Here is a 57671-nt window from a genome sequence, read left to right on the forward strand (position 1 = left end):
CTTCAATCAAAGAGAAAAGCTGTTACTGTACACATGAATGCTATATGATGACAAATATACTATTTAATCCAAAGATGTATCCTGCGCTTTTGAAAGAGTACATGCATCTGTGAGAGGCAGGATGTTCAACCTCTGCAATATCAATCAACTTATAGAATCGTACCATCCGGTATTAAATCTCCATATCTCGACAAACCTCTTAATAGTGAATATGTCGCCACGCACTATCAGCGAGAGTTTATCATATAATTCTGCATATGAAGGGTCTTGAATATGGTTCTTCTTCTCCACTTGTGTTTCAATATATCCTTCAGGGATGTGACGGTAAAAGTGTCCTATCCTCCAGCCTGTTCTGACGGGAAGGCCCGATCTCCAGCCGGAATCAAGATCAGGTTTAAGCCTTGCTAAAAATGGGTCACATAGCCCCAAATGATCGATAACGAATACGTTAGGGCCGCTATAATAGCCCATAAATCCGGCATTATTTGTCGCTCTGACCGGGAACTCCTTGAATGATTTATTATATTCCAAACCCGTACTGGTCCAGTAAGCTGAGGGATTTACGGGGTTACTCCTTTCTTCCGCGCTCAATAAAAGGCCTGTGCCTTGATAGTACCACCCTCGTTCATCAGCAATTCCTCTTACATCTATAACCCTGTTTTGATAGGTACTGCCTGATCTCAAAGGATTATTCGGGTTAAGCAATGAGATGGACACGATCACAATCGGAACGACAAGCGAACTTTTCATCTTCATAAATGGCTGTAATACATTTGCCAGGACTATGACTGAAACAAAAAAAGGGGCTGCAAAGAACCGGCCGCTCATGAAATCGCCTCCGATCATCAAAACGTAAACCAGATATAAAATCACTCCAGAAAAAGCTGCGATGCTCTTTATATCCTTTATGAAGAAAAGAAGGATAAAACAGGCCGCGATAGTGATCAATGTTACAGGGTCTCCTCGCAGCGAGTCGGAAAAGTAATAGAACCCCTGCACGATAAAATCATTCATCGGAACCCCGACATTCAATTTTGCGTATGCAGTGTTTGGAAAAGGGAACCCATAATAGATTATTGAAAATACCTCCCAAAAAAGGAACGGCGCTGATGCAATTACTACATATTTAATACTTCCTCTCTTGTTTGGTGCGGCAATAAAGCAATATGCGATTGCAGGCAGAAATAAAAGCACGGAATCCATCCTGTTGAGCGCTGCCATTGATGCAGTAAAACATAGCCAGAACAATCTTGTATCATCTTTCATCGAGGAGAAGAAAACCCACAGAAAAATTGCAACGAATAAATATGTCAAAGGGTTTTCCAGCCCGGATGTGGAGTAATCAATAAATGCCTTGGAGCAGCAGGCCAGTACAACCCCGGCAATTGCGCTATAAACTGTCTTTGATATCGTGAGCACATAAACAGAAACAGCCGTCAATGATATAAAGATTGAAGATAAGATGGTCGTGTAGAAAGCTTCACGGGAAAACAGATATATCCCTGATAATAAAAGCGTCCACAGAGGGTTTGAGAACGACTGCACCCGTTCTTCTATATTCCACCTTAGGCCAAAACCATTTACAAGATTATCAACTGTTCGTAATGAAATATATGCATCATCACAGATCCATGCCGACTTAACCACAATAAGTCCATAAAAAAATATCAGTGCTGCCATCAGCATGTATCTTGACTTGCCGGAATTAAATAAATAGATCAATGAATAGTTACTCACTCTTGTCCTAACCTTCCGCCTCTTTCTCCTTCGTCTTCTTCAGCATGGACTCAAAAAGCGGTGCCGAGCCTGCGCCGCAGCTTATTACCGACCTCATTGCCTGCTCAACAGGCACATCCACCAGATAGACATGCTCGCCTTTTAAATGGCATATATTCCCGGATGTCGGATTGGGGGCTGTAGGAATAAAGACGGTATAGCTGCCGTCAGGATGCGAATCAGTTATAAATGCAATAAAGAGCGCATCAGTCCCGAATACCCGGACAAGCGCCACGGATGAGAACGGGGCCTTCTTGCCGCCGAGAAACTGCATAACAGTATCCTTGATCAGTGTATAACCCGGGGCCACCTTAAGGATTTTTTCTTCGATCGTCTTATGAATAAAGATCCCTAATCTGGTCCTGACAAATATCCCCACAAAAAAGCAGGTGAGCACTATGGTGGCAAGGACCATCAGGTCAGCAAATATCCTCTGGTACATTGAAATGTACATCGTCTCCATCACAAGGTCTGTAAGCGGCTGGATCATCCCTGTTACAAGCCTGAATAACCATTTAAAAAGCAATATCAGTATGGCTACCGGCAATATGACTACAGTTCCGCCGAGAAGTGACGTCTTTAAAAAAGCTTTAAGCCTGTTCATATTCTGCTCCTTTGCTATTGAATACCATTTTGTTATTTTTTCATCTTAAGACATATATTAATTAATATTTTTTCGCTTTAAATGATCCTCCGCTCTTTTCAGGCCAAGTGAAGATGCCCTCTTGAAACTTGAAACAGCCTTTTCATCCTCACCCAATTTTGTGTATATGATCCCCATATTAAAATACGCAGTCGCATTCTTTGGATCTATCTCTGTAACTTTATTGTAATCTTTAAGAGCTGGATTGAAATCTTCCAGCCGGTAATAAGCATTCCCTCTGTTAAAATAAGCCTCAGCCTGCCTGGGATCAATCTGAATAACCATGCTGAAATCCTTTATAGCCTCTTCGTATTTTTTGAGCCTGCTGAAAATATCTCCGCGTTTATTATAAGCCTTGAGATGGCTGCGGTTCAGCTTGAGAGCCATACTGAAGTCCTTCAAAGCTTCGTCGTATCGCTTAAGAACACCATAAGCGATACCGCGGTTGTAGTAATAATCAGGAATGCCGGGATTGACCTCTATCGCTTTGCTGCAGTCCTGAATAGCCTTTTCGTAATCCCCAAGTATCCCGTAAGCAACCCCGCGGTTGCTGTAAGCCTGGGCCAATTTCGGATCCAGCTCAATGGCCCTGTTATAATCTTTCATTGCCTCATCATACTTTTTCATCGACACATATAAAACACCGCGGTTGTTATACGGCTTTACGTATTTTGGATCTATCTTTATCGACCTGTCATAGTCAGCTAATGCTTTCTGAACATCGCCCGCCCTGTCATAAGCTATTCCACGGTTTGTATAAGCCATTGGAACCCTGTCAGGAAGATGCTCAATCTGGTAAGACCAGAGCGTTATAGTATCTTTCCATATGCGTGTCTGCGAGATAGTCTTTTCAGCCAATAATGCGAACAATAATAAAAACGCAATAACAAGAGCTGTCTTTAAGTCCCTTCTATTAGTCTTCTTGTATATGCTGCCCGCCGCAAGCCCGACGAGTAAAAAAGGGCCGAGGCATGGCAGGTATGTGAAACGGGTAAAGTTCCCCTGGATGCGTAATATCCCTATCACAGGCAGCAGTGTTATACCGTAATAAAGCCAGGCACTTAAATACACCTTATCCCTCTTTAACAGAAATATGCTGAGAATTGTAATGGCTGAAAATAATATGAAAGCCCCCAGATACTCTAAAGATAAAATATTTACTTTGTCAGGGTAAGTAAAATACGGGATAAGACCGGCCGGGAGGATCATCTTGTAAATAAAAAATAAATAGCCGCGCATCGCGGCAAAGGCACGCTCAAGCAATGAGTACTGCTGCAGCTTTGCCGATGCGTCAGCAGAGACATTTGTCCAGATCGTTATCAGTGACATCAAAACAGTCAACAAAAAGAACGGCACCTTTTCAGCTGCAACAACCTTTATCCTATTCAATCCCATACCTGAAAAGATCCTTTTTAACGGATAGAAGTCCAGTATTAGCAGCACAACCGGAAGGGTCACCGCCATAGGCTTGCTCATAAGCGACATGGCAAAAAGGATCAAAGATGCCAGATAAAATCTGATCTTGCCTGATCCTGAAGATGCGTATTCAAGATATGCCAGCATGCTTAACAGATAGAAGAACGCATATAAGACATCCTTCCTTGCTGTCACCCATGCGACCGCCTCTACACGCAGGGGATGCAGCCCGAACAGCAGAGCTGTTACAACTCCCGCAATAAGCGGCATCTCATTAAAACCTTCCCCATTCTTCTCAGGGATTGCAAGGGCTATAACACGGAAGACCAGGAAAAATACCAAAAGCGCATTTAGTGCATGAAGGATATTGTTAGTAAGGTGAAAACCCCACGGGTCAAGTCCCCATAGGGCATAGTCGGCCGCAAACGACAGAAAGATAAGAGGATGCCAGGTAGTCAGGCCTACATGAGTGAATGCCCATTTAACTGTATTGAGGCCAAGTGAGCGTATGTGCAGGTTGTCGGTTATTAATGTGTCATCATCCCAGATAAGGAATTCATTTTGCAGCGCCGGCAAAAAAACAAGAAAGGTTGCGGCAGCTGCGAAAAGAGCTGCCATGATGATAATTAACCTTCGATTATTTGACATGCCCATTATTTGCGGCTTTCAGGCCTTATCTCCTTTAAATACTTGTCTGCTTCTTTATTGCCTAGGCCGGATGCTTTAACAAAATCCTTTTCTGCCAAGTCAGGATTTCCCATATCCATATAAACGATCCCCCGGCTCATATATGCCATATCAGACTGAGGGGCAAGATTGATAACCATACTGAAATCCTCTATAGCCTGAGAATGATTATTCAAGTTCATATATGAAGTCCCGCGGTTGCCGTATGCCTCAAGAAAGCCGGGCTTCAGATCTATCGCCCTACTGAAGTCTTTCACGGCATTATCAAATTCACCCATATTCAGGTACAGGCTCCCGCGGCTGAAATAGATATCAGGCGCATCAGTCTCTATATCCAGATATGATGTGTAGTCTTCAATAGCCCGCACATTCCTGCCCAGAGCCTCATTGAGCTTTGCTCTTTTTTTGTAGGCCAGAGATCTGGCTCTTGTTTTGACATCGGATGCTCTGCCAAGATCAAGCCCTATTGCTTTTGTATAATCTGCCAAAGCGTTTTCTGCCTTGCCTGTTTTTTCAAAGAGATCCCCGCGGTTGTATAAAGCAATGAGATATTTTGGTTCAAGCACAATTGCTTTGTTGTAGTCATTGATCGCATCCTCATATCTTCCCATAGCTTCATAGACGATCGCCCGATTATTGTACGCGTTAGACCATTTAGGTGACAGCTCTATAGCCTTGCTATAGTCATTAACAGCCTCATTAAGGTTCCCATTACGTTTATATGCTGCGGCACGCAATGAGTATACTATTGACTCATCTTCAGGAAAGAGATCTATCTGATAAGACCATAATGAAATGGAGTCTCTCCAGATCAATATCTGTCTCTGCGTAATACCGATAAGCAACCCGGATACAACTATGAACAGGCTGAAAAGGACTATCCTTAACTCTTTTTTTGTTGTCTTTACAAATGCATTCCCTGAGATCACCCCGGCGATAAGAAAAGGGCCGAGACATGGAAGGTAAGTATACCGGTTGGCAGCTGCGAAACCTGCGGTCTGCGTAATGCCGATAATCGGGAGGAGCGCTATCAAATAATAAAACCAGGCTGCAGGAAATAACCTCTTCCTTTTTATTAAATAAATGCTCGCGGCAGTGAATAGCAGGAAGAGAATGATCGAGCCGGCATACTCTACAGATAAGGGAGATATATTGCGCGGGTAAGGATACCACGGAACAAGGCCGGACGGCGCTATAAACTTGTAAAGATAAAAAAAGTATCCTCTCATGGAAACTAACAACCTGACAATGAACGGCTGTGTCTCAACAATGCTCAAAGTCCCTGCTTCGTGATGCTGGAACAGAGTGAATACCGATACGATCAAGCTCAGGCAGAAAAACGGGACCTTCTCAACAATGATTCTCTTCAGATCGCTGCCGCTGTCTTCAGACAGAAACCTGCGCAAAGGAAAGTAGTCAATTACCAGAAGCACCAACGGCAGGGTAACTGCCATGGATTTACTCATGAGGGACATCGAAAATAGAAGAAGTGAACCCCAGTAATATCTTATCTTTTGTGCAGGGCCGGAAACATACTTTATATAACTCAAGATGCTCAGGATATAAAAAAAGGCATACAATAGATCTTTTCTTTCAGTTATCCAGGCCACTGATTCCACGCGTAAAGGATGAATGCCGAACAAGACCGCGGTGACAAAAGCTGAAACCAGTGAAATCCTGAACTCATCTCTGTCATTATTAATTCCAAGCCGCACAAGCCAAAATACCAGAATAAATACAAGAAATGAATTTATTGCATGGAATATATTGTTCGTCAGGTGATACCCGAAAGGGTCAAGCCCCCAGAAAAGATTATCAACATAGAGAGATACTACAGTAACAGGATACCATCCCAGAATAGCAGGATTTGAGATTGCGTCAGTAAATGCCCATTGCAAGGATTGGATATTCTTATTTTCTGAGATCAAAATATTATCATCCCAGACAAGAAATTCATTCTGCAGCGCCGGTAAAAAGACGAGGAAGGCCACAACAGCCACAAAAAGAGCTGCCGTAATTATAATAACCTTCTGCGAAGGGCTCTCTACCTTTTCATCAGGCGGATTTTTTGTTTTATCAGCTTTCTTTTTTTGCATTATAAAATTATTTGGCGGTTTTTCCCCTGCTGAAAACACCCTTCTTCGCAAATAACCAGAAAAGGCTGTTAGCCCCCTTTAACGCCGCCTTCAGGTCATTGATGCTTCTGAGCTTCAAGAGCCTGCCAAAGACATACCCCGGTCTTGAATAGAATCTCTTAAATGCAAGCTGCCTTAACTCTGTTATCTCATCCCTCGTCATGCTGTAAGGCACAAAGGCCGCACCCTGATAGGTAAAGTCTCTCAGGTCGTCGGACATGGTGCCGTACTTCTCAAGATTATCATAAAGCTCAGAGCCCGGGAAAGGTGTGATCGCGTGAAAATTTGCTATGTCAGGGTTGAGCTCGCAGGCAAACTCGATGGTCTTTAAGCCGTCCTCATACGTCTGCCCCGGGATCCCGAAAAGAAACGGAGTGTATACAGTAAGCCCGGCCTCTTTTGCCGCTCTTACAGCCTTGCGCGTCTGCTCAAGCGTTATCCCTTTTTTTATCGTGTTGAGATCCTTCTGTACGCCGCTTTCAGCTCCGAACAGGATTGCCCAGCATCCGGCGTCTTTGAACGCCTTCAGCAAAGAATAATCAACCTGATTCACACAAGCAGAAGCAAACCATGTGAAATCAAGACCTCGTTTCTTTATCTCTCCCGCAAGCTTCATCGCTCTGTCATAGTCAGCGGCAAGGGTATCGTCTATGAACTTTATCTCCCTGTATCCCTGTTTAATACAGAGTTCTATCTCTTGCAACACATTCTCTACACTGCGGAAGCGAATGCCGCTCTTCCTCGTCTTATCGATCTGAAAACAGAAGAGGCATCTCCTGTTGCAGCCCCTCGCGGTCATAATTACAGCCACCGGCTTTCTTTTATAAGTCGCAGGAGGCGGTATATAGTCCCTGTCATCCCCAAGCAGTTCCCTTGCAGGGAAAGGGAGCGCATCAAGGTCTGTTATCAGAGGCCTCGGCGGGTTTTTTATTATCTTCTCCCAGTCGCGGTAAACGACCCCCTGAACGCCTTCAAGGCTTTTACCTTCTGACAGTTTCTGCAGCATCTCAACCATTGTCAGCTCACCCTCGCCTGTGATGACAGCGTCAATGTTCTTTAAATCTTCCAGACACTTCTCCTGCAACGCTATCGGATAAGGGCCGCCGACAACTATGAAAATATCCTTCAGCATCATCTTTATCTGAGATGCCGCGTGAACCGCCTTCTTCCATCCGAAAGCGGTTGAATATATCCCTGCGACATCCGGCTGAAAATCATGCAGTTCTTTGAGAATCTCGCTGTGGGCCATAAAGGCGCCGTTCAGAAACCTGACCTCATGCCCCGCCTTGATGAGTGAAGAGGCGACATAAAGCGTCCCGAGAGGCTGCCAGTAGTTTATCTGCGAGCCTGCGGTTTTAGATGAGAAGATATCCTCAGGAACCCAGGATGGAATTATTAAAGCACATTTCATTTTATTGCCCGCAATAACTTTTCCCATTTAAGTATTATATCCAACCCGCTTCCCTATCAGGACAACTCAGTTCCTGAGTGATGCGCAAGAAATTCCTCCGCCGTACAGACGGTAAGAGAAGGTTTTGGATAGTCTCTGACATTGCGAGTGATAAGGTAAGCTACCCCCTTACTGAGAGCGGTGTTATATTGTATTGCGTCTTCAAAGTCCCTGAACCCGGCATCAAGCGCCCTTGCGATAATACTATCATCAAGAGGCAGCACAGAAACCAGTTTCCGGAGATTTCTGAGCGTTTCGACAGCTTTGTGTGCCGAGAGGTTCTTTCTCAATATGTAATGAAGATTGGCAAAAGAGAGGGCTGAGACATATATCTTCACCTCACCCAGCTCAGCAAGGGAAAAAAGCCGGGCCGCAGACTGGTAAAAAGGAGTCCGCCGGGCCAGAACATCGAGGATGATGTCAGTGTCGGCATAGACAGGCTGCTTCACCGGTATTTTTTTGCCAGATAATCGGCATACTCATCTTTGTGTTTGGAGATCTTTTTCGCTGATATCACTCCGGAAAGTTCTGAGACAAGCGGTGTAATGCCGTCCTTCTCCTTCCCGTATCGGGAAACCTGCCGGAGATAGCTCTCGATCAGTTTTGACAGGCTCTTGTGATGTTTGCGTGAAAAATCCTTTGCCTGTTCGACAACAGTTTTTTCAATGCTGAGAGTCAGTTTTGTTTGCATCGTGGCCTCCTGTTACGTATAAGATAACATAATTTATACGTAAACTCAATAGGGGCAAGATCAGGTTATGGCATCCAAGTTCTAACTCTTATATTAAAAAGGAAAACGTTTTCCGATTATCCCTTCAGCGACATCTATACCGGACTCCATCGTATGATCCATATTGTAATACTTGAACATCCCGTTCCTGCCTGTGATATGAAGGTTCTTGAAGTTATCCAGATAATCGATCAGCTTTTTGTAATGCTTCTCATACCCGACCTCAAAAAGCGGATAAGTCTTGGGCACTCTGACAACGCAGCTGTCTATCACTTCTGATGCCTGTATGAAACCGAGCCTGACAAGCTGTTTTACTGTTATAGAGGTAAGTTCCTTATCATCTGTCTTCCAGATGTCATCGCCTTCAAAACAGAAGTATTCACATACAAAGTGTGTCTTTCCTTCAGGCGCCATCTCAGGGCTCCAGTTCTTGGGCTCATGTATCCTTCCAAGTGAAAAACCCTTCTCGGGAATGTATATCCATGTAAGGTCGGTCAGCTTCTCGCGGTCAACCATGATCGTTACAAGGACAAGATCCCTGTATTTGAGGCTTGAAGCGGCCTCAAGCACATCTTCAGGAGGAGCGGGGCTTAACATCTTAACAAGGCTTGTTACGGGAATGCTTGATACAAACTCCCTTGCTTCAATATCATAAACATGATCACAATTCTCCGCGATCGCGCTGAGAACGGTAAAATCCTTATGAATGATCTTTGTGACCCTTGTTCCGGTCATAACGGTGTTAGACTTCTCTATCTCTTCTTTCAGCCTGTCCGATAGATATCCTATCCCCGGAGAAGGGTAAATAAAATTGCTGGCAAGGGTGGGAACCTCCTTGCCGCTGAATTTAAAGAAGGCATTCTTTATAGCGACCCAGAGCGAGAGGCCCCTGATCCTCTGAGAGACCCACTCCTCGCTTATTCTGCTGCAGTCGATCCCCCAAACCTTCTCGCTGTAATCCTTGAAGTAGAGATTGAACATCGTGCGGCTGAAGTTGTTCACAACCCAGTCCTCAAGAGAGATGTTCACAGGTGTTATAAAAATGCCCTTGACCTTCTCTTTAATATAGCCAAATAGGATTTTAGCAGTGGTAGGAATGCCCAACCCGAAGATAGAGTTTGAAGGCTTCAGCGGATAATCAAAGAACATACCGCGCATATATATCTTGCTCTTCCGGGATACTGCAAGTGATTCATCTTTCAGAAGCCCTTTGACATACTGCTCTATCTTCTCATTCTTCGTGATAAACCTGTGACCGCCGAGATCAAACCTGAAATCATTATGAATGATGGTCTTTGAAAGCCCGCCCACAGTGGGGTCGCTTTCAATAACTATGAGGTCTTTTCCTGCGACAGAAAGGGTATGAGCGGCTGAAAGGCCCGCAAGCCCCCCGCCCAGAATCACAACATCTTTTATCCCGCTTTTAGTGAAGTTAGAATTGATATTCATTTGATTTACAATAAAAAATGCCAGAAAGACCACTCAATATATGCAGCCTTTCTGGCATCAATACATCATGATTTAAGAGAACAAATTACTTCAACAACTTACTTCTAGTGTCCGTAACCACCAGCTGATGCGCCTTGACCACCCACCGGCGCTCCATAACCACCTGTCGGAGTTCCATAGCCGCCTGACGGTGCGCCGTAACCACCTGCCGGGTGACCACCAGTCGGAGTTCCATAACCGCCTGATGGTGTACCATAACCGCCTGCCGGGTGGGCTCCGGTTCCGTAACCACCTGCTGCATGCCCTCCATATCCGCCAGACTGAGTTGTTGCTACTCCGCCGCCTGTTCCCGCATCATTAGGCGCCAAACTGTATCCAACCAGAAAAGCAAGGATTGCCACAACAATCAATATTATTATCCACAAACTGTTCTTCATTACAGGCCCTCCTATGATCTTCTATTTTTAACCTTTTTCAATTATATAAATCAGCTTGCCGCCTTCTTCTTTCCTCTCAAGGATATCATGGCCGGCCTGATCGCACATCTGGATTATGGTCTCACCTGATGAAGGATTATCAAAGACCAGTTCAAGGATATCGCCTGTTGCTATCTTCTCGATAGATTTTTTGGTATAGATCTGCGGATGCGGACACACATACCCGCATACATCCAGCATATACCTGCCGTCACTGATTTTTTCAAATTTCATTGCCATTACAAGTTTCCTCCTTAAATTGTTTTTTTATTTAAAAGGCTGCCATCTCTTTTGCCATCTTTCTGTCTGTCCACCAGTTAAAGAACTTGACTCCGCACCAGCCGCCGAGAACCATGCCTATACCGAAAAGCCATCCGCCCGGATCGCCGCCTGCAACTCTGATAAAGAATGCCCCTATGTTACATCCAAGTGCAACACGCGCGCCTATTCCCATAAGAAGCCCGCCGCCAAGTCCCCATACAATGAGTTCACCCTTTGGAAGTTTGAACTTGAATTCCCTTTGAAGAAGCGCCATTACACAAGCGCCAAATATAATTCCAGCAGACATCCAGAGTGCGGGGTTACGCCATAATTCCGGAAGCCCGTTCATGACACCAAAGAAGACATCATCATGGACATTCCATCCAACCTTCTCCATTATCCAGCCTGCAAATTGGGCTTCCTGTGTAGTTATGTACCAATACCCCGGGTCAAACACCTGGCCCCTTGTAGAAACATCACTGTTATGCCCCATCCTTATAAGGAGCTCGCCAAAGTTTGATATGCCGAACTTGTTCTGCATGCCCTTCATTACAAGTATATGAATACCTGCAGTTATGCCTATAAGGACACCCATAAGGGTTGTCTTTTGAGAAGCGGTTATCATGCTCCAGATCCCGGAGATATCATCGCCGAATCCGGTAGTTTCATCTTTGCCTGCCTTCTTTAACTCCTTCTGTTTCTTCTTCAAGAAACCCTTGCGCATATATACAACATATATGAGTATCAAGACCAGTAGAGCTGGGATGATAGTGTTTATTAGCGAGTTGGCAATAAAATTTCTCATAACATTCCCGCTGATTGAAGAAAAAGCACCGGTATCTGAAAGGATTATTTTGTTTTTATGAACTATATTGCCAAGAAAATAGTAATCAAACCATGAGGTGATCTTGTCCTTTGGCACCCAGGTTGTTGCCTGAGCAGTATCGATCCATGACTGTGGGAGAAGTTTGTTGAAAATACCGCCGACATCAACAAATATAGCCTGGCCAAAAGATATGCCCAGGATAGAAAGAACAGATGTGCCGTTGCCCTCGCCTATTTTATACAAAGAACCTGATGCACAACCTCCTGCAAGTACCATCCCAACTCCAAAGATTATGCCGCCTAATAGTTCATGCGCTCCTAACGGCCCGGCATGAAAGGTGCTCATATTTGTTGCGGCCAGTACAACGCTTACAAGGCTGAAGAAGATTAGCGCTATAAGAATGCCAACAGCCATTCGCGGCACTCCGGCAGCAAAAAGATCCCTCGAGGCTGAGGCCATGCAGAACCTTCCGTACTGCAGCATCATCCCGTAAGTGAACCCGAACCAGATGTATACTGTGAGATAAATGTAGTAAACATTTACCTTGTAGTACAGCAGGCTGATAAGGATCAGGATGCCTGTGACAGCAAAAGCCCAAAACCTATTTCTCTTTTCAATATTTTCCACAGGTATTTAAAACCTCCTTTTAAAAAGTTTTTGTAATTTAGGGGAAAACTGTATTAAAAAAGATTAATGGATCAATATCGTATAAAAATCAATTTAGTTATTATATAGAAAACAGATAATATTAATCCAGACGATTCCTTTAGTCCAATAATAAAAACTAATTGTATAATTATCAGCCTTTATTAGTTTGTTTTTCCGGACAGATAAAATATGTTTTTCACAAAAGGCGACGCTGTAACCCTCAGCTTCTTATTGATAAACCTTCACTTCAGTATTATAGCTGAATATCCCCGTTGATCTGTCAAATGTCCTGATCAGTGAGCGGCCTTCGGTCCTGGATAGAATATAATCCGGCATTGTCTGGCCTGATTGACTTGAGATAACAACCAGCATCGGAGCAACTTTAACATCTTCAGATTCATTATAGTAATACCCCGGGTTAGAGTATGCCCATGTAAATCTTAGGGATGACTCCTTGATTCTGTCAGCAGATATCTCCTCCCGCACATATTTAAAAACCAGCTTCTTATGCGTGAAGATATCAAGCAGAGGAACCGATACGGCTGAGTTTATGACATTGTCCTCAGATGGAATTGTTACAACCTCCGCATCTCCAATGCCGGAGGAATCCAGAAACAGGCCTGCATCTTTCAGATTCACTGCACTCATCTTATCCAGAAAAGGAAGATAAAAAAATATCGACAGAATAAGTGAAGATAAAACCGCACATGAAACAAGAAAGCGCCTGACCTCCTGCTCTCTTATCTCCCGCAGTCCGTAAGACGCCATAAGCGCAAGCATTGGAAAGGCCGGCAGCGTATAGCGTATCCTGTTTATCTGGAGTGTAAAAACGATTACTGCAAGCCATAAAACTATCAAATACTTTAAATCTTTATTTCTTAAAGCAGCGATCAGAGAATATGATGCGGCAAGAGAGATAAAAGGATGTATCTGAAAAAAAAATGTTGAGAGATAGCTCTCTCCCCATCGCCTCAGTCCGGGCCCCTGGTACTCCTGCAACAGCCTGATCTGCCCTGAGAAGAAATTATATTTATACAGAAATACAGCCCCTGTTAAAATGGCAGCAGTGACTGCAACTGCGGCACCCCTTTGTGCTATCGGATTTCTATTCCCCTGGCGCTGTATCAGAAAAGCAAAGAATATAATGCCGTGAATGGAAAGCATAAGCCATATCGAATATTTTGAGTAGAAGGAGAGGAAGAATGAAATAGATGCAAGAACGAGCCAGGCTCCCCCTCTCTCTAACGCCCTGATAAAAGCAAATACCGATAAAGACAGAAAGAACATCGCCGGAATATCAACCAGCATGAGCGGCGCCTGTGTATATATATAAGGAATACCCATAAGCAATGCTCCGGCAATAAATCCGGTCTCTTTATCCCAGAGCGCCTTCCCGATCTTATAGGTAAGCAGAATGGTCGAGGAAAAGAGCAGCGACGTAAATATCTGTACATAGAGCCTTGATTCTCCGAAAAATTTAAAGACCAGCCCGTAAAGCATGGGCACAACCGGCAGGTCAGTCCATGCGTTAATGCCCCTTCCCCACTCATCCATAAAATACCTTAGCCCGTAGACCTCAAGGTTCTTTGCCTGGGTAAAGTACCTTGAGGCATCCACGATCACCTCGGGTTCTCTGAAGAATAAAATGCATATCAGAAACGATGATACAAATAGAAATAGCCCGAGGCCTCGTTCCGCAAAGGTTATTCTTGAAAGAAAGAAAGCCGCCATTATGCCGGCAACTATCAAAAAGAAGAACATGGGAACATCAGCGCCCTCAAATATCCAGTTCCAGCTTACAAGCCTGTTGTCATCAAGGGTGCGGAATTGATATAAGGTCAGAAGAATAAAGAAATTCAGCAGGGCTATAATAACAAGATAATCGTTTTTTTTAAGCGCAGGAGAAGAGTCTGTCATGGCTGTCTGAATAAAGAAAAAGGGCCAGGCATAAGATCCTGGCCCTTCAATTCCTGAATTAGGCCTTTTACCAGGATACTACTTTGTCATTGGAAAAGATCTCATCAACAAGCTCGTTATGAGAAAGGCCTGAAAGTTCAACGACCTTTACCTCATTGCCCTGCTTCTGAGTATTGACAATTTTGGCAGAAAGGTCGGTTGGGCCATCATTTAATATGTGCAATATCTTCATTTAATGCCTCCTAAAGTTTTAACTTGTCAGTTCTTAAGTTAGAGAACTATGACCCTGTCAGCCGCGCTGTTCATATTTGCGTTATCAAACTGGCTGCCGCAGGATACCTTCTTTGGAATCCCGTCTTTGGATACACCGAGCTTCTGCGCGCTGTGGTCGCAAAAACTCATGCTGACACCCGCCTGCTCACAGAGGCCTGTCACATCAGGATTCCCTAAAAGATAATTGCCGCTGTCCATCATAAATATAATGACCTCATGCCCTTTCGCAAGAGCGGCCTTTGTTATTCCGACCACATCTCCGGCGTGCTTATCTGTGTTAACGAGTATGCCTAACTTCATCACTTCCTCCTTTGTAAAAATAATATCTGATTATTTCTCTGCCGGGTATTTTGCAGGATCAACCCTATCGCCCCATTCTCCCCATGAGCCGACATAGTTCTTTACATTCGGGTAACCAAGAATGTGCTTGAGCGCAAAATAAGTATTTGCAGCACGAACACCGCCCTGACAGTATGTGATAACCTCTTTGTCTTTTGTAACGCCTTTAGCCGCATAAGCCGCCTGAAGGTCCTTTGCTGATTTAAATGTCCCGTCATTATTATTATTGGTAGGCAGGGAATCAAGGTTGACAGCACCGGGAATATGGCCGGTTCTTTTATTCATCCCAATTGCATTTGCCCCTGAATACTCATCTGAACCGCGAACATCCAATATAGCCACCTTTGGATTCTTCATATTGGCCAATACATATTTTGCGTCCGCGAATACAGACAAGTCAGGTTTGGCCGTATATTTGGAAGCTTTTATACTTGCGGGCTCTCCTGTCATCTGACGATTTTCATTAACCCATTTTGTTACGCCGCCATTAAGCAGACTGACCTTATTATGGCCCTGAGCTTTCATGAGCCAGAATGCGGTCACAGGAAAAGGAGTGCCTGTGGCTGCGCCGACTATTACAACATGTGCGTCATTGTCAATGCCGAGCCTGCTCATGGTGCCCTCAAATTTTGCCTTGTCAGGAGGCATACTGCCGTTTCCGATTAATCCCATCAGGTCGCCGACATTCAGAAATACAGAACCCGGGATATGTTTGGCGTTAAAGTTATTCTCCACCTCGCCTATGTGCAAGATGCGAATATCCTGTTTCTTCAGATTATCGGCCAGCCACTGGGTTTCAACAAGCGGGGCGACAGCGCCGTTTGCATACGCATTTTGAAAGCCTGAAAAGAGTGATAAGAGCAGAAATAATGAAACAAAATATGCGGCTAACTTCCTGTTGGATCTTTGCATTACTGAAACACCTCCTGAATATTTTTTATATTAGAAAAAATTACATTGTACAATATAACGATATTATAGAAAGCTGCCTGTTGTCAACACGAAAAAAACCCGAAAGCGGAGGGGATGGCATTCCACTTTCGGGTTTACATTCTTATTAAGGACTTAGAAGGACTTAGAGTATCCTAAAGAGAACTCCCACTGATCCATCTCAAGTGTGATAGTTTGAGCACCGGGAGCTTCCAGAGGATTCGGCCCGGAGACATCATTTGACAATGCACGCATGATAGAGATATCAAGCTCCTGGTTGTCTGCAAACTTTTTTGTGAAACCGGCTGTAACATGCTGCTCGATTACGCCTGGAGAAACAATATTGAACATCATTTCACTGCTGGGTATCGGCTGCTCGGCATATGAGTAACCTGCGCGCCAGGTCCAATCCTTGTTGCTCTGCCACTGGACACCGGCCTTAATAACATACATGTCTTCCCATCCAAAACCTGCGCCATGATCGTCACCGAGCATATCTGTTTGCAGGTTAGGAAGGAATGAATTTCCTACTGAATTAATGTCGCTGTAGTATATCGCCTGCAGGTCAAGGGCAGCGGTCAGTTCAGGAAGAATGTCATAGGCAACACCGATATTCCAGGTTGAAGGGATATCAAAGTCGCCTTGCTGTGCAAAAAGCCCTGCATAGTTGTCGAAATTATCCATTAATATCTTTGTCTGGTATGATGCGCCGACGTGAAAACCTGGCGTTAATTCTCCCATATATCCTACCCTCGCGCCTATACCAAAAGCGCTGTCAGGGCCGGTGTTGCTGAGTTTTGCAGAATTGTGTGAGTATCCGGCAAAAGAACCCAAGCCCTTTGTCTCAAACATCTGGTAAGCAATGACAGGGCTTATACCAAAAGCATGCTTGGCATTGATCTTTCTCGCGTATGTCGGAACAATAAATAACTGCGAAAGGTCAATACCAGTCGGATCATCACCATAGAAAGTCCTTGTGCTGTAATCAGTATTCATGCCGCCGTTGCCGAAGATAGATATTCCTAATGAATAATTCTCATTCATCATCTTGTTATACCCGAGGCCCGGGATAATAAACCATTCTTTTCCGCTCTCAACAGTGCCGGGAGTTAAGCCGAAAGTACCCGGGAAACCTGTTGGATCGCCTGTCACGGTATACTGCCTGTTAGGCTTGAAAAATGATAAACCCAGATCAACGCGATTGCCCGCAAATGCCATCGAAGCGGGGTTTGTGGATGCTGACATTGAGTCAAGGGCCAGAGCGGTTCCTGCTCCTGCAAGAGCCTTGTTCTTGATACTGTAGCCATGTGAAAAATAACCGTTAGTTGCATACGCGCTGCCCGCTGCCAGGCTCAATGCAACGACTGCAACCAAATAAAACAGGCCTTTAAAACCAGACTTCTTCATAGATATGTCCTCCTTTATGTAAAACAGTATAAAATAAGCTTGCAGATAAATTAACTTCTTACGCCTCGCTTGTCAAGTCCGGTTACATACATTAATTCAGGTTCAGGCCTTCTTTATATAAAAAATATATACGCCGTTTTCTTCACGCGACTCAACGATCTCGTTGCCGGTCCTCTTTGCAAAAGCAGGCATGTCATTAAGAGAACCCTTGTCAGTGGCCTCCACTCTGATAACCTGCCCCGGCTGCATCTCTTCAATGGCCTTCTTTGTCTTGATAACCGGCATCGGACAGTTAAGCCCTTTGCAATCAACTATCCTGTCAGCATCCATACCAACCTCCCCTGTTCATTAAATAAAGAGACTTATATTCGCATCAAGCGCAAAATCAAGATAATCAGCCGCGCCTGCGATAATTACACCGTCCACAAGGTCTGTTTTTTTCACGCCTGTCATCTCCATTGTAGGGGAGCATGCCATCATCTTCACGCCGGACTGTAGGCATGTATCTACAAACTCAGGTATTGTAGGCCAGTTTATTCCCTTTATCATATTCTTCATCATCATCGTACCAATGGCCGTCATGCCAGGCAGCATCCCTATGATATTCGGTATAGGCACAGGCGAAGGCATTGCAGGATTGCCGATCGGAGCCACCTGCAATTTCCCGTACTTCTTTTTGTTGATGATATCCATACCATAGAAAGTGAAAAATATCGTCGCCTCGACATCCATGGCTGCCGCAGTTGACGCAAGCACAAGCGGAGGGTATGCCATATCAAGGCTCCCTTTTGACGCGATGATCGCTATCCTCTTCTTCTTTTCTTCTGACATATAAGGCCTCCTTTACCATGTTATTACTTCTTTCATTAAATCACGTTACCGGCCAAAAAGCAAAGACATATGATAGTTATTAATTAATGATCATAAAATAGCTGATGAAACTGCTAAACTACACATATGAAAAAAATGAAGGTCACCGTCGGAACTGAGTCCGGGCCGGAGCGCCTTGACTCCTTTATCTCATCAGAATGCGGGCTTACCCGGTCATCCGTACAAAAGCTCGTAAAAGACGGGGCAGTGCTGGTAAATTCAAAACCCGAGAAGCCGGGATGCCGCGTCAGGCCGGGAGATATTATAGATATCACTATCCCGGATGAGCCGGCTGGCGCACTTATACCTGAAAATATTCCCCTTGACATTGTCTTTGAGGACGAGCATATCATTGTTGTGAACAAGCCCCCTGGAATGGTCATATACCCGGCTGCGGGGAACAGCGGCGGCACGCTTATGAACGCACTTGTCTTCAAATGCGGAAGACTGGCATCTGCCGGAGCGCCTTTGCGCCCCGGAGTAGTGCACCGCCTTGATAAAGAGACCTCCGGCCTGATAATCGTTGCCAAAACTGACGAGGCATATTTCAACCTTATCGAACAGTTCAAAAACAAAGAGGTTGAGAAATACTACATGGCGCTTGTATATGGAACGCCCAAAAACAGGAGCGGGGAGTTCAGCGCTGAAATAGGCAGGTCATCCTCAGACAGAAAGAAGATGTCCACAAAGACAAGAAAAGGGAAAGAGGCGCTCACACTTTATGAGGTTGTTTCCGCATTCAAGGCTGCCTCTTTAGTAAAGGTCAGGATAATTACAGGAAGGACACACCAGATCAGGGTGCACTTCTCATCCTCCGGTCATCCTGTACTTGGGGACAAAACTTATGGCACAAAAACAACATTAAAGTTCGCGGCAAAAACCCTGCGGTTCGACAGACAGATGCTTCATTCATATTCTTTAAAATTCAGGCATCCTGTGACAAATGAATTCCTTGAGCTTACAGCGCCGCTGCCGGAAGATATGGAAAAGGCTGTTGAAGAGCTGAAAGAATAATTGCCTTCTTGACAAATTATTTTTTGGTATATACTATGAGTAATACCGAAGGGAGGTGTAATTATGTCCAAGACGCTATCGTTAAAACTTAAAGATGAAGTTTTTGATGAGACAGAAGATATTCTCGAAAAAATACATAAACCAAGAAATTCTTATATCAATGAAGCAGTAAGCTTCTACAACAAATTTATTATAAGAAGCCTGCTCAAGAAACGATTAATAAAAGAGTCCCGCATGGTCTCTGGGTCTTCCCTTAAAGTTTTACATGAAATGGAACTGTTAGAAGATGAGATACCCGAATGACCATCCGCAAATTTCATGTTTATACGGCAGACCTGAATCCGAGGTTCGGCACAGAGCCGGGAAAGATACGGCCTGTTGTCGTAGTTCAGACCAACCTGTTGAATGATGGCCACCCAAGCACCATCATTTGCCCCATTACAACCCAGGTCCAGCCCAAAAGCAATATTCTGCGGGTACATTTAAAGAGTGCTGAATCCGGCTTAAAAAAAGAGTCCGACATCATCGTTGACCAGATCAGGGCAATTGATAACAAAAGGTTTAAGGAACATATCGGAGAGCTTACCGCTGACAATAAAAAGCTGCTGCTGAAGAATTTAAGGATTATTGTTCTGGAGTAAATTCATATGCCGGAAGATATGAAGAAGGCGGTTGAGGAGTTAACGCATCAGAATTGCTAATAAAAAGTTGATGTGCTAAGTTATTTCAGAAAGGAGATTGTAATCATGCATGGAATGAAAGAAATAATAGAGGAAGCAGCGTCCCTTCCGGTTGAGGAGAGAGCCATAGTCGTAGATTCTCTGCTTCAAACACTCAATCCACCAGATGCTGAAATAGAAAAAGAGTGGTTAAAGGTTGCTAAACGCCGGCTTGCGGAATTGCGATCCGGTAGCGTGAAAGCCATTCCCGGAGATGAAGTGTTCGCGGAGATTCGCGAGAGCTTTAATAAATGACCTTCTCATTTCATCATGAGGCAAGAGATGAGTTTGTCAAAGCTATTAAATATTATGAAGATTGTGAAGCCGGCCTCGGTTATGACTTTTCAATTGAGGTGTATACCGCAATACAAAACATTGTTAGTTACCCAAAAGTTTGGCCTGTTATAGAAGAAGACGTCCGTCGCTGCCTTGTTAACCGTTTCCCATACGGCATTCTCTACAGCATCGAGCCAGATAAAATTTTTGTTCTTGCTATAATGCATCAGCGCCGTCATCCGGATTATTGGAAACACAGGCACTGAAATGACCACCCAAGCGATTTCATTGTCACCCCAAATAAAAAAGACTCCCCGGCTGTCGGGATAAAAATCATGAATCCGGCGGAGTTGCTGAAAATGGTGAAGAGGTGAGATTTGCAATAACAGATTATCTAATAAAGTGTCCTGCGCTCTGCATTAGTGCTTTGCATCCTTATCAACGGCAACAATTGTCTCTCGTAATAATTTGTGATCACTCTCTGTCAATGGCTCCTCTTCCGCCTTTGTCAGCCATTCTTTAACCAGCTTTTCTGGCATACAGGACTTTACCTTTTTTAATAATTTCTTTGATGAAATAGTCGCCCATTTGAAGACGTCTTTTGATTTCTTCGGGGGTTCTGACCATGATGTCCATGGAGATGAATTTAGGCCTGCATACCTTTGATATATCCATACTGCGCTTTGCAGGTCTTTGTTTACTGTCCATTATTACCAGCAAATCCATGTCGCTCTCTTTTGTCTGTGTTCCTTTGGCGGAAGAGCCAAACAGGATTATTTTCTCAGGATTAAAGTTCTCTACAATCTTTCTTGAGATGCCGGTGATAAATTTCTTATCGAAAGTTGTGCTGTTATTCATACAAGTAAAATAGCACAATGGGAAATAGCTTTAAAGCAGACTTTACTCTTCTACAGGCTCTTCGCCGCTGTCACCATGGATCTCTTCTTTATAATGACAACTCTTATTAAGGCAGACCAACGCTTCTTCCTTCTTTGTCTTTTTCTCAGCCAGGATTCCGGTTCCGCATTCAGGGCATTTTTTCTGAGTGGGCCTGTACCAGGAGGCAAAAGTGCATTTCGGATAATTGGCGCAGCCGAAAAAGACCTTTCCCTTTTTAGACCTCTTCTCCACAATATCGCCGCCGTCTTCAGGGCATTTAATGCCGATTGATATAGGTTTGGTGCTTTTGCACTTTGGATAATTGCTGCATGCAAGGAACTTCCCGAACTTGCCGGCCTTGATAACCATCTGCGCGCCGCATTTTGCGCATTTCTCATCAGTTACCTGCGCTTCGGCAGCAGCCTCTCCAGCCTCAGGTTCAAGCGGCCTGGTGTTCTTGCATTCAGGATAGCCCGTGCATGCGATGAACCTCCCGTGCCTGCCCCACTTGATGACCATGGGCTTGCCGCATTTCTCACAGACCTCATCAGTCGGGATGTCCGCCGGTTTCACCCTGTCAGTATTCTCCAAAGCCTCGCCAAGTAGCCTGTCAAAAGGCCGGTAAAAATCATTTACAATATCGGTCCATTTAAACGCGCCCTCAGCTATCTTGTCGAGATTATCCTCCATCTTTGCAGTGAAGTTGTAATCCATCAGCTCGGCAAACCTTGCAACAAGGAGGTCATTAACAACCAAGCCCAGTTCTGTAGCTTTGAACCTGCCGCCTTCCTTATCCACATACTTTCTTTCCTGTATAGTTGAGAGGATGGTGGCGTATGTGCTCGGCCTTCCGATACCTTTCGCCTCAAGATCCCTGACGAGAGTAGGTTCTGTATATCTTGGCGGAGGCTGGGTAAAGTGCTGCTTCGGAGTGACAGAGAGTGTCTTCAGTTTATCGCCTTCTGCAAGAGAAGGGAGCAGCCCTTCCTCTTCAGCATCAGTGTCAACCCCCTCAATATATATCTTCATAAAGCCCGGGAACTTGACGACAGTGCCGGTTGCCCTGAAATTATATTTATCAGCCGCTATGTCAACTGAGGTCTGCTCAAGCTGCGCGGGATTCATCTGGCTTGCCACAAAGCGATTCCATACAAGGGTGTAAAGACGGAACTCTTCACTTGAAAGATGGCCTTTTAATTTTTCAGGTGTTCTGAAGACCGATGTGGGCCTTATCGCCTCATGCGCGTCCTGTGCCGACTTCTTGCTTTTGTATACAGGCGGTTTGGCAGGCAGGTACTCTTTGCCGAACTCTTTCTCGATAAACTCCGCTGCCTCCTGCTGTGCCTCTTTTGCGACCCTTACAGAGTCGGTCCTCATGTAGGTTATAAGGCCTACCGAACCTTCGGCTCCGATCTCAAGTCCTTCATAAAGCTTCTGCGCGACAAACATCGTCTTCTTCGCGACGAACCTTAATTTTCTCGATGCCTCCTGCTGAAGCGTGCTTGTTATAAATGGGGGGGCAGGAGAACGTTTTCTGCTCTTCTTCTCAACCTTGCTGACTGTAAAGTCTTTGCCTTTAAGTCCTTCAAGAATAACCGCTGCCTCAGCTTCGTTGCCTATCTCAGCTTTTTTGCCTTTAACCTCTATAAGCCTCGCCTCAAAAGGAGGAGGCGCACTTCCCTCAAGTTTCGCGGTAATGCTCCAGTACTCCACAGAGTTGAAAGCAGCTATCTCGCGTTCCCTGTCTACAACAAGCCTGAGCGCGACAGACTGCACCCTGCCTGCGCTGAGCCCGCGGCGGATCTTCCGCCATAAAAGAGGAGAGAGCTTATAACCCACAAGCCTGTCCAGCACCCTTCTTGCATGCTGCGCGTCGACAAGATCCATATTGAGCTTGCGCGGATGCTTTATCGCGTCTGTAACAGCGCGCTCTGTTATCTCGTTGAATACGACACGGAGCACTTTATCGGAATCACCGTTAAGCTCCTCTGCGATATGCCAAGCTATCGCCTCGCCCTCCCTGTCAGGGTCCGGGGCAAGGAATATTTTGTTAGCGCCCTTTGCCGCCTTCTTCAGGTCCTTCATGACCTTCTGCTTGCCGTCGATGACAACATACTGAGGCAGAAAATCGTTATCAACATCCACTCCAAGTTCTTTCTTTGGAAGATCCTTGACATGGCCGATAGAAGGCAAAATAGTAAAGTCCTTACCGAGGAATTTACTCAGTGTCTTTACCTTTGCGGGTGACTCAACTATTAATAATGATTTCATAATTTGTAATTTATACAACAATAATTATTTTTATTCAAAAAAATGTCATTCCGGCTTGTCCGGAATCCTTCTTAATACCGATTCCGGACAAGCCGGAATGACAACAAAGGAGACTAATTTATTGAATAGCAGTTCCCTTCCATCTGCTTTGCTATGCCTTTGAGTTCCAGGTTCAAGAGAACCGAGAGAGCCTTCGGTGTCGCGATCCTGCTCTCCCTGATTATTAAATCTACCTGTTTCGGCTCATTTGTCAAGCATCCAAAGAGCGTCTTTTCAACTTCACTCATCTGAGGAAGCACTTTCCGGGCCAGTATCCTGTCGTTACTCAGGATGCCCTTTATCTGCGGCCTCAGCTCGCTGATGATATCTTCCGCATCCTCAACAAGCTTTGCGCCGTTCTTGATAAGCGCGTTTGTGCCCCGTGAATTTCCCGATGTTATGTTGCCGGGCACCGCAAAGACATCCCTACCCTGTTCGAGGGCATATCGTACTGTAATCAGCGAACCGCTGTCAACTGCGGCCTCTACAACCAGCAAACCAAGTGAGAGCGCGCTGATGATCCTGTTCCTCCTTGGAAAGTTCTCCCTCAAAGGAGGCGTACCGAAGGGAAATTCGCTCACAACCGCACCTGATAAAGCTATTGAATCCATTAACTTTTTGTTTGAATGCGGATAAGGCACATCCAGCCCTGAACCCATCACCGCTATCGTCCTGCCGAATGCCTTTAGCGCACCATTATGGGATGCTGAATCCACACCCATCGCCATACCGCTCACAATCGTCAGCCCGAACTTTGCCAGATTAAAGCTCAGCTTCTCTGCCACAAGCATGCCATAGCTTGTGGCTTTCCTTGAGCCGACTACTCCAATAGAGTATTTGTCCTCTTCCTGTATCTCTCCTTTTACATATAAAACAAAAGGAGCGTCGGGAAAGAGCTTTATTGAGGCAGGGTATGAATCATCTTCAATGCAAAGAAGGGTGATATTATTCTCTTCTGCCTTCTTTATCTCATGCTCAACCCTGCCCCAGTTGAAATCAGTTATGCTCTTTGCCCTGTTCTCTCCGATGTTCTCAACTTTTTTCAGGTCGTTATGAGAAGCGCGAAATATCTTCTCAGGGCTTCCAAAGACAGACATAAGCCGCCTCCCAAGTACCATCCCGATATCAGGCAGAAGAGCAAGTGCAAGATAATGTTTAAGGTCAGACATGATTTAAGAAAGATATAAGGCGGCCTTTATTTTATTTTTGTTCTTATCTTCAGCCTCAGGGCGTTTAACTTTATAAACCCTTCGGCATCCTTCTGGTTATAGACCTGCTCAGACTCAAATGTCGCAAGCTCAGGGTTGTAAAGCGACTTCGGCGACTTTCTGCCGGCAACGGTGCAGTTGCCTTTATAAAGCTTTAACCTCGCCGTTCCTGTCACGCCCTTTTGTGAATGGTCTATAAGTGACTGCAAGGCCTCTCTTTCAGGAGAGAACCAGAAACCGTTATATATAAGCTCCGCGTATTTTGGGACAAGCGAATCCCTCAGGTGCATGACCTCCCTGTCAAGCGTGATTGATTCAACAGCCCTGTGAGCTGTATGCAATATCGTTCCGCCCGGTGTTTCATATACGCCTCTTGCCTTCATGCCGACATACCTGTTCTCAACTATGTCCGCCCTGCCGATTCCGTTCCTGCCGCCTATTGTGTTCAGTTCCTTCAGAAGCTTTGCAGGAGAAAGTTTCTTGCCGTTAACTGAAACAGGGTTGCCATCCATATAGCCGATCTCTATGTAAGTCGCTTTTGAAGGCGCCTTCTCAGGAGAGACGGATAATGTGAACATGTTCTGAGGCGGCTCAGCCCACGGGTCTTCCAGAATTCCTCCCTCATAACTGATGTGAAAGAGGTTCCTGTCGGTGCTGTAAGGCTTGCTCTTTGTGGCTGTCACAGGGATATTATGTTTTTTGGCATAGGCTATCAAAGACTCTCTTGAATCAAACTCCCATTCCCTCCATGGAGCGACGATCTTTACCTCCGGCATAAGCGAATAACATGTAAGCTCAAACCTCACTTGGTCATTGCCCTTGCCTGTTGCTCCGTGCGCGACCGCGTCTGCCTTCTCCTTCTTTGCGATCTCTATCTGCTTCTTTGCGATAAGCGGCCTTGCTATCGAGGTGCCGAGAAGGTATGTTCCTTCATAAACCGCATTTGCCCTGAGCATCGGGAAGACAAAATCCTTAACAAACTCCTCCCTAAGGTCAACTATATAAGCCTTTGACGCGCCGGTCTTCAGAGCCTTTGCATTAAGCCCGGTCAACTCCTCCTCCTGCCCGAGGTCTGCGCAGTAAGCTATGACCTCGCACCCGTAGGTCTCCTTCAGCCATGTTATAGCCACCGAGGTATCAAGCCCGCCTGAATACGCAAGAACTATCTTCTTTATCTTCATCATTGCTCCTTTAATTTTAAAATTGATTTACGTTGTCATTCCGAATCCCCAACGGGGTGAGGAATCTTGGATTTCTCAGCCGTACCGATTTCGAAATGACAAACCATCTTTAAGTTCAATAAAATTAGCACAAGTGATAAAAAATGTAAAATTAAGGAATTAATCTTCGCTCTGAATTTGTTTCACATAATACAAGAGACATCCTTGATTTACGATTACGTTTTGATATATTTGATGATAAATATATAATAAGAGACACTATGAACGAACTTACTACCAATAAAATGGCTGCTGTGATCGCAGGAGTAAGCCTTTTTTCTGAAGAAGATATATATCTTTTTAAAGAGGGGAACCACTTCAGGCTTTATGACAAGCTCGGTTCACACCTGATGAAGGCTGACGGCAAGGACGGGACGCTCTTTGCCGTATGGGCTCCGAATGCGGAGAAGGTTTCGGTCATAGGCGATTTCAATGGATGGGATAAATCGTCTCATCAGCTCTTTCCGCGCTGGGACGGCTCGGGCATATGGGAGGGCTTCATTCCCGGCCTCTTAAAGGAGACTGTTTACAAATACCACATCGTCTCAAAGTTCAATGATTACAGCGTGGACAAAGGCGATCCTTTTGCTGTTTCATCTGAACGCGCGCCCAGAACCGCTTCGCGGATATGGGAACTGGATTATAAATGGGAAGACAGCGGATGGATGAAAGAGAGACACAAGAAGAACGCGCTTGACGCGCCTTATTCCATATACGAAGTCCACCTCGGTTCGTGGAGGCGCGTGCCTGAAGATGGGAACAGATACCTGACATACCGGGAGACAGCGCATCAGCTCGCGGAATATGTAAAGGAGATGGGCTTTACCCATGTTGAACTTCTGCCTGTAATGGAGCACCCGTTCTACGGTTCATGGGGATACCAGACGGTCGGATACTTCGCACCAACCAGCAGGTACGGCACACCACAGGATTTCATGTATATGATCGACCATCTCCATCAGAACGGCATTGGCGTAATTCTCGACTGGGTACCTTCGCACTTCCCGTCTGACGCGCACGGGCTTTCATATTTTGACGGCACCTGTCTCTTTGAGCATTCAGACCCGAAGAAGGGTTTTCACCAGGAATGGAAGAGCTACATCTTTAATTACGGCAGGAACGAGGTGAGAAATTTCCTGATAAGCAGCGCCCTCTTCTGGCTCGATAAATATCACATCGACGGGATAAGGGTGGATGCAGTTGCTTCGATGCTCTATCTCGACTACGCGAGGAAGGAAGGCGAATGGATACCGAATATATACGGCGGAAATGAAGACCTGGAGGCGGTCAGTTTTTTGAAGAGATTCAACGAAGCGGTTTATACAGCCTTCCCGGATGTTCAGACCATTGCCGAAGAGTCAACAGCCTGGCCCATGGTCTCAAAGCCTGTTTACGTAGGCGGCCTCGGGTTCGGGATGAAATGGAATATGGGGTGGATGCATGACACGCTGAAATATTTTTCCCACGACCCTGTCCACCGTAAATATCAGCATAACCAGATCACCTTCAGCATCTGGTATTCATTTTTTGAGAACTTCGTCCTGCCGATCTCGCATGACGAGGTCGTTCACGGCAAGGGAGCGCTCATCGGCAAGATGCCGGGAGATGAGTGGCAGAGCTCGGCAAACCTCAGGCTTCTCTTAGGGTACATGTACGGCCATCCGGGGAAGAAACTCCTCTTCATGGGATGCGAGTTTGCACAGTGGAAAGAGTGGGAGCATAATGAGAGCCTTGAATGGCACGCGCTTCAATACCCTTCACATCAGGGGATACAGAAATGGGTGAAGGATCTGAACCATCTTTACATGAGAGAGCCGTCGCTTCATGAGATAGACTTTTCAAACGAGGGGTTTGAATGGATCGATTCTCAGAACTGGGAAGAGAGCATCCTGGTCTTCACCAGAAAGGGAAGGTCATCCGGCGATATATTTCTGGTTGTGTGCAACCTCACTCCCGTACCGAGATTTAACTACCGTGTGGGAGTCCCGAGAGGGGGCTGGTGGAGAGAACTTTTAAACAGCGACGCCCCGATATACGGCGGAAGCGGCCTTGGGAATTCCGGCGGAGCCAACGCTGACGAGGCCCCCATGCACGGAAAAGGCTGCTCTCTTTCTTTGACATTGCCTCCGCTCAGCGTTTTATTCTTTAAGAGCTGAAAGATAAATAATGGATAGATACATCTGCATACACGGACATTTCTACCAGCCGCCGCGAGAAAACCCATGGCTTGAAGAGGTTGAGCTTCAGGACGGGGCATATCCGTATCATGACTGGAACGAGAGGATAACCGCTGAATGCTACGCCCCGAACGCCGCGTCCCGCATACTCGACCCGGAAGAAAGGATTATCGAGATAGTCAATGTCTATTCAAAGAGCAGCTTCAACTTCGGCCCTTCCCTCCTGACATGGCTGCAGAGGCGCAAGCCTGATGTCTATGAGGCGATACTTGAGGCGGACAGGCTGAGTATAGGAAGATTCTCAGGCCACGGCTCTGCCATTGCTCAGGCATACAGCCACATGATACTGCCTCTTGCCAATAAACGTGACATGCGCACACAGATAATCTGGGGGATAAAGGATTTTGAGAAACGGTTCAAGAGGTTTCCCGAAGGCATGTGGCTTCCGGAGACCGCGGTCAATACAGAGACGCTTGAAGTGCTCGCTGAGCTCGGAATAAAGTTCACCATTCTTTCGCCTCGTCAGGCGCAAAGGATACGCAAAAGAGACACCCCGAATTGGCTTGATGTAAGCGGTGAAAGGATAGACCCGACGATGCCGTATCTCTGCATGCTCCCGTCAGGCAGAAGCATTAACATCTTTTTCTATGACGGCCCTATCGCGCAGGAGGTCTCTTTCGCGAACCTGCTGAAGAACGGCGAGGGCTTTGCCAACAAACTGCTCTCCGCATTTAACAGCCAGAGAAACCGGCCTCAGCTTGTGCATATCGCCACTGATGGAGAGAACTACGGGCACCACCACCGCTTCGGAGACATGGCGCTCTCTTACTGCCTGCATTATATCGAGTCAAACAGCCTCGCAAAGATAACAAATTACGGCGAGTATCTTGCAAAACACCCGCCGACACATGTAGTTGAGATATATGAAAACTCTTCATGGAGCTGCATCCATGGCGTTGAAAGATGGAGAAGCAGCTGCGGGTGCAACACAGGGATGCATCATGACTGGAACCAGAAGTGGAGAAGGCCGTTAAGGGACGCGATGGACAGCCTCAGGGACACTCTCGTTCAGGTTTTTGAGAATGAGGCGTCAAATTACTTTAAAGACCCGTGGGGCGCGAGGAACGGTTACATAGACGCGGTATTTGACAGGTCTGTGCCGAATGTAGAGAAGTATCTTGAAAGCCATGCGAGCAAAAAACTTGCCAAAGATGAAAAGGTGAAGGCCCTCGGCCTTCTTGAGATGCAGAGAAACGCCATGCTCATGTACACGAGCTGCGGCTGGTTCTTTGATGATGTATCAGGCATTGAGGGAGTTCAGATAATGCAGTATGCCTCAAGGGCTATGCAATACGCAGAGGACATCTTCGGGCTTAAACTTGAGCCTGAATACCTGAAGAAACTCGGCGAGACCCCGAGCAACGTCTTCGGGAACGCCGCAAAAGTCTATGACCTCTACGTAAAACCGGCAAGGACCGACCTGCTCAGGGTTGGCGCGCACTACGGCATCTCCTCCTTCTTTGAGAGATACAATTCACACATAGAGTTGTTCTGCTACCTCGCGGAAAACGTGGCATATAACAAAACAGAAGCAGGCAAGCTGAAGCTCGCCACCGGAAAGGCGGTCATACGATCCAATATAACATGGGAAGAAAAGACTATAAATTTCGCCGTGCTCCATCTCGGCGACCACAATATCAGCGGCGGGGCTGAAGATTTTATCGGGGATGAAGACTTCTCAGCCATGCAGAACGAGCTGCATACCGCGTTTGACAGAGGCGATATGCATGAGGTCATAAGGTTCATGGACAAGCATTTCGGCGGCAACATCTATTCGATCTGGCACCTCTTTAAAGACGAGCAGAGAAAGATCCTGAACCAGATACTGCGTCTGACATATGAAAGCATCGAGGCCTCCTACCGCCAGATATATGAGAACCACTACGCAGTAATGAACTTCTTTCACAGCCTGCACGTCAGGCTGCCAAGGCCTTTTGCAGCCGCAACAGAGTATATACTCAATACCGACCTTAAAAAGATCTTTGATACCGGGGAAGAACTTGACCTTGAGAAGCTGAAGAGTTTGGCGGATGAGGCTTTAAAATGGTCTCTGAAGATAGACTCCGCAACGATCGGCTTCTCGATCAGCTCATGGGTAAATAACCTCATGGAGAAACTCAGCCATGACCCTGAAGACCTGCGCCTCTTTGAATTGATAGATAACGCATTCAGGATACTGAACCCCTTATCACTGGCCATGGACCTCTGGAAGGCGCAAAACCTGTACTTCATGATCTCCAGAAAAACATACATCACCATGAAAGAGAGGGCCAAAGGCGGCGATGAATTCGCAAAGAGATGGGTAGAGGCATTTAGAAAGTTAGGCTATTATCTTCATATCAAGGTCACCTGATGAAACGCGGCAGCGGCATCCTTCTTCATGTCACATCCCTCCCTTCAGCCTATGGCATAGGAGACCTCGGGCCGGCTGCTTATTTATTCGCTGACTTTCTTGCTCAGGCAGGGCAGAGATACTGGCAGATACTCCCGCTGACCCCGATATGCCCGGCGTATGGAAATTCCCCTTACAGCAGTTTTTCCGCGTTTGCAGGAAATCACCTTCTGATAAGCCCTGAACTAATGGCAAGGGACGGCTTTCTCGCTGAGTCTGACATCCAAAACCCTCCGGCATTTCCCAAGGACAGGGTGGATTACAACAAAGCCGCTGAATACAAAGACGCGTTATTCAGCCTTGCCTTTGAAAAAATAAAAGATGCCCTGCTTCACCATCATGATTTCCAGAGTTTTTGCCGGGAGAACGCATACTGGCTTGATGACTACTGCCTTTTCGTTTCAATAAAAAAACACTTTAACGGCATCGACTGGAGCAGATGGCCTGAGGAACTGAAGGACAGAAATGAAGATGCTTTAAGTGAATGGGCAGGAAGATCAGGCGGCATGATATTGAAGTTGAAATTCCTGCAGTATCTCTTTTTCAGGCAGTGGCAGTCCTTGAAGAATCACTGCGAAGGCAGAGGCATAAAGATATTCGGGGACATCCCGATCTATGTAAATTATGACAGCTCGGATGTATGGGCAAACCCGGACATATTCACGTTGGATGAAGAGAAGAAGCCCTCGCTTGTCGCAGGCGTGCCTCCTGATTATTTCAGTGAGACAGGCCAGTTATGGGGCCATCCGCTTTATAACTGGGACGCGCTTAAAGAGAGCGGATACTCATGGTGGATAAAAAGGATAGAGCACAATCTGAAGCTCCTTCACCTCTTCAGGCTTGACCATTTCCGGGGTTTTGTCGGCTACTGGGCGGTTCAGGCAGGCGAGAAGACGGCTGTTAACGGAAGATGGATCGCTGCTCCTGCTGATGATTTCTTTAACACGCTCTTAAAACATCTGCCGCGACTACCCATCATTGCCGAAGACCTCGGTATCATCACCCCTGATGTGACAGAGATAATGAACAGGTTCGGGTTCCCCGGCATGAAGGTGCTTCTTTTCGCCTTCGGGGAAGATATTGCTGCCAACCCGTATGCTCCGCACAACCACGTCAAAAACTGCGTGGTCTACACCGGCACTCATGACAACAACACGATCAAGGGATGGTTCAAAAATGAGGTGGATGCTGAAGGGAAAAAGAGGATATCCGATTATATCGGCCATAAGGCATCATTAAGAACTATCCACAATGAGATCATCAGGATTGCCATGATGTCTGTCGCAGACACGGTTATCATCCCGATGCAGGATATTCTCGGCCTCGGTGAAAAAGAGAGGATGAACATACCCGGTATTACGTTAGGCAACTGGGAATGGAGGCTTTCAGCAGAACAGTTGACCCCTGCACTTATAAAACATATGAACGACATGGCCAAGCTGTATGGAAGGTCATCTGTATGATATTATGTATAATAATCCAATGTCATTCCGGCTTGTCCGGAATCTTTTCCTGATAAATAATAAAGAATGATTCCGGACAAGCCGGAATGACACAAAAAGGATAAGATATGGCGCATCCTAAAATTCTTGCGATAATCATGGCAGGAGGAAGAGGCAATCGGCTCTTTCCCCTCACATTCGAGCGTTCCAAACCGTCCGTGCCCTTCGGAGGGAGCTACAGGATAATTGACTTTGTCCTGAGCAACATGATCAATTCAAAGATATTCTCCAACTACCTCCTCGTCCAGTATAAGTCCCAGTCGCTCATCGAACACGTACGTGCGAACTGGGTTCTCTCTTCCGTTATCCAGGAACACTTCGTCACTGTCGTGCCTCCTCAGATGAGGCTTGGCCCCGACTGGTTTCTCGGCACCGCGGACGCTGTCTTTCAGAATCTGAACCTCATACGCCTTCATAAACCTGAGATGGTCGCGGTCTTCGGAGCGGACCACATATACCGCATGAACATACGGCAGATGATAGATTTTCATATGGAACATAATGCAGAGGTTTCAGTGGCAGCCAGGCCTGTCCCCATATCAGAGGGGAGCCAGTTCGGAATTATCGCCGCAGACCCTGACGGCAGAATAAGAAGTTTTGAGGAAAAGCCGGCAAACCCCACGCCCATATCCGATGACCCTGATAACGCATACTGCTCCATGGGCAATTATATCTTCAATACAGATACACTGATCGAGGCGTTGAGGGAAACGCATCAGAAGAAGGAATATGACTTCGGCTCGCATGTGCTGCCCAACCTTCTTAAAAACAATGCAAAGCTCTTTGCGTATGATTTTGCCGACAACATAATCCCCGGGACAAAGCCTTATGAAGAAAAAGGCTACTGGAGGGATGTCGGCACAATAAAATCCTTCTGGGACGCGCATCAGGATATGCTCGGAGAGAAACCGGCCTTTGAAATACAGAACGACCTCTGGCCCATACATCCGTCAAGAAGCGCTCTGCCTGCCGCAAAGATACTTGCCGGAGATATCACCAACAGCCTCATAGCGGAAGGCACTGTTGTGAAGAATGCCAGGATAATAAATTCCGTCATAAGGCGCGGCGCAGTCATAGAGGACGGTGTCGAGGTGAAGGATTCCATAATCATGGATCATGTTGTGCTCAAGAAAGGATGCAGACTGAACAAGGTGATAGTTGATTCATACAATGTTATCGAAGAAGATGTGCATATCGGCATCGGAAGCGAAAAACCATACTGGAGGGCTTACACCGACCCTTCCGGGATCACTGTAATCGGAAGCGAAAAACGGACTGCGATACTATGAAGGCGAAAAAATCATTCGAGCAGATGATCCTTGACTGGGAAGACTCTTTTGGCAACATGGTCACCATACACGACAATAACTACAATATTATCGCAGCCAACAGCTCAGCTAAAAAACTGCTTAAAACATCTTCATCTGAGATCTTAAAGAGAAAATGCTATGAGAATTACCACGGGAGCAATACCCCGCCGAAAGAATGCCCAAGCTGCGATTGCCTTAAAAGCGGCAAGCCTTCTATCGTAGAAATATTTGAACCTCACCTGAATATGTATCTGGAGATCAAGGCATTGCCGATATTCAACAGCGACAATTCCACAAAAGGTGTAATACACGTTGTGAGAGACATTACAACACATAAGAAGATGGAAAATGAGATCATAGAAAGAATGCGTGAACTTGAAGCATTTTATGATATGGCTATCAACAGGGAATTGAAGATGGCTGAGCTTAAAGTGGAGAATGAAAAATTAAGATCTGAATCTTATAATGGGGAATAATTAAATAAATGCGCCAAGTGATGTTATTATTAAATCAGTTCTAAAAAAGGAGGCAGACTATGCGCGTAATAGATATTCCACAAATTGAAAAATTAAGCATCCCTGAAAAGATCCTTCTTGTCGAAGATATGTGGGATAGCATATCTTCCGAGGAATCTGCCGTCCCTATACCTGAGAGCCACATGATGGAGCTGGACAGAAGGTCTGCAAGGCATAAGTCCAGTCCGGGAGGCCTTCTATCTCTGGATGAGCTTCGCAAAAAAATAGAATTAAGAAAATGACGTACACACTGCGGTTCCTTCCTGAAGTTGAAGAAGATGTCATCAACGGTTATTTTTGGTATGAATCAAAATCCAGAGGACTCGGTGAAGACTTTCTTCGTATGTTCTATGCCTATGCAAATGAAATCCTATGGAATCTCCTGCATTACCCGAAAGTTTATCAGAACTTTAGGCGCCGTCTGCTCAGGCGATTCCCTTATGCTATCTATTTTGAGATTGAGAATGACCAGATTATTGTATTTGGGCTTTTTCATTGCGCGCGCAATCCGCAAGCCATAAATGCAGAACTCGAAAACAGAGAGAAATAACGTCTCCATGACTAATCATTCCGGTGTTTGTATTTCCGGTATTCATACAACTATACTTTTCATATTCCAGCAAATACGGCTGGCTGTATTAATTGATAGGTCACTGGAGAAATCCTGAGACAGGAACCTGAATGCACGATAAAGAAGCCACAGCGCGTATCAAGATCAACAAGTTGCTCGAAGCGGCAGGTTGGCACTTTTTTGCAGATGGCAAATCACCTGCCAATATCCAGCTCGAACCCAGCGTCACACTCAAGACGCAGGACCTCAGCGCGCTCGGCGATAACTTTGAAAAAGCAAACAAAGGCTACATAGATTTTCTTTTGCTTAATGAGAAAGGATTTCCCTTCATAGTGCTCGAAGCTAAGTCTGAGGACAAGAACCCGCTCGTCGGCAAGGAGCAGGCACGCAAATATGCCAAGTCGCAGAACTGCCGCTTTGTCCTCCTCTCTAACGGTAACCTGCACTACTTCTGGGATCTGGAGCGCGGCAACCCATACGTCATTACATCCTTCCCTACACCTGATTCAGTCATCGGCTACCAGCAGGTTATACCCAACCCGCAGCGGCTAATCGAGGATCAAGTCGAAGACGATTACATCGTGCTGACCCAGCGTCCGAACTATCAATCAGAAGCAGCATGGAAGAACGAGGCAGAGCGTCACGGCTACATCCAGGCAAACAAGCTGCGTTTCTTGCGCCACTATCAGTTGAAGGCAATTCATGCAATGCAGCTGGCAGTCAAGGATGGCAAAGATCGTTTTCTCTTTGAGATGGCGACCGGCACAGGCAAGACACTTACTGCCGCCGCAGTTATCAAGTTATTTCTCCGTTCGGGCAATGCCCGGCGTGTACTCTTTCTGGTTGACCGCCTTGAACTTGAGGATCAGGCCAAGAAGGCATTTGCAGCGTTGTTATCCGCTGACTTTCAGACAGTGATTTATAAAGAGAACCGTGATGACTGGCGGCGCGCTGAGATTGTTGTTACCACTGTTCAGTCGCTGCTCTTCAATAATAAATACCAGCGGCTATTCTCGCCGACTGATTTCGATCTGGTTATTTCTGATGAAGCTCATCGCTCCATCGGCGGCAACGCCCGCGCAGTGTTTGATTACTTCATAGGCTATAAACTTGGATTGACCGCAACGCCTCGCGATTATCTCAGGCGGTTTAATAACACCAACCCTTCTACCCGTGACCCGCGTGAGGCAGAGCGGAGGCTGCTGCTGGATACCTATCGTACCTTCGGCTGCGAGAACAGCCAGCCTACCTATCGCTACTCTCTGCTCAATGGCGTGAAGGATGGATTTTTGATTAACCCTACAGTGGTGGATGCCCGCACTGAGGTTACAACAGAACTTCTCTCTGAAGAGGGCTTCGTCGTCTCGTTTACCGACGATGCAGGTGAAGACCGGCAGGAGGAGTTCAAGCAGCGTGAGTTTGAGAAACGCTTCTTTTCGGATGCTACTAACCAACTATTCTGCAAAACCTTTTTGGAAAACGCTTTGCGCGATCCGGTCAGCGGTGAGATCGGCAAGTCAATAATTTTTGCCGTCAGCCAGAAACACGCTGCGAAGCTGGCGCAGATATTAAACCAGATGGCAGACCGCATGTATCCCGGCAAGTACCAGTCTGATTTTGCCGTGCAGGTCACATCACAGATTGCCGATGCGCAGCAGTTCACGATAAACTTTAGCAATAATAATCTGCTCGGCTCTGCCAACTTCTTGCCCGCTTACAAGACCAGCAAGGCGCGTGTCTGCGTTACTGTTGGCATGATGACCACAGGATATGATTGTACTGACATTCTTAATCTCGGCCTCTTCCGCCCGATCTTCTCGCCGACTGACTTCATCCAGATCAAGGGGCGGGGTACACGCAAGCATAACTTTCTCGAACAGCTTTTTGACGAAAGCATTAAAGACAGCGTGAAGGAGCCGCAGAAGTCTGCATTCAAGCTCTTTGACTTCTTCGCCAACTGTGAATACTTTGAAGAGGAGTTTAATTATGATGAGGTGCTGAAATTGCCACGGCCCCAAAAGGGTGGCGAAACCACTGGCGGAGACGGCCCGGTGGTGCTTGGCGGCACTTATGAGCACATAGGCGCTGATATTCTCTCAAGGATAAATGAAGCGACCATCGGCAACGAGGGGATGAGGATTGACCGCATGTTCTTCGAGAGATTCGAGGACACCGTGCGCGAGAATGAGATTGTTGCCGCTGCTGTCGAGGCAGGGCAATGGGATCGTGTCATTGACTATGTGAACCGCGAGGTCTTTGATAAACCGGAGGAATATTACACTCTCGACAAATTGCGCAAGGCCGCTGCCGTTGATCGGCGACTGACTCTGCGGGAGATTTTAGAAAAGATCTTCGGCCTCATTCCGAGTTTTAAATCTAAAGATGAACTGCTCGAAGAGGAGTTTGCCAAGTTCGTAGCAGATACCAAGCCCGATGAGGCTGAGTCTATTCAGGCTATCAAGACTTTTTTCAAGGCTTATGTCACCAGCGATCAGGTACGCCACATCATAGAAGAAAAGCAGTTCACTGATCTGGCAACAAATCCTGTCTTCTCTACGCGGGACTTTAAGGCTGTGCCGGAGAAGTACAGAACGCTGATTCCTGAATACGTCAAGGATTATGTTCCGTTGAATCAGTTTTCAGCATGAGGAGGTTTAATGAGCAAAACCAAGAAAGCGACCATTGAAGTACAAGGAACCGCCGTCACTGTTCTCTGCCAAGCCAGCGATGACTATATTTCCCTGACGGACATCGCCAAGCACAAAGAGCCGGATCGCTCGGATCATGTCATACAGAACTGGATGAGAAACCGAAATACCATTGAGTTTTTAGGTATATGGGAACGATTGCATAATGTCGTTTTTAAACCCCTCGAATTCGAGGGGTTTAAAAACAGGGCAGGGCTTAACAGCTTTGTCTTGACGCCGCGACAGTGGATAGAGGCTACAAATGCAATCGGGCTGACCTCCAAGTCGGGGCGTTACGGCGGAACTTATGCACACAAGGATATTGCCTTCGAATTCGCCTCCTGGATATCGGTCGAGTTTAAACTTTATCTAATTAAAGAATTCCAGCGTCTCAAAGAGGATGAAAACAGCCGGCTGTCGCTCGCCTGGAATCTGAATCGTACACTTTCCAAGCTCAACTACCACATCCACACCGACGCTATTAAAGCGCACCTGATTCCGGCTGCGGTTACGTCCTCGCAAGCTGCCATCACCTATGCTACCGAGGCAGATGTGCTTAATGTTGCTCTCTTCGGTCAGACAGCTAAGGAGTGGCGCGACTCTAATCCAAAGCTTGACGGTAACATGAGAGACTATGCAACAGTTGAACAGTTGCTGGTCTTGGCTAACATCGAAGGCATGAACGCCGAATTTATTCACATGGGCTTGCCACAAAGGGATCGTCTTAAACGCCTCAATCAGATTGCCATCCGGCAAATGGAAGTACTTACACTTAATTCAACTATAAAAAAACTTAAGGAATAATTTATATGCTTGATACCGACACAAAACGCCGGATAGATACCTGCCGTGACATCCTTGTGGGAAAAGTGCCTGATCCGAAATCACAGGTCGAGCAGATAACTATCGCACTCATCTACAAGTTCATGGATGACATGGATGCTGAGAGTGAGGAGTTCGGCGGCAAGCGTAAGTTCTTTGCCAAGGAGTTCGCCCGCTACGGCTGGGCCAAACTCATGCGCTCCGGCCTGGGCGGCCATGAGACACTGAACCTCTACGCCGAGGCCATTGCCAAGATGCCGGAGAACCCCGGTATTCCGCCTCTCTTCCGCGACATCTTCAAGAACGCTTATCTGCCATATCGCGACCCGGAAACGCTCAAGATGTTTCTGAAGGTCATTGACGAGTTTAAATACGATCACAGCGAACGCCTCGGCGATGCGTTCGAGTATCTGCTCTCTGTGCTCGGCTCTCAAGGCGATGCCGGACAGTTCCGCACGCCACGCCATATCATTGATTTCATGGTAGCCATAATTGACCCGAAGAAGACCGAGACCATACTCGACCCGGCATGCGGCACAGCCGGTTTCCTGATCTCGTCATACAAGCACATTCTTCAAGCTAATACTGACAAGAAGGGTAATAGTAAACTTACACCTGATGAAAAGGGCCGCCTTGCAAATAACTTCAAGGGATATGACATCTCGCCCGATATGGTGAGGCTGTCATTGGTGAACCTGTATCTGCATGGCTTTCCAGCTCCGCATATTTACGAGTACGATACTCTTGCCAGTCAGGATCGCTGGAATGATTACGCTGATGTCATCCTCGCCAATCCGCCCTTCATGTCACCGAAGGGAGGTATCATGCCCCACAAACGCTTCACGGTGCAGTCCAAACGTAGCGAGGTGCTGTTCGTGGACTATATGGCCGAGCACCTCACTCCAACAGGACGCGCCGGTATCATCGTGCCAGAGGGGATCATTTTCCAGAGCCAGACAGCCTACAAGCAATTGCGCAAGATGCTGGTGGAGGAGTTCCTCGTCGCCGTAGTCTCTTTACCGGCAGGTGTGTTCAATCCTTATTCCGGCGTCATGACCTCGATACTGATACTCGACAAGTCGCTGGCCAGGAAGACAAACACCATCGCCTTCTTCAAAGTTGAGAATGACGGCTTTGGTCTTGGCGCACAGCGGCGCGAGATTGATAAGAACGATCTGCATGCCGCCGTCGAAGCCATTCAGGCATTTCGTCATTCCCGCGCAAGCGGGAATCCAGATAATTTTGATATAGATAAATACCGTAATGTGCTGGTAGTGGAGAAAGAAAAGATAGCTGCGAATGGAGAGTATAACCTAAGTGGTGAGCGGTATTCGCAGGGGAAATTACGATCAGCACTCTTCCCATATATTCCGCTTGGTGAGGTGGCGATTGTTGATTGGGGCAACACCGATCTCACAAAGAGTTCGTATGTTGGAAATGGCCAGTATCTGGGTGTTTCTGCAGCAGGTTGCGACGGAAGAATGAATCATGCCGAACACCAAGTAGGAACATTAGTTCTTTCTGCAATCGGAGCTAACTGTGGGCGCATGTTTTTTCCAGAGAGCGAATTCACCGCGATCAAGAATACGATGACGATTAAACCGTATTCTGACCGGCTTGAACCGTTGTATTTGTTTCATCTTCTATCGAAATTGACCTTTCCAAAACGCGGTGGTGGGCAGCCGTTCATCACGAAGGGAGATGTCGTCGAACTCCAAATCCCCGTGCCACCGCAGGATGTGCAGAAGGAGATCGTGTCGGAGATCGAGGGCTACCAGAAAGTCATCAACGGCGCCCGCGCCGTCCTTGACAACTACCGCCCCCACATTCCAATCCACTCCGACTGGCCAATGGTACGTCTTGGGGATATTTGTTCTCTGGACGGAACGATTACAACAGATGTGAACCTCGCACTTCCTTACATCGGTGCTGACAGCATCGAATCAAACACGGGTAAGCTCCTGAAGACAGAGACGGCTCAGGGCCAGCGGGTGAATGGCCCAGTCTATGAATTTGCTGGTCAGCGACTACTCTACAGCAAGATTCGGCCTTACCTCAACAAGCTAACTGTTGTTGATCTTCACGGGTATTGCAGCTCCGACATGTATCCTCTGCTTCCAAATAGTGCCAAAGTTCAGATCACATATTTGGCGACATACATGCTATCGGACACTTTCAATGAACGCATTCGCGGCTACTATGAGCGAGCCAGCATTCCTAAAATCAATCGGGCTCACCTGTTCGGGATTGAAATTCCCCTCCCGCCCCTTACTACGCAGCAAGCCATCGTCGCCGAGATCGAAGCCGAGCAGACGCTGGTCACTGCCAACCGCGAATTGATCACCCGCTTCGAGAAGAAGATCCAGGCTACTCTCTCCCGCGTCTGGGGAGAAGATGAACCGGTCCCGGCGGAGGCTTGAGCCTGTTAATCCAATCCATTGATCTAAAAGTTCTTCACCCTCTCTCAAACTCCTCCTCAGCCTCCTTCAAAAGCGCCTCTGGGCGATCAATCTTAAAGGCCGGGGTCGTCAAAGGGGCCGTTAATGAGCCTTGTATGAAAAGATGACTTCATATAAAATTATGTGGTAACTAGTTATATAATACATAACGCCACAGGATCCTGAAAATAAGCGGCAGTTTAAAATTTAATATAAATCCGCGCACTGGAGAATTTATATGCCTGAATTAAGAAAAGACCCTATATCAGGAAGATGGGTCATCATCTCGATAGAAAGAGGCAAAAGGCCCTCTGACTTTCCTAAACGCATAGCAGTTCCGAAAGGCGGCTTCTGCGCCTTCTGCGAAGGCAATGAGCGCACCACCCCGCCTGAGATATTTGCCATAAGGCCGAACGGCGGAGAACCGAATTCTCCGGGATGGACATTGAGGGTCGTTCAAAACAAATTCCCCGCCCTGCGCGCTGAAGGTGAACTGGACAAGACAGGCGAAGGGATATTTGACAAGATGAACGGCATCGGGACGCATGAGGTCATTATAGAATGCCCGGATCATAACAGCACGCTGTCAACAATGCCTTTAAGATATATTGAGGATGCGCTTCAGGTCTTTGAGAACAGGATAGCCGAACTTAAGAAAGATCCCCGCTTCAAGTATGTCCTCATCTTTAAGAACGAGGGCGAAGATGCAGGCGCATCTCTTGAGCATACGCACACCCAGCTTATAGCCCTGCCTGTCATACCTCATCTGGTGCAGGAAGAGATCGAAAATGCCAAACATTACCATACCTACAAGGAACGTTGCATCTTCTGCGACATAATACATCAGGAAGCAGCCTATAAAATAAGGGTCATATCTGAAAATGAAGATTATGTCGCCATCGCCCCTTTTGCCGCCAGCTCGCCGTTTGAAACAATGATCCTGCCCAAAAAGCATGAATCCAAATTCCTGCACAACGGCAATACAAATCTGCTGGCGCAGATACTTCAGAAGACGCTTAAACAGATAGACAGTGTCCTTGACCTGCCTTCTTACAATATGATGCTCCACACCTCACCGTACAACAATGAGATAAACGATTATTATCACTGGCACATTGAGATAAAGCCCAAACTCACAAAGATAGCGGGTTTTGAATGGGGCTCAGGATTTTATATAAACCCGACACCACCTGAAGAAGCCGCGAAATTCATGAGGGAAGCAGAGATCAGTTAGACCTTTTTTAATTGAATGTTTGTTATTTAGTGTCATTCCGGCTTGTCCGGAATCCTTCCGTAAAGATTCCGGACAAGCCGGAATGACAGAAATCAGGAACTGTGGCAAAGGCCACAGGGTGAATATATATGAAGATACTTATCGCGTCACCGGAAGCGGTGCCATTTGTAAAGACCGGCGGGCTTGCAGATATTGCGGGAACGCTGGTTAATGAATACAAAAAGATGGGCCTGGAGCCGGCTGTCATCCTGCCTCTTTACAGGGAGATCAAAAAGACCTCACACGCCATGAACATCAAACCTCTCAAAAAAGAGATAGCTGTGCCAGTCGGCGGCGGGATTGAAAAAGGAATGTTGTGGAAAGGCACCACGCCTGAAGGAGCTGACGCGTATTTTATTGAGAATGAAAAATATTACGACAGGGATGAATTATACTGCACTCCCGCAGGGGACTATCCTGACAACGCCTCGCGCTTTATCTTCTTCAGCCGGGGCACGCTCGAGGCATTAAAGGCGTTAAACCTGAGCCCGGACATCATTCACTGCAATGACTGGCAGACAGCCCTGATACCTGTCTACCTGAAAAAATTTTACAGGAACGGTTTTCCAAAGACAGCGGCTCTTCTGACTATCCATAATCTTGGTTTCCAGGGGATATTCCCCAAATCAGATATGCCTCTCACCGGCCTGGGATGGGAGATGTTCAATATGAATGAGCTGGAGTTCTACGGAAAGATAAACTTCCTCAAGGCGGGGATCATATTCTCTGATATTATTACCACGGTAAGCAGGACATACGCGCAGGAGATACTTACCCCGGAGCACGGCTTCGGGCTGGAAGGCGTCCTGAGAGAACGTAAAGATGACCTTTACGGGGTCATCAACGGGATAGACCTGGATTACTGGGAGCCTTCAAAAGACAAGTTCATCCCTGCCAATTACAGCAGTAAAGACCTTTCAGGCAAGGCGATATGTAAAAGATCCCTTCAGGCCGAACTGGGGCTGCCGGTGAACAGTTCACCGCTCATCGGGCTGGTCTCAAGGCTCTCATCACAGAAAGGGCTTGACCTTGTAACAGACGCCATGGGCGAGATCATCAGGTCAGGCGCACAGATAGCTGTCTTAGGCAAGGGAGACGAGTTCTTTCAAAATGCGTTGCTGGAATGCCGTAAGAAATACCCGGGGCACCTCTCTGTGACGATAGGATTTGAAGAGGCGCTCGGGCATAAAATATACGCGGGCTCGGACATCTTTCTGATGCCTTCAAGGTACGAGCCATGCGGACTGGGGCAGCTTATCGCGCTTCTCTACGGCTCCGTGCCTGTTGTCACAAAAACCGGGGGGCTTGCGGATACGGTCTCTGAATACGCATCCTCACAAGGGACAGGTACCGGATTCCTCATGAACAGATGCTCTTCCGAAGAGCTGCTGAAAACACTTCAAAAGGCTATGGAATTATATTATGATAAGAAAGAATGGAACAAGATCGTGAAGAACGCGATGTCGCAGGATTTTTCCTGGCGCCAGTCAACTGAAAAATATGTATCTCTGTATAAAAAAGCCTTAAAAGCGATAACTTAATATCATGCCGGAGATAAAAGAAAAACATGACCCGGTCTTTGACCTGCCTGAGATAGATATCTTAAGGAAAGTCAGTCAGATCATCAGTTCCACTTCTGACCTCAACAATCTTCTGGGCATAATAGCGCAAACAATAGCAAACACATTTAATAATGACCTGTGTTCGATCGGTCTCATCAAACCGGGGACGCGTTTTGTCTGCGTTGAAGCTACAAATCATGCCGAGAACAAACCAACTACATCATTCTGCCTGACCGCTGACAATAACAGGATCATCGAAAAGATCATGACAGAGCAGCAGCCTCTGGTAATACCTGATATAAGAAATGAGCCTGATATTAAAGTCCTCCTGAGGCCCGGGGGAGATATGTACCTTTCTCTCATAGCGATCCCGATAATGAGGGATTCCAAAGTAGAGGGGATCCTTATGCTTCAGAACAGGGCCGCCTGTTCTTACAGCATGGAAAAGATCAGCCTCCTTACCATTATTTCGCACAATCTTAACGTCGCTTTAAAGAATGCCGAGCTATATGAAAATGTCAAAACCCAATTTGACGAGTTGAAGGTGATCCATGAAATCGGCAAGGCGATAACATCGATCCTGGATATAGATGAGCTTCTGCCGTATATATGCAGGGAGGTATCACATCTCTTCAGCGCAAAAGGCTGTATCATCAGGCTTATTGAAGGTGAATTGCTTAATATAAAGGCCTCTTACGGATTGCCTGAAGAGATAAAGCAGGAGATGTCTCTGCGCCTCGGCAACGGCATAGCAGGACATGTTGCCCTGACCGGCGAACCGATGATAGTAGACAACGCCCGTCAGATGCCTGAAAACCTGCGTGTGCCGGGGATAGAAGCAACCTCTGTGCTTTGCGTCCCGCTGATCGTCGGCAAAAACATCATTGGAACCCTGGGGCTTTACAACAAAAAAACCGAGTGGGGGCCGGCGACTTTTACAGAAGAAGAGTTAGGCAGGCTGGTGACATTCGCCTCTGCCTCATCTGTCGCGATTGAGAACGCGAGGCTGTACAGGAAAGAGCTCGAAAGAGAGAATGATATGCTGAGCCTTTACCTTGAGGTCACCCAGACAAAAGACTATCTTAAAAGCCTTATAGACAACTCGCCCGACGCCATTGTCATTTCAGACATCAACGGCATAATCACATCATGGAACAAGGGGGCTGAAAAGATATATTTATATACCGAAGATGAAGCATTGGGGAAATTCCTTCCCATGGTCCCTGAATTCCTTGCGGAAGAGGAAAAGAGCAACATAAAGAAGATCCTTCAGAAGCAGACATTGAGCGACATAGAAACAATAAGGCAAAAAAAGAACGGAGAGTTCATAGAGGTCAGCCTTACGCTCTCACCGGTGCTCGACTCATACGGAAACATCACCGGCATAAGCGGGATCTCCAGGGATATATCCGAGAAGAAAAGAGTTGAAAAAGAATTAATAAAAAAGAATAGCGAGCTCTCAAGACTGTTCATAATGAGCTCTGCCGTAAAAAGCACTGTCAAACTGGAGAAACTTGGGAAGATGGTCCTCTCAGCCGTCACAATGAGCGACGGCCTGGGATTCAACAGGGCCATCCTCTTCCTTATCGACAAAGAAAAAAATTCCCTAAAGGGAGAAATGGGCGTAGGCCCTGCAAGTTTTGATGAGGCCAGGGAGATATGGCAATCCCTGAGCGGCAAGAGCCTTGAAAATATTATCACCGAGATCGACAGCGATATCCAGCCTAAAGAATCAGCTTTTGACAGGCAGTGCCGGAGTTTTATTATTGACCTTGACAAGGATTCTGTCTTCAGCCGCTGCATAAAGAAGAAGATCTACTGCAATGTTACAGACCCTGAGGCTGAAACCCGATCCTCCCCGGAGATGATCCGGCAGCTGATGACAAGGGCGTTTGGCGTGATACCTCTGCTTTCAGGAGGCGACGCCATAGGCATGATATGGGTTGACAATCTATTTTCAGGAAAGCAGATCAAAGATGACGACCTTCAGTCATTGATGATATTTACCAGCCACATCGTCTCAGCTATAGAAAATGCAAGGCTGTTTGAAAATGTCTCGCTTGCAAGGGCTGAACTCAAGAATATTTTTGAATCAATAACTGACATGGTCTATTTTACTGATAAGGACTGCGTTATAAGACGAATAAACCAGGCGGTAATAAATAAACTGGGGAAGAGCGAAGAGGAAATTATAGGCCAAAAATGCTTCGAGATGTTTCACGGGAAAGAGGAACACAGCCTCTTTTGTCCGCATATTAAAACCATGACCTCGCATGAGCCGTCTATCGAGGAGATCGACGACCCGTACCTTGGCGGAACCTTTGTGATATCAAGCTCCCCCATTTTTGACTCATCAGGGACGTATGCCGGGACAGTGCATGTCGCCCGTGATATCACAGAGCTTAATACACTTAGGGATAAAGTCACCTCTTCAGAAAGAATGGCGGCTCTTGGGGAACTGGCTGCAAAGGTCGCGCATGAAATAAGGAATCCGCTTGTCTCGGTAGGCGGCTTCGCAAGAAGGCTGCTGAGCAGCACCGGGGGCGAGGCGCATGAGTTTGCGAATATCATAGTAAATGAGGTCACCAGGCTTGAATATATACTGAAGGAGATACTGGGATTTGTTAAAGGCCCTGTAGTAACAAAAAGCAGCATGGATATAAATTCAGTATTAAAAGAGACTATAGATTTCATCAAACCTCAGGTCAATGAAAACGGGAATGAGATCATTGATCTTCTTTCAGAGACTCCCATGATGGTAGTTATGGACAAGAACGGCATAAAAGAAGCGATGCTGAACATTATTACTAACGCAAATAATGCGACTGAAAACGGGACCATCACAATAAGAACATGCTGTAATAACAATGAAGCTCTGATCGAGATTTCAGATTCAGGATGCGGGATCAGGCCTGAAGAACTCAATCATATATTCAATCCTTTCTATACAACAAGGCCTGACGGCACAGGGTTAGGCCTTTCGGTAACAAATAAAATAATCCGGGAACATAACGGAAGGATAGAGGTTGAAAGCCATTTCCATGGCTCCGGTGAAACAGATGGGGAAAAAGGATCCGCTTTCAGGGTATATTTCCCATTAGATATGGGCCATACTGATCATTAAGGGACATAATTAACAGCTGAATATAAATTAACATTTTAAGAGGGGGAGAGGCATGAAGATTTTAATTGTTGATGATGATATAAATATCAGGCGCCTTTATAAACTGGAGTTTGAAGAAGACGGCTATGAAGTCATTGTGGCGGATACGGGAGCAAACGGCCTGAAGTTGTTTGAAACAGAAAAACCCGACATAGTGACCCTGGACATCCTTATGCCTGACATCGACGGGATAAATCTTTTAAGGAAGATGAAAGAGATAAATCCCAAGACTCCCATTATCATGTCAACAGCCTATGATTACAGAGATGACTTTGCGCTTTGGGCATCTGAAGCATATATTGTCAAATCAGCGGATCTTGATGAACTGAAGAGCACCATAAAAAAACTCCTTCACAAAGATTAAAGCCTGTATTTGCGTATGATGCGCAATGAAATATTGATTTTTTTACAGGGGCGGCCAGGCTTCAGGTTTACAAAACAAGCCGTAATCAAGTATATTTTAAAGCTGGATAACTTGTATTCTTTCTTTTTATTGAACAAGTAATGTTATGGAGAGGTGGCCGAGTAGGTCGAAGGCAGCCGCCTGCTAAGCGGTTGTGGGGGTAACACCCCACCCAGGGTTCGAATCCCTGCCTCTCCGCCATTATTTCAACTATTAAAACAAAGGAGCTTTGCCATGAAAAAAATAATCATACTAATCATTGCGGCAGCATTTATCGTTTCAGTTACAGCCTGCCAGAAGAAAAAAGAAGAGGCCGCGAAACCTGAGGCCGGATCTTCAGGGCCGATAATTGCAGACCAGTCATCAACCCCTGTAGAAAAGAATGCAATCCCTAAAGAGTTTCAGGTCGTTGTTCCCGGCCCTGTAAAGAGCGGCTGGACAGATGTCGTGCTGATCCTTCAAGACAGGAAAATGGGTAAAGAGAAGGAGTATAAGGTCAGGATAGGAGAGAAGCTTAATGTGCCGGACTCAGACCTTGTGGTGCAGGTAGGCCCGTTTTTACCGGATCTTACAATTGCCGGCAGTGTCATCACTTCCGCTTCAAATGAAGCTAAAAACCCTTCAGTAGGAATAGTGGTTTATGAAAAAGGATCTCAGATATTCCCTCAGCAGGGGAAGGAATGGGGATGGCTCTATGCCAATCTGCCTGAAATTCATGCGTTAGAACACGAGCGTTTTGGATTGATCCTGAAAGAAGGCGTAAAAAAATAGGCCTGAACAATATCAAATGCGCCCATAGCTCAATTGGATAGAGTGTCTGACTACGGATCAGAAGGTTGGGGGTTCAACTCCTCCTGGGCGCACCATCTTTCCTGCCTGCCTAAGAAAAAGACCTGAATAAATAAGATGAGTTAAGCCTCTTTATCACTATCCCTTCTGTCGCAATGCCTTTTTTCCTCACCCGAAAAAACATTCGGATTGTCATAGGTCGCTTTCCTTATCATGAACATCTTTTTCAGCATGTACCCTATTGCTATCCATGTTAAAGCAAAACTGACAAAGATCAACCCTGTTATAAACTGGACATAATCAAAAACCGCATGCACAGTCTCCGGCGCTTCCGCATGGATGACCTGAAATACATTGATCATCATTGAACTGCTGTTAGGCCCCATAAGAGCGTATGTGCCAATCATTAAGAATAGCACCGCTGAAAAATTCAATAACCAACGCATGTTTACTGCCTCCTTTTCTTAAAGTTTATTGCTGGTGCTTATTCAGGTTTCACCGAGTCGCCGACAGATATCTCTTCTTTTTTTGATACTACCATCGCCTCAGATGAATTGGTATCCACTTTAATGGCCTTGCCAGAAGCTATCTTTCTGCCCCCCTTATAAATCCCGAAAACATCCCCCGGTTTTATCTTATCGCCGCTGCCGAGAGAGATTGAAATATTTATCCCGTCAACATAAGTCACAAGCCCCTCTTCTTCAACATGCGCGGGCGCAGCCGCCTTTGCCGTTACAATCGACTCTATCAGATATATTCTCTTCGCCTGATCCTCTATCATCCTCTTGTTGTTGAATATCTCTTTCTGAAGTTCATTATTGTCTTTATCGTGAAGGCTCCTCAATTCTGCGATACCTGACTGCGCCCCGTCGCCTGCGCCCTTGATCTCAGACTCCAGTACCCGGCCCTCATTTTTGATCTCCTGCCTCAATTCCTGCCTTAATTCCTGTTTGGCCGCGTCAAGTTGTTCCCTGAACTCTGCCCTCAGTTCCATCTCTGACGCTTTCAACCTCGCCTCATCGATACCGGGAGTTGCGCAGCCTGATAAGATAACTGAAAGAAAAATCACTGTGACCCAACCGCTTCTCATACGGCATAATCCTCCTCGATTGATAAAAAACAGAGCCCGGCGGTGCCATCGGCCGCCTGCATCTATATATATCATTATGCTACATTAATAGAGTCTCTTCAAGGAAACCTTTATTCATGACCGAGCCGGACGAATATTACATGGGCCTTGCCCTAAAAGAAGCTGAAAAGGCCTTTGAGAAAGATGAGGTGCCTGTCGGCGCGGTTCTTGTAATAAATGACAGAATAATCGCCTCTGCTCATAACCTTAGAGAAGCTGAAAACGACCCTACCGCGCATGCGGAACTGCTGGCGATAAAAGAAGGCGCGAGAACGAACAACGGATGGCGGCTTAACGAAGCAACGCTTTATGTGACAAAAGAGCCGTGTGTAATGTGCGCCGGGGCGATGATCAATGCTCGCCTGGGCAGGCTTGTTTACGGATGCAAGGATACGCGATACGGGGCATCCGGAAGCATCTACCATATAACAACAGACCCTGCGCTCAATCACCGCGTTGATGTAAGGCCGGGAGTTCTTGAAGAAGATTGCGGTGAAATGCTGAAAAGTTTTTTCCAAAAGTTGAGAGTCAGAAATCAGAAGTTTACAGTTAAAAGCTGAAAGTTATTGTTTTATTGGAGAGGTGCCAGAGCGGTTGAATGGGGCGGTCTCGAAAACCGTTGTGGGGGCAACCTCACCCAGGGTTCAAATCCCTGCCTCTCCGCCATATTCGAGTTGAAAAGTTGAAAAGTTGAAAATTAAAAGCTAAAAGGTATAAGGTATATAGCATTAATTAACCTTTCAGCTCTATACCATAAACCCTGTTTTATTGGAGAGGTGTCCGAGTGGCCGAAGGAGCACGCTTGGAAAGCGTGTGTACGGCAACGTACCGTGGGTTCGACTCCCACCCTCTCCGCCATAAAAGAGCGAAAAAGTTTAAGCTGACAGGTATAATATAAACAATAACAAGACGTTAACTTTTCAGCTATTCACTATTATCGTTATTGATTTTGTCGGGTCTTCGGGCCCTGTGCAACAGCGTACTGTGAACCCCGCCAGGTCCGGAAGGAAGCAACGGTAAGCGGCTATTCTGTGTGCCGCAGGATCACCTGAAGGCCCGGCATTATTAACTGAAAGACCACAACCAACTCCTTGATTTTACATTTATATTTAAAACTATGAGTTATATAGTCCTCGCACGAAAATGGCGTCCGCAAAACTTTGAAGACCTTATCGGACAGGAGAATGTCGCAAAGACCTTTAAGAATGCCATCCTGCAAGACAGGATCGTCCATGCGTATCTCTTCTCAGGCCCCAGAGGGATAGGAAAGACATCAAGCGCAAGGATCCTTTCCAAGGCCCTCAACTGCACGAACCGGATTGAAGGCGAACCATGCGGCAAATGCGAAAACTGCAAAGCCATAACTTCAGGGGCATCGGTTGACGTATTTGAAATAGACGGCGCGTCAAACACAGGTGTAGACGATGTCAGAGACCTGAGAGACGGGATAAAGTATGCTCCCTCAAGCGGGAAATACAAGATATACATTATCGACGAAGTTCATATGCTGAGCACCCAGGCATTTAATGCCCTCTTAAAGACGCTTGAAGAACCGCCGCCGCATGTAATATTCATATTCGCAACAACCGAAGCTAAAAAGATACCAGCAACCATTCTCTCACGGTGCCAGCACCATCTCTTCCGCAAGATACCTAAAGAGCGGATAAAGGCGCAGCTGAAAAATATCGTTGAGGCGGAAAAGATAAACATACAGGATACACCTCTGGATATGATAGCAAGGGCGGCAGACGGCAGCATGAGAGACGCGCTCACGCTGCTGGATCAGGCTGCTTCATTCAGCGACGATGTATCAGAAAAAGACCTTCAGATGCTGCTCGGGCTGCCGGAGATGGATGTCATATCAGGCCTTTCCGAAGCCATTCTTGACGGCGACATAACCGCCACCCTGTCAATAGTTAAAGACCAGACCGACAGAGGCTATGACCTCAGGTCTCTTACAAAAGAACTGCTTGAGCATTTCAGGAATCTTGCCATCGTTAAGGTGACCCAGAATGCCGAAAATTTTCTCGACTTCAGTGAGGACGAGGTTAAAGTCCTCAGAAAGCAATCTGAAAAAGTCGGGATAGAGCCGCTTACATTGATACTTACAGAACTGCTCAGGCTTGACGGAGAAGTGAAAAGCGCAATGAACCCCAGATACACGCTTGAGCTCGGCCTCCTCAGGATGTCGTTCGTAAAGGGAATGACATCAATTGATGCCGTGATCAGGATGCTGAATGAGACGCCCGGCTCACAAGATACGGCAACAGAAGGAAGACCGGAAATAAAAACAGCGGCTCCCTCTGAAAAAAAAAGTGTAAAGACTGAAAGTCCCGATCTGGAATATAAAACCACGCTGCATGACAAGGTTCCTGCCGCTTCATACGAAACAGCATCGCTTGAGAAAGAAGGGCTCTGGAATAGCGTTGTTGAACACTTTGATGCTGAAGACCACACCCTTGCGTGCAAGCTCGCCGAGGCCAGGGCTGTGGATCTCACGGCAAAAGAGCTTGTGATAGGCTTTAACGGCGGGATGTCGCTGCTGTCAGACTCTATTAAAAAGAATTCATCAAGCATAGAAGCTATCTTGAAAAAACTTGCAGGGAAAAGACTGAAGCTGAGTATAGTGTCTCTTGCCGCAAAAAAGACTGATAATAAAACCGTCATGATAAAAGAGAATGTACTCTCCGAACCGCTGGTTCAGGATGCCATGAAGATATTCAACAGCACGATACTGGAAGTAAAGTCACTCGAGAGTGAAAGTCCTGATGGAACATAATAATATATAATTTCCCCTCTTAGGCAAAGAGGGGTCAGGGGAGATTTTAATATTAATTATAAAATCCCCCTAACTCCCCCTTTTACAAAGTGGGACAATAGTAAACAGGAGGATACAATGTCAAAGAAGATGCTTGGGGATATGATGAAGCAGGCGCAGAAGATGCAGCAGGAGATGGCAAGGATACAGGAAGAGGCAAAGAAGAAGACCGTTGAGGCCTCTGCAGGCGGCGGCATGGTTGTCGTGACAGCCAGCGGCGCAATGGAGATAGTCTCTGTCAAGATAGAGAAGGATGTGGTAAACCCTGATGATATAGAGATGCTTCAGGACCTTATAATCGCCGCCTCAAATGAGGCACTCCGCAGGGCGCAGCAGATGGTCAATGAAGATATGGGAAAACTGACCGGAGGAATGAAGCTCCCCGGCCTCGGAGATATATTCGGTTAATGAGCATCAATATAGTAGAAAACCTTGTTACTGAGCTCATGAGGCTCCCGGGCATAGGAAGAAAAACCGCCCAGCGCTTATCTTTCTTCATTATGGGCATGCCGGATAATGAAACGCGCTCTATGGCTGACGCCATAATCATGATAAAAGAGAAGGCACGCTTCTGCAGCCGGTGCTTCAGCGTCACAGAAGATGAGATGTGCCATATATGCAAAGACCCTTCAAGAGACAAGAGCAAGATATGTGTAGTCGAGGAGCCGAGCAACCTCATTGTCATTGAAAACGCCCGGATATATAACGGGCTCTATCACGTCCTGCTTGGAGCGCTCTCACCTATTGACGGCATTACCCCTGACAAGCTCAAGATCAGCGAGCTTATTGAGAGAGTGAGATCAGGCGGCATATCTGAAATCATAATAGCAACCAACCCGAATACAAAGGGCGAGACAACCGCGCAGTACATCACCCGTGAATTAAAGCCCCTTGGAGTTAAGCTCTCCAGAATAGCATACGGCCTCCCCATCGGCGGAGATATAGAATTCGCCGACGAGGTAACGCTTGCAAAATCACTTGAGGGAAGAAAAGAATTATAAAGTAACTCCGGCAGGACGTTAGCCGATATAGGTCAATATAATATCAGCCCCGATCGCCATGAGTGACAGGAGAAATATAATAAGGTAGTTTATGTTCTCAGGCGACCGTTTTATGGATGACAGGAGGTAAACAAGAACTTCACTCTCCTCTTTAGAAAGGCATGCCCCGGACTTTACTTTTTCAATCAGTTGAAAATCATCAACAGCCTTTTTTCTCTTTACAGTTATACGGAATCTGTGAAAGAAGAAGGCAAAATTCCCCAGGACAGCAAAATACCATACCGGCCTGACCCATGAAGGATAAAGATGCTCAATAACGATGATTATCCTGAAGGCTGATGAAGCCAGCAGCCCGATAATAAATACACCGTACATCGCGTAATTTGAAGACATGACAGGTTTCTCTCTATTCATGAAGATGATTATAACATGGGGACTTGATTGGCTTAAAATAATGATATAATCTTTCCATAGACCTGCAAATATATAATGCGTAAACAGAGATGGCCCAGGAAAACAGGCGTAAACAGATCCGTTGAAGAGATAATCAGGGGGTTGAAGAAGAACATCCCTGCTGACAACGGCTACAGAGAGATGTCGCTGAAGATCCACGGGCTGATATGCGCAAAGTGCGGCAGAGAGTTCGAGGACAAGGACAGAAATCTCCTGACCGTTCACCATAAAGACGGGAACCACAATAACAATCCGCCGAACGGCTCTAACTGGGAAAACCTCTGCGTCTACTGCCATGAGGACGAGCACAGCAGAGGGCTGCTTGGCGGCTATTTGAGCGGAGAAAAGAGAGATGGTAAGACTTAAATTAGGATTTAATGCTAAAATTACGGCTGTCAAGATGAAAAATCCAAATATTGCAGTATATAAAAGGAAATAGAGAAATGGGATCATTTGAAGAATTAGGCCTCTCTGAGGAGACCTTAAAAGTATTAAAGCAGAAGGGGTTTGAAGAACCGACCCCGATCCAGATAAGCACCATACCGGCGATTCTTTCCGGGATAAAGGATGTTGTAGGCCAGGCCCAGACAGGGACGGGAAAGACAGCAGCCTTCGGCCTTCCGATGATAGAACTCCTTCCTGAAAGGTCAAAGAATGTCCAGGCCCTTGTACTTACGCCTACAAGAGAGCTTGCCATACAGGTGGCCGAAGAGATCAATTCATTAAAAGGCAAAAAGAGGCTGAGCATTATCCCTGTCTACGGCGGGCAGTCTATCGAACTTCAGTTAAAGAGCCTTAAGAAAGGCGTTGATATAGTCGTAGGCACGCCCGGCAGGATAATGGACCATCTGAGGCGCAGGACATTAAAGGTGGATGAAATATCCTTCCTTGTGCTGGATGAGGCTGATGAGATGCTGAACATGGGCTTTCTTGATGATGTAATAGAGATCATGCAGTACACCGGAAGCGAGAAACGCACCATGCTCTTTTCAGCTACGATGCCGGCTGAGATAATGCAGATCGCCAAGAAGCACATGGGCGAATATGATGTCTTTAAGGTATCCAAAGGACAGCTTACGGTCAGCAAGACAGACCAGATATATTTCGAGGTGGCCGCTGCGAACAAGTTCGAGGCGCTCTGCAGGATCATTGATATTGAGGAAGACTTTTACGGCCTTGTCTTCTGCAGGACCAAGATCGATGTTGACAATGTCTCCAGCCACCTTATCGAGCGCGGCTATGACGCTGACGGACTGCACGGCGACATGTCGCAGGGGCAGAGAGAGAAGATACTGAACAAGTTTAAAAAACGCCAATCCAATATCCTTGTCGCCACCGATGTCGCGGCAAGGGGAATAGATGTCCATGACCTGACTCATGTAATCAATTACGCGCTTCCGCAGGATCCTGAATCATATGTGCACAGGATCGGCCGCACAGGCAGGGCAGGCAAAGAGGGCATAGCAATAACCTTTATCACGCCGTCAGAGTACAGCAAACTCCAGTTCATACAACAGAAGGCAAAGACAGACATACGCAAGGCTAAACTACCGAAGGTCAAGGATGTGATTGAATCAAAAAAACAGAGGATCAAGGCTGACCTTGCTGACATCATTGAATCAGAGCCAAGCATAGAATATCTGAAGATGTCGAGAGAACTGCTCGAAACCAATGAAGCGGAAGAGATACTCGCGGCGCTCCTGCAATATTCGTTTCAGGATGAGCTTGATGTGACGAGCTATGCTGAGATACAGGAATCGGTCGCGGTTGTGGATGGCAAAGGCAAGACACGCCTCTTTGTGACGCAGGGCAATAAGGACGGCATGACACGCGACAAACTGATAGATTTCATTAAGGACAAATGCGGATGCGACCTGGTAGCAGGAAAGGTAAGGGACATACAGATACTGGACAAATTCTCATTCATCACCCTTCCCTTTAATGAAGCAGAGAAAGTTTTAGCCTACTTCAAGAAGAAGAAAAGAGGGTCAGGGCCGTTTGTCACAAAGGCAAAGGATAAGAAGGGCGGGAGATAAGCCCACAGCATATTTTTATGGAAAAGAAGAATATCGAGGACATGACAGTTGAAGAGCTGAAGCAAGAGCTTGAGCACGCAAAGGAATGCCTTATTGATGAAGAAGAGACATACAACTTTTCAATGCACAAAGCATCTGTTCACATCGGCTCACTTCAGGTTGAGGCGATGAAAGAGGACTTTGAGGACAACTGCAAGAACTATAAAGCCAAGATATCGAAGATAGAAGAACTGCTGAAGAAAAAGGGTTAGCTGATATCCTACCGGCATTAGTATAACAAACTGAAATCAAGCGCTCTTTTGATGTTGAGAAGCATATAGGTCTATCAGCCGACGAATCATTTTCTGGTATGAAGTATGATTCTTTTGTGCCTCTTTCTTGAAGAATTCAATACTCGATTTGTTCAGTGCAATGGTTATCTTCACATTTTCTTCCTTTAATACTAATTTGTCAGGAGATGGAAGAAAGTCTTTGATCACTTTAAGCTTGCCCATTGGTTCATCACTATATTTGATTTTTTTCTTCATATAACTTCCTCCCTTTTCTCCAATATCCGGCACCATAGATGCGGATGATATTCCCTCTATAAGTAAACCTGACAGTCATTATGCCTTCGCCGACACGGCCGATACAGTAAAACCGTTCTTCTTCTGAACTATGAGTAACATCTTCTACTATGACACGATGAGGATCAAGAAAAGCATATTGCGCCATCGCAAAAGAAACATCATGTTTAGCCTGGTTCTCCCTGTCTTTGCTCTCATCCCAGTCAAAGCTGGTTTTCTTCATAGACATAATATACTACAGAAGCAATATGGTTGGCAATATAAATATATGGCTGAATATATGGGTTTTAATTATGGCACTTTTTATATATGGCTGGAGAGACTTGTTGGCCTCACCCAGTAAATACCAATAGTAAAACCTGCCATGCTTAGTCTTTTAAAGCCCCTATTACTATTTTCTAAAACTGACAAATCTGTAGAAATTATCGTTTAAATACAGCTGGTTATTCATATATGGTAATTTATTTGGTTTTTTTAAGTAATATTTTCTTGATAATTACTAAATACAATGCTAAGATAGTTTAAGATTTAATAGGAGGCACATAAGACATGCCAAAAATACTTGATTATCCACATGCATCATTTAGTAAAAGCTTAGAAATGGCCGAAGCGATCTATGAACTTGGGGGTGGATGCAAAATAGAATCTTGTGCCCACAAAATGGGTAAAAATGACGGAGGGGGCTTTCGCGCACTCATGGCAGCCGCAAGCAAATATGGATTAATAACCCAAAACCGAGGGCAACTGAGTATTACAGAACTATTTAGAGAATACAAACTATCATATTCTGAAAATGATGCGAACAAAGCAAAACAGAAGGCATTTCTTAATGTTCCATTATTCCATAAGATTGTCCAACGATTTCAATCAAAAAATTTACCTCTCGATATTTTCGATAAGCTTCTTATTAAAGAATTTGGAGTGCAAGAGCCCATAGCTAGCAGGGTCGCGAAGTATTTTGTCGATGGAGCAAGATCAGTTGCCTTGTTACATTCTGACAATAAGATAGCAACATTAGTAGACTTATCGAGTGAAGAAGAGGCAATTAAAAGCGATGAAAATGCTGCAAACAATCAAACGCAACAAGAGCAACCAAAGAATGATGTTCTCAATACTATAACTGAAATATCTCAAGACAAATACTCAGTAAATATTAATGGCCCTGGAATTAACTCAACCATTATAATCCTTGAAGAGGAAGATATTGGTATTGTGGAATTAATGCTAAAAAAGATACGTAAGAAATTCAATGAACATGAGTCAGTTCAACAGGATAAATAACATAATGTAACGTCGCGTGCTAATACGCGACGTTACATTATGTAGTCACAACGGCAAAGATTCTTGGTGGCCTCAGTCAGATGTCCAAACCCTGGCTGATCATTAACCTTGTCGTGGGATCGCCTCCAAAGCGATCCCCGTGACTTTATTTTAATCTACACTCCATTAATAAATTTATCAAGCTTTATGCTATTACTTTTTTGAGTTATACACTGGTATATTCCTGAATAAATCAATTATATGAGTTTGCTTTGAATGTTACAAGAAAAAACTTAACGGTTAGCAATTGAAATGAATCAAGAGAACAACTTCATCACATAAACTTCACTAACTGCCCCGCATAAATAAGCGCAAGCCTTATGATAAGTCCGCCGGTGAGTACCATGACCGCGCTCAGGTTCATCCTGAAGATCGTGGCCTCGGATAAAACATCGGCGTGGTCTTCTCTCATCTCTATCAGCTTCATTACAAGGGCGAGCGGCAGGAGCACCGCCATAAGAAATACGGCAAAGAAGTAGAAGAAGAATTCATGGCTCAGGGTAAAAAAGGGCATTATGGACGCCTTGCTGGAGACCGAGGAATTATACTGCCCGTAGAAGAAGAGCACGATTATCACTATCTCGGCAAAAATAAGCCAGATATCCAGCTTTGTATAGAAGAGCTTAACGGCAGCCCTTCTTGCGACTATGATAAGGAATGCCGCGCCAGTGGAAGATGCTGAGGTGAGAAAGAGCACTGGCAGTATCGGCGAGTTCCAGAGAGGCCTTGCGAGCATGTTGCTCAGAAGCACGCCTGTATAGATGCCGAGAAATATCCCCAGCCCGAAGCTTATCATCGCAAGACGCTTCATGTGCGGCCACATCA

Annotated in this window: 57 protein-coding genes, 4 tRNA genes and 1 other RNA gene (2 of these 62 cut by a window edge); 34 read left to right on the top strand and 28 right to left on the bottom strand. The window is 46.0% G+C overall.

Annotated elements, in window-relative coordinates; translation table 11 throughout:
* Positions 1-113: the final stretch of a radical SAM protein gene (locus HY807_03490; protein MBI4825471.1), read on the top strand. Its footprint begins 961 nt before the window's first position; 113 of the gene's 1074 nt are visible here — the last part of the coding sequence; its start codon lies beyond the left edge, outside the window; its stop codon occupies positions 111-113.
* Between the two features lie 31 nt (positions 114-144).
* Here HY807_03490 and HY807_03495 read toward each other — a convergent pair whose 3' ends face one another.
* The 18 genes from HY807_03495 to HY807_03580 form a co-directional block, all read right to left on the bottom strand.
* The gene (locus HY807_03495) at positions 145-1737 is read right to left on the bottom strand and encodes a hypothetical protein (protein ID MBI4825472.1); all 1593 of its coding nucleotides are present in this window, start codon (positions 1735-1737) and stop codon (positions 145-147) included.
* A 7-nt stretch (positions 1738-1744) separates the two neighbouring features.
* The gene (locus HY807_03500) at positions 1745-2380 is read right to left on the bottom strand and encodes a DUF502 domain-containing protein (protein ID MBI4825473.1); all 636 of its coding nucleotides are present in this window, start codon (positions 2378-2380) and stop codon (positions 1745-1747) included.
* 57 nt (positions 2381-2437) lie between these two features.
* Positions 2438-4453: a tetratricopeptide repeat protein gene (locus HY807_03505; protein MBI4825474.1), complete on the bottom strand. Its 2016-nt coding sequence runs from the start codon at positions 4451-4453 to the stop codon at positions 2438-2440.
* 35 nt (positions 4454-4488) lie between these two features.
* Positions 4489-6618: a tetratricopeptide repeat protein gene (locus HY807_03510; protein ID MBI4825475.1), complete on the bottom strand. Its 2130-nt coding sequence runs from the start codon at positions 6616-6618 to the stop codon at positions 4489-4491.
* Positions 6619-6625: 7 nt separating this feature from the next.
* Positions 6626-8068 (bottom strand): radical SAM protein, encoded by a 1443-nt coding sequence (locus tag HY807_03515; protein MBI4825476.1) that lies wholly within the window; start codon positions 8066-8068, stop codon positions 6626-6628.
* A gap of 56 nt (positions 8069-8124) precedes the next feature.
* The gene (locus HY807_03520; GenBank protein MBI4825477.1) at positions 8125-8556 is read right to left on the bottom strand and encodes a PIN domain-containing protein; all 432 of its coding nucleotides are present in this window, start codon (positions 8554-8556) and stop codon (positions 8125-8127) included.
* Positions 8553-8798: a hypothetical protein gene (locus HY807_03525; GenBank protein ID MBI4825478.1), complete on the bottom strand. Its 246-nt coding sequence runs from the start codon at positions 8796-8798 to the stop codon at positions 8553-8555. Before HY807_03525 ends, HY807_03520 begins: the two co-directional genes overlap by 4 nt.
* A 93-nt stretch (positions 8799-8891) precedes the next feature.
* Entirely contained in the window at positions 8892-10286 is a 1395-nt protein-coding gene (locus HY807_03530) for an FAD-dependent oxidoreductase (GenBank protein ID MBI4825479.1), read from the bottom strand.
* Between the two features lie 104 nt (positions 10287-10390).
* Positions 10391-10723: a hypothetical protein gene (locus HY807_03535; GenBank protein ID MBI4825480.1), complete on the bottom strand. Its 333-nt coding sequence runs from the start codon at positions 10721-10723 to the stop codon at positions 10391-10393.
* A gap of 27 nt (positions 10724-10750) precedes the next feature.
* Positions 10751-11002 (bottom strand): sulfurtransferase TusA family protein, encoded by a 252-nt coding sequence (locus tag HY807_03540; GenBank protein MBI4825481.1) that lies wholly within the window; start codon positions 11000-11002, stop codon positions 10751-10753.
* Positions 11003-11033: 31 nt separating this feature from the next.
* Entirely contained in the window at positions 11034-12476 is a 1443-nt protein-coding gene (locus HY807_03545; protein ID MBI4825482.1) for a YeeE/YedE family protein, read from the bottom strand.
* Positions 12477-12725: 249 nt separating this feature from the next.
* Positions 12726-14414 carry a glycosyltransferase family 39 protein gene (locus HY807_03550; GenBank protein ID MBI4825483.1) on the bottom strand — a complete coding sequence of 563 codons (1689 nt, stop codon included), beginning with the start codon at positions 14412-14414 and terminating at the stop codon, positions 12726-12728.
* A gap of 67 nt (positions 14415-14481) precedes the next feature.
* On the bottom strand, positions 14482-14646 hold the full coding sequence (locus HY807_03555) for a hypothetical protein (GenBank protein MBI4825484.1): 165 nt from the start codon (positions 14644-14646) through the stop codon (positions 14482-14484).
* A 38-nt stretch (positions 14647-14684) separates the two neighbouring features.
* Complete coding sequence (locus tag HY807_03560) at positions 14685-14987, bottom strand: DsrE family protein (GenBank protein MBI4825485.1); 303 nt, start codon at positions 14985-14987, stop codon at positions 14685-14687.
* Between the two features lie 30 nt (positions 14988-15017).
* Positions 15018-15938, bottom strand: coding sequence for a sulfurtransferase (locus HY807_03565; protein MBI4825486.1), 921 nt, complete (start codon positions 15936-15938; stop codon positions 15018-15020).
* A 153-nt stretch (positions 15939-16091) separates the two neighbouring features.
* Positions 16092-17363 carry an outer membrane protein transport protein gene (locus HY807_03570; protein MBI4825487.1) on the bottom strand — a complete coding sequence of 424 codons (1272 nt, stop codon included), beginning with the start codon at positions 17361-17363 and terminating at the stop codon, positions 16092-16094.
* A gap of 102 nt (positions 17364-17465) precedes the next feature.
* The gene (locus HY807_03575) at positions 17466-17693 is read right to left on the bottom strand and encodes a sulfurtransferase TusA family protein (protein ID MBI4825488.1); all 228 of its coding nucleotides are present in this window, start codon (positions 17691-17693) and stop codon (positions 17466-17468) included.
* Between the two features lie 18 nt (positions 17694-17711).
* Entirely contained in the window at positions 17712-18194 is a 483-nt protein-coding gene (locus tag HY807_03580; GenBank protein ID MBI4825489.1) for a DsrE/DsrF/DrsH-like family protein, read from the bottom strand.
* A 126-nt stretch (positions 18195-18320) separates the two neighbouring features.
* On the opposite strand from HY807_03580, the gene HY807_03585 reads away from it, so the two are divergent.
* The 5 genes from HY807_03585 to HY807_03605 all read left to right on the top strand — a co-directional run bounded on the left by HY807_03585 (position 18321) and on the right by HY807_03605 (position 20508).
* Positions 18321-19247 carry an RluA family pseudouridine synthase gene (locus tag HY807_03585; protein MBI4825490.1) on the top strand — a complete coding sequence of 309 codons (927 nt, stop codon included), beginning with the start codon at positions 18321-18323 and terminating at the stop codon, positions 19245-19247.
* A 63-nt stretch (positions 19248-19310) separates the two neighbouring features.
* Entirely contained in the window at positions 19311-19550 is a 240-nt protein-coding gene (locus HY807_03590; protein MBI4825491.1) for a hypothetical protein, read from the top strand.
* Positions 19547-19888 carry a type II toxin-antitoxin system PemK/MazF family toxin gene (locus HY807_03595; protein MBI4825492.1) on the top strand — a complete coding sequence of 114 codons (342 nt, stop codon included), beginning with the start codon at positions 19547-19549 and terminating at the stop codon, positions 19886-19888. The genes HY807_03590 and HY807_03595 overlap by 4 nt, the downstream gene beginning before the upstream one ends.
* A 105-nt stretch (positions 19889-19993) precedes the next feature.
* A complete protein-coding gene (locus tag HY807_03600) occupies positions 19994-20221 on the top strand; it encodes an addiction module protein (protein MBI4825493.1) in 228 nt (75 codons plus the stop codon).
* Entirely contained in the window at positions 20218-20508 is a 291-nt protein-coding gene (locus tag HY807_03605; GenBank protein ID MBI4825494.1) for a type II toxin-antitoxin system RelE/ParE family toxin, read from the top strand. Before HY807_03600 ends, HY807_03605 begins: the two co-directional genes overlap by 4 nt.
* Positions 20509-20761: 253 nt before the next feature.
* Here HY807_03605 and HY807_03610 read toward each other — a convergent pair whose 3' ends face one another.
* The 4 genes from HY807_03610 to HY807_03625 form a co-directional block, all read right to left on the bottom strand.
* Positions 20762-21100: a nucleotidyltransferase domain-containing protein gene (locus HY807_03610; protein MBI4825495.1), complete on the bottom strand. Its 339-nt coding sequence runs from the start codon at positions 21098-21100 to the stop codon at positions 20762-20764.
* Positions 21101-21142: 42 nt separating this feature from the next.
* The gene (topA, locus tag HY807_03615; protein MBI4825496.1) at positions 21143-23395 is read right to left on the bottom strand and encodes a type I DNA topoisomerase; all 2253 of its coding nucleotides are present in this window, start codon (positions 23393-23395) and stop codon (positions 21143-21145) included.
* Between the two features lie 110 nt (positions 23396-23505).
* Positions 23506-24600, bottom strand: a complete 1095-nt coding sequence (gene dprA, locus HY807_03620; GenBank protein ID MBI4825497.1) for a DNA-protecting protein DprA — start codon at positions 24598-24600, stop codon at positions 23506-23508.
* 26 nt (positions 24601-24626) lie between these two features.
* Positions 24627-25823 carry an argininosuccinate synthase gene (locus HY807_03625; GenBank protein MBI4825498.1) on the bottom strand — a complete coding sequence of 399 codons (1197 nt, stop codon included), beginning with the start codon at positions 25821-25823 and terminating at the stop codon, positions 24627-24629.
* 257 nt (positions 25824-26080) lie between these two features.
* Here HY807_03625 and glgB point away from each other — a divergent pair, with 257 nt between their 5' ends.
* The 17 genes from glgB to HY807_03710 all read left to right on the top strand — a co-directional run bounded on the left by glgB (position 26081) and on the right by HY807_03710 (position 47600).
* Positions 26081-28015 (top strand): 1,4-alpha-glucan branching protein GlgB, encoded by a 1935-nt coding sequence (gene glgB, locus HY807_03630; protein MBI4825499.1) that lies wholly within the window; start codon positions 26081-26083, stop codon positions 28013-28015.
* A gap of 10 nt (positions 28016-28025) precedes the next feature.
* The gene (locus tag HY807_03635) at positions 28026-30449 is read left to right on the top strand and encodes a DUF3536 domain-containing protein (GenBank protein MBI4825500.1); all 2424 of its coding nucleotides are present in this window, start codon (positions 28026-28028) and stop codon (positions 30447-30449) included.
* Positions 30446-31951 carry a 4-alpha-glucanotransferase gene (gene malQ, locus HY807_03640; protein MBI4825501.1) on the top strand — a complete coding sequence of 502 codons (1506 nt, stop codon included), beginning with the start codon at positions 30446-30448 and terminating at the stop codon, positions 31949-31951. Before HY807_03635 ends, malQ begins: the two co-directional genes overlap by 4 nt.
* Positions 31952-32058: 107 nt before the next feature.
* The gene (locus HY807_03645; protein ID MBI4825502.1) at positions 32059-33279 is read left to right on the top strand and encodes a glucose-1-phosphate adenylyltransferase; all 1221 of its coding nucleotides are present in this window, start codon (positions 32059-32061) and stop codon (positions 33277-33279) included.
* Positions 33276-33776 (top strand): PAS domain-containing protein, encoded by a 501-nt coding sequence (locus HY807_03650; GenBank protein ID MBI4825503.1) that lies wholly within the window; start codon positions 33276-33278, stop codon positions 33774-33776. Before HY807_03645 ends, HY807_03650 begins: the two co-directional genes overlap by 4 nt.
* A 59-nt stretch (positions 33777-33835) precedes the next feature.
* Positions 33836-34057, top strand: coding sequence for an addiction module protein (locus HY807_03655; protein MBI4825504.1), 222 nt, complete (start codon positions 33836-33838; stop codon positions 34055-34057).
* Positions 34054-34365, top strand: a complete 312-nt coding sequence (locus HY807_03660) for a type II toxin-antitoxin system RelE/ParE family toxin (protein ID MBI4825505.1) — start codon at positions 34054-34056, stop codon at positions 34363-34365. Before HY807_03655 ends, HY807_03660 begins: the two co-directional genes overlap by 4 nt.
* 131 nt (positions 34366-34496) lie before the next feature.
* Positions 34497-37034 (top strand): DEAD/DEAH box helicase family protein, encoded by a 2538-nt coding sequence (locus HY807_03665; protein ID MBI4825506.1) that lies wholly within the window; start codon positions 34497-34499, stop codon positions 37032-37034.
* Positions 37035-37043: 9 nt separating this feature from the next.
* Complete coding sequence (locus tag HY807_03670) at positions 37044-37877, top strand: KilA-N domain-containing protein (GenBank protein ID MBI4825507.1); 834 nt, start codon at positions 37044-37046, stop codon at positions 37875-37877.
* Between the two features lie 5 nt (positions 37878-37882).
* On the top strand, positions 37883-40315 hold the full coding sequence (locus tag HY807_03675) for an N-6 DNA methylase (protein ID MBI4825508.1): 2433 nt from the start codon (positions 37883-37885) through the stop codon (positions 40313-40315).
* 256 nt (positions 40316-40571) lie between these two features.
* The gene (gene galT / locus HY807_03680) at positions 40572-41567 is read left to right on the top strand and encodes a galactose-1-phosphate uridylyltransferase (GenBank protein MBI4825509.1); all 996 of its coding nucleotides are present in this window, start codon (positions 40572-40574) and stop codon (positions 41565-41567) included.
* Positions 41568-41695: 128 nt separating this feature from the next.
* On the top strand, positions 41696-43147 hold the full coding sequence (gene glgA, locus HY807_03685; GenBank protein ID MBI4825510.1) for a glycogen synthase GlgA: 1452 nt from the start codon (positions 41696-41698) through the stop codon (positions 43145-43147).
* A 4-nt stretch (positions 43148-43151) separates the two neighbouring features.
* Positions 43152-46292 (top strand): PAS domain S-box protein, encoded by a 3141-nt coding sequence (locus HY807_03690; protein ID MBI4825511.1) that lies wholly within the window; start codon positions 43152-43154, stop codon positions 46290-46292.
* Positions 46293-46344: 52 nt separating this feature from the next.
* Positions 46345-46695: a response regulator gene (locus HY807_03695; protein ID MBI4825512.1), complete on the top strand. Its 351-nt coding sequence runs from the start codon at positions 46345-46347 to the stop codon at positions 46693-46695.
* A gap of 147 nt (positions 46696-46842) precedes the next feature.
* Positions 46843-46935 (top strand) — tRNA-Ser (locus HY807_03700).
* A gap of 33 nt (positions 46936-46968) precedes the next feature.
* Positions 46969-47505: a hypothetical protein gene (locus HY807_03705; protein MBI4825513.1), complete on the top strand. Its 537-nt coding sequence runs from the start codon at positions 46969-46971 to the stop codon at positions 47503-47505.
* Positions 47506-47523: 18 nt separating this feature from the next.
* Positions 47524-47600 (top strand) — tRNA-Arg (locus HY807_03710).
* A 45-nt stretch (positions 47601-47645) separates the two neighbouring features.
* Here the strand turns inward: HY807_03710 and HY807_03715 are convergent.
* Positions 47646-47969, bottom strand: a complete 324-nt coding sequence (locus tag HY807_03715; protein MBI4825514.1) for a hypothetical protein — start codon at positions 47967-47969, stop codon at positions 47646-47648.
* Between the two features lie 38 nt (positions 47970-48007).
* Positions 48008-48613 (bottom strand): hypothetical protein, encoded by a 606-nt coding sequence (locus HY807_03720; GenBank protein ID MBI4825515.1) that lies wholly within the window; start codon positions 48611-48613, stop codon positions 48008-48010.
* A 116-nt stretch (positions 48614-48729) separates the two neighbouring features.
* On the opposite strand from HY807_03720, the gene tadA reads away from it, so the two are divergent.
* The 7 genes from tadA to recR all read left to right on the top strand — a co-directional run bounded on the left by tadA (position 48730) and on the right by recR (position 52471).
* Entirely contained in the window at positions 48730-49212 is a 483-nt protein-coding gene (gene tadA / locus HY807_03725; GenBank protein ID MBI4825516.1) for a tRNA adenosine(34) deaminase TadA, read from the top strand.
* A 16-nt stretch (positions 49213-49228) separates the two neighbouring features.
* Positions 49229-49318, top strand: a tRNA-Ser gene (locus HY807_03730).
* 104 nt (positions 49319-49422) lie between these two features.
* Positions 49423-49510: transfer RNA gene (locus tag HY807_03735), tRNA-Ser, on the top strand.
* Between the two features lie 100 nt (positions 49511-49610).
* An RNA gene (ffs, locus tag HY807_03740) (signal recognition particle sRNA small type) lies at positions 49611-49709 on the top strand.
* A gap of 60 nt (positions 49710-49769) precedes the next feature.
* Positions 49770-51431, top strand: a complete 1662-nt coding sequence (gene dnaX, locus HY807_03745) for a DNA polymerase III subunit gamma/tau (GenBank protein ID MBI4825517.1) — start codon at positions 49770-49772, stop codon at positions 51429-51431.
* A 117-nt stretch (positions 51432-51548) separates the two neighbouring features.
* On the top strand, positions 51549-51878 hold the full coding sequence (locus HY807_03750; protein MBI4825518.1) for a YbaB/EbfC family nucleoid-associated protein: 330 nt from the start codon (positions 51549-51551) through the stop codon (positions 51876-51878).
* A complete protein-coding gene (gene recR / locus HY807_03755) occupies positions 51878-52471 on the top strand; it encodes a recombination protein RecR (protein ID MBI4825519.1) in 594 nt (197 codons plus the stop codon). Before HY807_03750 ends, recR begins: the two co-directional genes overlap by 1 nt.
* Positions 52472-52489: 18 nt before the next feature.
* Here the strand turns inward: recR and HY807_03760 are convergent, their stop codons facing one another.
* Positions 52490-52885, bottom strand: a complete 396-nt coding sequence (locus tag HY807_03760) for a hypothetical protein (GenBank protein MBI4825520.1) — start codon at positions 52883-52885, stop codon at positions 52490-52492.
* 75 nt (positions 52886-52960) lie between these two features.
* On the opposite strand from HY807_03760, the gene HY807_03765 reads away from it, so the two are divergent.
* The 3 genes from HY807_03765 to HY807_03775 all read left to right on the top strand — a co-directional run bounded on the left by HY807_03765 (position 52961) and on the right by HY807_03775 (position 55211).
* Positions 52961-53290 carry an HNH nuclease family protein gene (locus HY807_03765; protein ID MBI4825521.1) on the top strand — a complete coding sequence of 110 codons (330 nt, stop codon included), beginning with the start codon at positions 52961-52963 and terminating at the stop codon, positions 53288-53290.
* Between the two features lie 77 nt (positions 53291-53367).
* Entirely contained in the window at positions 53368-54960 is a 1593-nt protein-coding gene (locus HY807_03770) for a DEAD/DEAH box helicase (protein MBI4825522.1), read from the top strand.
* A 17-nt stretch (positions 54961-54977) separates the two neighbouring features.
* Positions 54978-55211, top strand: coding sequence for a hypothetical protein (locus HY807_03775; GenBank protein MBI4825523.1), 234 nt, complete (start codon positions 54978-54980; stop codon positions 55209-55211).
* Between the two features lie 36 nt (positions 55212-55247).
* On the opposite strand, the gene HY807_03780 is transcribed toward HY807_03775, so the two are convergent.
* Together HY807_03780 and HY807_03785 are read right to left on the bottom strand one after the other, a co-directional pair.
* Positions 55248-55487 carry a CopG family transcriptional regulator gene (locus HY807_03780; GenBank protein ID MBI4825524.1) on the bottom strand — a complete coding sequence of 80 codons (240 nt, stop codon included), beginning with the start codon at positions 55485-55487 and terminating at the stop codon, positions 55248-55250.
* Positions 55465-55749 (bottom strand): BrnT family toxin, encoded by a 285-nt coding sequence (locus tag HY807_03785; protein MBI4825525.1) that lies wholly within the window; start codon positions 55747-55749, stop codon positions 55465-55467. The genes HY807_03780 and HY807_03785 overlap by 23 nt, the downstream gene beginning before the upstream one ends.
* 326 nt (positions 55750-56075) lie before the next feature.
* Here HY807_03785 and HY807_03790 point away from each other — a divergent pair, with 326 nt between their 5' ends.
* Positions 56076-56807: a hypothetical protein gene (locus tag HY807_03790; GenBank protein ID MBI4825526.1), complete on the top strand. Its 732-nt coding sequence runs from the start codon at positions 56076-56078 to the stop codon at positions 56805-56807.
* 313 nt (positions 56808-57120) lie between these two features.
* Here the strand turns inward: HY807_03790 and nrfD are convergent, their stop codons facing one another.
* Positions 57121-57671 carry the 3' portion of a polysulfide reductase NrfD gene (gene nrfD, locus HY807_03795; protein ID MBI4825527.1) on the bottom strand. 418 nt of this gene lie beyond the right edge of the window, so only the last 551 of its 969 coding nucleotides appear in the window; the start codon falls outside the window, past its right edge — the gene reads right to left on this strand; its stop codon occupies positions 57121-57123.

Source organism: Nitrospirota bacterium (assembly GCA_016207885.1).
Lineage (GTDB): Bacteria > Nitrospirota > Thermodesulfovibrionia > UBA6902 > UBA6902 > JACQZG01.

Coding starts and splice junctions, on each gene's coding strand:
- HY807_03535 (MBI4825480.1), bottom strand. CDS start 10,723: ATGAAGAACAGTTTGTGGATAATAATATTGATTGTTGTGGCAATCCTT.
- HY807_03760 (MBI4825520.1), bottom strand. CDS start 52,885: ATGAATAGAGAGAAACCTGTCATGTCTTCAAATTACGCGATGTACGGT.
- HY807_03525 (MBI4825478.1), bottom strand. CDS start 8,798: ATGCAAACAAAACTGACTCTCAGCATTGAAAAAACTGTTGTCGAACAG.
- HY807_03705 (MBI4825513.1), top strand. CDS start 46,969: ATGAAAAAAATAATCATACTAATCATTGCGGCAGCATTTATCGTTTCA.
- HY807_03570 (MBI4825487.1), bottom strand. CDS start 17,363: ATGAAGAAGTCTGGTTTTAAAGGCCTGTTTTATTTGGTTGCAGTCGTT.
- glgA (MBI4825510.1), top strand. CDS start 41,696: ATGAAGATACTTATCGCGTCACCGGAAGCGGTGCCATTTGTAAAGACC.
- HY807_03765 (MBI4825521.1), top strand. CDS start 52,961: ATGCGTAAACAGAGATGGCCCAGGAAAACAGGCGTAAACAGATCCGTT.
- HY807_03655 (MBI4825504.1), top strand. CDS start 33,836: ATGCGCGTAATAGATATTCCACAAATTGAAAAATTAAGCATCCCTGAA.
- HY807_03670 (MBI4825507.1), top strand. CDS start 37,044: ATGAGCAAAACCAAGAAAGCGACCATTGAAGTACAAGGAACCGCCGTC.
- HY807_03780 (MBI4825524.1), bottom strand. CDS start 55,487: ATGAAGAAAAAAATCAAATATAGTGATGAACCAATGGGCAAGCTTAAA.
- HY807_03625 (MBI4825498.1), bottom strand. CDS start 25,823: ATGATGAAGATAAAGAAGATAGTTCTTGCGTATTCAGGCGGGCTTGAT.
- HY807_03530 (MBI4825479.1), bottom strand. CDS start 10,286: ATGAATATCAATTCTAACTTCACTAAAAGCGGGATAAAAGATGTTGTG.
- HY807_03515 (MBI4825476.1), bottom strand. CDS start 8,068: ATGAAATGTGCTTTAATAATTCCATCCTGGGTTCCTGAGGATATCTTC.
- HY807_03500 (MBI4825473.1), bottom strand. CDS start 2,380: ATGAACAGGCTTAAAGCTTTTTTAAAGACGTCACTTCTCGGCGGAACT.
- HY807_03650 (MBI4825503.1), top strand. CDS start 33,276: ATGAAGGCGAAAAAATCATTCGAGCAGATGATCCTTGACTGGGAAGAC.
- HY807_03550 (MBI4825483.1), bottom strand. CDS start 14,414: ATGACAGACTCTTCTCCTGCGCTTAAAAAAAACGATTATCTTGTTATT.
- HY807_03785 (MBI4825525.1), bottom strand. CDS start 55,749: ATGAAGAAAACCAGCTTTGACTGGGATGAGAGCAAAGACAGGGAGAAC.
- HY807_03510 (MBI4825475.1), bottom strand. CDS start 6,618: ATGCAAAAAAAGAAAGCTGATAAAACAAAAAATCCGCCTGATGAAAAG.
- HY807_03715 (MBI4825514.1), bottom strand. CDS start 47,969: ATGCGTTGGTTATTGAATTTTTCAGCGGTGCTATTCTTAATGATTGGC.
- HY807_03790 (MBI4825526.1), top strand. CDS start 56,076: ATGCCAAAAATACTTGATTATCCACATGCATCATTTAGTAAAAGCTTA.
- HY807_03575 (MBI4825488.1), bottom strand. CDS start 17,693: ATGGATGCTGACAGGATAGTTGATTGCAAAGGGCTTAACTGTCCGATG.
- HY807_03690 (MBI4825511.1), top strand. CDS start 43,152: ATGCCGGAGATAAAAGAAAAACATGACCCGGTCTTTGACCTGCCTGAG.
- tadA (MBI4825516.1), top strand. CDS start 48,730: ATGACCGAGCCGGACGAATATTACATGGGCCTTGCCCTAAAAGAAGCT.
- galT (MBI4825509.1), top strand. CDS start 40,572: ATGCCTGAATTAAGAAAAGACCCTATATCAGGAAGATGGGTCATCATC.
- HY807_03565 (MBI4825486.1), bottom strand. CDS start 15,938: ATGCAAAGATCCAACAGGAAGTTAGCCGCATATTTTGTTTCATTATTT.
- HY807_03590 (MBI4825491.1), top strand. CDS start 19,311: ATGTCCAAGACGCTATCGTTAAAACTTAAAGATGAAGTTTTTGATGAG.
- HY807_03560 (MBI4825485.1), bottom strand. CDS start 14,987: ATGAAGTTAGGCATACTCGTTAACACAGATAAGCACGCCGGAGATGTG.
- HY807_03660 (MBI4825505.1), top strand. CDS start 34,054: ATGACGTACACACTGCGGTTCCTTCCTGAAGTTGAAGAAGATGTCATC.
- HY807_03540 (MBI4825481.1), bottom strand. CDS start 11,002: ATGGCAATGAAATTTGAAAAAATCAGTGACGGCAGGTATATGCTGGAT.
- HY807_03555 (MBI4825484.1), bottom strand. CDS start 14,646: ATGAAGATATTGCACATATTAAATGATGGCCCAACCGACCTTTCTGCC.
- HY807_03610 (MBI4825495.1), bottom strand. CDS start 21,100: ATGAATAACAGCACAACTTTCGATAAGAAATTTATCACCGGCATCTCA.
- HY807_03750 (MBI4825518.1), top strand. CDS start 51,549: ATGTCAAAGAAGATGCTTGGGGATATGATGAAGCAGGCGCAGAAGATG.
- HY807_03645 (MBI4825502.1), top strand. CDS start 32,059: ATGGCGCATCCTAAAATTCTTGCGATAATCATGGCAGGAGGAAGAGGC.
- HY807_03605 (MBI4825494.1), top strand. CDS start 20,218: ATGACCTTCTCATTTCATCATGAGGCAAGAGATGAGTTTGTCAAAGCT.
- HY807_03695 (MBI4825512.1), top strand. CDS start 46,345: ATGAAGATTTTAATTGTTGATGATGATATAAATATCAGGCGCCTTTAT.
- HY807_03580 (MBI4825489.1), bottom strand. CDS start 18,194: ATGTCAGAAGAAAAGAAGAAGAGGATAGCGATCATCGCGTCAAAAGGG.
- HY807_03505 (MBI4825474.1), bottom strand. CDS start 4,453: ATGGCAGCTCTTTTCGCAGCTGCCGCAACCTTTCTTGTTTTTTTGCCG.
- HY807_03720 (MBI4825515.1), bottom strand. CDS start 48,613: ATGAGAAGCGGTTGGGTCACAGTGATTTTTCTTTCAGTTATCTTATCA.
- HY807_03665 (MBI4825506.1), top strand. CDS start 34,497: ATGCACGATAAAGAAGCCACAGCGCGTATCAAGATCAACAAGTTGCTC.
- HY807_03775 (MBI4825523.1), top strand. CDS start 54,978: ATGGAAAAGAAGAATATCGAGGACATGACAGTTGAAGAGCTGAAGCAA.
- dprA (MBI4825497.1), bottom strand. CDS start 24,600: ATGTCTGACCTTAAACATTATCTTGCACTTGCTCTTCTGCCTGATATC.
- HY807_03675 (MBI4825508.1), top strand. CDS start 37,883: ATGCTTGATACCGACACAAAACGCCGGATAGATACCTGCCGTGACATC.
- HY807_03595 (MBI4825492.1), top strand. CDS start 19,547: ATGACCATCCGCAAATTTCATGTTTATACGGCAGACCTGAATCCGAGG.
- dnaX (MBI4825517.1), top strand. CDS start 49,770: ATGAGTTATATAGTCCTCGCACGAAAATGGCGTCCGCAAAACTTTGAA.
- HY807_03585 (MBI4825490.1), top strand. CDS start 18,321: ATGAAAAAAATGAAGGTCACCGTCGGAACTGAGTCCGGGCCGGAGCGC.
- glgB (MBI4825499.1), top strand. CDS start 26,081: ATGAACGAACTTACTACCAATAAAATGGCTGCTGTGATCGCAGGAGTA.
- recR (MBI4825519.1), top strand. CDS start 51,878: ATGAGCATCAATATAGTAGAAAACCTTGTTACTGAGCTCATGAGGCTC.
- HY807_03635 (MBI4825500.1), top strand. CDS start 28,026: ATGGATAGATACATCTGCATACACGGACATTTCTACCAGCCGCCGCGA.
- HY807_03770 (MBI4825522.1), top strand. CDS start 53,368: ATGGGATCATTTGAAGAATTAGGCCTCTCTGAGGAGACCTTAAAAGTA.
- HY807_03600 (MBI4825493.1), top strand. CDS start 19,994: ATGCATGGAATGAAAGAAATAATAGAGGAAGCAGCGTCCCTTCCGGTT.